This is a genomic window from Thalassospira sp. MCCC 1A02898 (genome assembly GCF_001618185.1).
Lineage (GTDB): Bacteria > Pseudomonadota > Alphaproteobacteria > Rhodospirillales > Thalassospiraceae > Thalassospira > Thalassospira tepidiphila.
This window is the reverse complement of sequence record NZ_LPXK01000001.1, coordinates 632224-689894: the sequence shown is the minus strand read 5'-3', so window position 1 is coordinate 689894 and position 57671 is coordinate 632224. Positions and strand designations below refer to the sequence as shown.

43 protein-coding genes and 2 tRNA genes (2 of these 45 only partly in view) are annotated in these 57671 nt (G+C 56.0%); 19 read left to right on the top strand and 26 right to left on the bottom strand.

Annotated elements, in window-relative coordinates; all coding sequences use genetic code 11:
• Both AUQ41_RS03130 and AUQ41_RS03125 read left to right on the top strand, forming a co-directional pair.
• Positions 1 to 584, top strand: partial view of an EamA family transporter gene (locus tag AUQ41_RS03130; protein WP_063086644.1) — the 3' portion only. It extends 328 nt beyond the left edge of the window; the window shows 584 of its 912 coding nt (coding positions 329-912); the start codon falls outside the window, past its left edge; the stop codon is at positions 582 to 584.
• A gap of 36 nt (positions 585 to 620) precedes the next feature.
• A complete protein-coding gene (locus AUQ41_RS03125) occupies positions 621 to 1283 on the top strand; it encodes an NAD(P)-dependent oxidoreductase (protein WP_063086642.1) in 663 nt (220 codons plus the stop codon).
• A 78-nt stretch (positions 1284 to 1361) separates the two neighbouring features.
• Here AUQ41_RS03125 and AUQ41_RS03120 read toward each other — a convergent pair whose 3' ends face one another.
• From AUQ41_RS03120 to AUQ41_RS03090, 7 genes are all read right to left on the bottom strand, one after another.
• On the bottom strand, positions 1362 to 2135 hold the full coding sequence (locus tag AUQ41_RS03120) for a pyrroline-5-carboxylate reductase (protein WP_063086640.1): 774 nt from the start codon (positions 2133 to 2135) through the stop codon (positions 1362 to 1364).
• A complete protein-coding gene (gene thpR, locus AUQ41_RS03115) occupies positions 2132 to 2728 on the bottom strand; it encodes an RNA 2',3'-cyclic phosphodiesterase (protein WP_063086638.1) in 597 nt (198 codons plus the stop codon). The genes AUQ41_RS03120 and thpR overlap by 4 nt, the downstream gene beginning before the upstream one ends.
• A gap of 27 nt (positions 2729 to 2755) precedes the next feature.
• Positions 2756 to 3622 carry a pirin family protein gene (locus AUQ41_RS03110; RefSeq protein WP_063086636.1) on the bottom strand — a complete coding sequence of 289 codons (867 nt, stop codon included), beginning with the start codon at positions 3620 to 3622 and terminating at the stop codon, positions 2756 to 2758.
• A 103-nt stretch (positions 3623 to 3725) separates the two neighbouring features.
• On the bottom strand, positions 3726 to 4766 hold the full coding sequence (locus tag AUQ41_RS03105) for an NADP(H)-dependent aldo-keto reductase (protein ID WP_063086634.1): 1041 nt from the start codon (positions 4764 to 4766) through the stop codon (positions 3726 to 3728).
• A gap of 139 nt (positions 4767 to 4905) precedes the next feature.
• Positions 4906 to 6024, bottom strand: coding sequence for an FIST C-terminal domain-containing protein (locus tag AUQ41_RS03100; protein ID WP_063086632.1), 1119 nt, complete (start codon positions 6022 to 6024; stop codon positions 4906 to 4908).
• Between the two features lie 160 nt (positions 6025 to 6184).
• Positions 6185 to 6889 (bottom strand): J domain-containing protein, encoded by a 705-nt coding sequence (locus AUQ41_RS03095; protein WP_063086630.1) that lies wholly within the window; start codon positions 6887 to 6889, stop codon positions 6185 to 6187.
• Between the two features lie 879 nt (positions 6890 to 7768).
• Complete coding sequence (locus AUQ41_RS03090; RefSeq protein WP_083952698.1) at positions 7769 to 8494, bottom strand: arylesterase; 726 nt, start codon at positions 8492 to 8494, stop codon at positions 7769 to 7771.
• A 168-nt stretch (positions 8495 to 8662) separates the two neighbouring features.
• On the opposite strand from AUQ41_RS03090, the gene AUQ41_RS03085 reads away from it, so the two are divergent.
• Entirely contained in the window at positions 8663 to 9409 is a 747-nt protein-coding gene (locus AUQ41_RS03085; protein WP_008888532.1) for an ABC transporter ATP-binding protein, read from the top strand.
• Complete coding sequence (locus AUQ41_RS03080; RefSeq protein WP_063086628.1) at positions 9406 to 11964, top strand: ABC transporter permease; 2559 nt, start codon at positions 9406 to 9408, stop codon at positions 11962 to 11964. Before AUQ41_RS03085 ends, AUQ41_RS03080 begins: the two co-directional genes overlap by 4 nt.
• A 108-nt stretch (positions 11965 to 12072) precedes the next feature.
• On the opposite strand, the gene AUQ41_RS03075 is transcribed toward AUQ41_RS03080, so the two are convergent.
• Positions 12073 to 13689 (bottom strand): acyl-CoA synthetase, encoded by a 1617-nt coding sequence (locus AUQ41_RS03075; protein ID WP_063086626.1) that lies wholly within the window; start codon positions 13687 to 13689, stop codon positions 12073 to 12075.
• A 119-nt stretch (positions 13690 to 13808) separates the two neighbouring features.
• Complete coding sequence (locus AUQ41_RS03070) at positions 13809 to 15329, bottom strand: hypothetical protein (protein WP_232308293.1); 1521 nt, start codon at positions 15327 to 15329, stop codon at positions 13809 to 13811.
• Positions 15330 to 15588: 259 nt separating this feature from the next.
• Here AUQ41_RS03070 and AUQ41_RS03065 point away from each other — a divergent pair, with 259 nt between their 5' ends.
• Positions 15589 to 16308 (top strand): Bax inhibitor-1/YccA family protein, encoded by a 720-nt coding sequence (locus tag AUQ41_RS03065; RefSeq protein WP_008888536.1) that lies wholly within the window; start codon positions 15589 to 15591, stop codon positions 16306 to 16308.
• A gap of 80 nt (positions 16309 to 16388) precedes the next feature.
• Here the strand turns inward: AUQ41_RS03065 and AUQ41_RS03060 are convergent, their stop codons facing one another.
• The 6 genes from AUQ41_RS03060 to AUQ41_RS03035 all read right to left on the bottom strand — a co-directional run bounded on the left by AUQ41_RS03060 (position 16389) and on the right by AUQ41_RS03035 (position 29688).
• On the bottom strand, positions 16389 to 17987 hold the full coding sequence (locus AUQ41_RS03060) for a hypothetical protein (protein ID WP_063086624.1): 1599 nt from the start codon (positions 17985 to 17987) through the stop codon (positions 16389 to 16391).
• Between the two features lie 191 nt (positions 17988 to 18178).
• The gene (gene htpX, locus AUQ41_RS03055; protein ID WP_063086622.1) at positions 18179 to 19180 is read right to left on the bottom strand and encodes a zinc metalloprotease HtpX; all 1002 of its coding nucleotides are present in this window, start codon (positions 19178 to 19180) and stop codon (positions 18179 to 18181) included.
• 210 nt (positions 19181 to 19390) lie between these two features.
• The gene (locus AUQ41_RS03050; RefSeq protein ID WP_063086620.1) at positions 19391 to 22570 is read right to left on the bottom strand and encodes an efflux RND transporter permease subunit; all 3180 of its coding nucleotides are present in this window, start codon (positions 22568 to 22570) and stop codon (positions 19391 to 19393) included.
• A 38-nt stretch (positions 22571 to 22608) separates the two neighbouring features.
• Positions 22609 to 23784, bottom strand: coding sequence for an efflux RND transporter periplasmic adaptor subunit (locus tag AUQ41_RS03045; protein WP_232308292.1), 1176 nt, complete (start codon positions 23782 to 23784; stop codon positions 22609 to 22611).
• 135 nt (positions 23785 to 23919) lie between these two features.
• On the bottom strand, positions 23920 to 24558 hold the full coding sequence (locus AUQ41_RS03040) for a TetR/AcrR family transcriptional regulator (RefSeq protein ID WP_008888541.1): 639 nt from the start codon (positions 24556 to 24558) through the stop codon (positions 23920 to 23922).
• A gap of 294 nt (positions 24559 to 24852) precedes the next feature.
• The gene (locus AUQ41_RS03035; RefSeq protein ID WP_063086618.1) at positions 24853 to 29688 is read right to left on the bottom strand and encodes an NAD-glutamate dehydrogenase; all 4836 of its coding nucleotides are present in this window, start codon (positions 29686 to 29688) and stop codon (positions 24853 to 24855) included.
• 369 nt (positions 29689 to 30057) lie between these two features.
• On the opposite strand from AUQ41_RS03035, the gene fabI reads away from it, so the two are divergent.
• Positions 30058 to 30816 (top strand): enoyl-ACP reductase FabI, encoded by a 759-nt coding sequence (gene fabI, locus AUQ41_RS03030; RefSeq protein WP_063086616.1) that lies wholly within the window; start codon positions 30058 to 30060, stop codon positions 30814 to 30816.
• Between the two features lie 21 nt (positions 30817 to 30837).
• Here the strand turns inward: fabI and AUQ41_RS03025 are convergent, their stop codons facing one another.
• The 3 genes from AUQ41_RS03025 to AUQ41_RS03015 form a co-directional block, all read right to left on the bottom strand.
• Positions 30838 to 31479, bottom strand: coding sequence for a DUF488 family protein (locus AUQ41_RS03025; RefSeq protein ID WP_232308291.1), 642 nt, complete (start codon positions 31477 to 31479; stop codon positions 30838 to 30840).
• Positions 31480 to 31589: 110 nt separating this feature from the next.
• Positions 31590 to 31664 (bottom strand) — tRNA-Gly (locus tag AUQ41_RS03020).
• A gap of 37 nt (positions 31665 to 31701) precedes the next feature.
• Positions 31702 to 31776, bottom strand: a tRNA-Gly gene (locus AUQ41_RS03015).
• Positions 31777 to 31994: 218 nt separating this feature from the next.
• Between AUQ41_RS03015 and AUQ41_RS03010 the strand changes: the two genes are divergently transcribed.
• The 5 genes from AUQ41_RS03010 to AUQ41_RS02990 all read left to right on the top strand — a co-directional run bounded on the left by AUQ41_RS03010 (position 31995) and on the right by AUQ41_RS02990 (position 34906).
• Positions 31995 to 32513 (top strand): prolyl-tRNA synthetase associated domain-containing protein, encoded by a 519-nt coding sequence (locus tag AUQ41_RS03010; RefSeq protein ID WP_063086612.1) that lies wholly within the window; start codon positions 31995 to 31997, stop codon positions 32511 to 32513.
• A 134-nt stretch (positions 32514 to 32647) separates the two neighbouring features.
• Positions 32648 to 33574 carry a thioredoxin gene (trxA, locus tag AUQ41_RS03005; protein ID WP_083952699.1) on the top strand — a complete coding sequence of 309 codons (927 nt, stop codon included), beginning with the start codon at positions 32648 to 32650 and terminating at the stop codon, positions 33572 to 33574.
• A complete protein-coding gene (locus tag AUQ41_RS03000) occupies positions 33571 to 34263 on the top strand; it encodes an LON peptidase substrate-binding domain-containing protein (RefSeq protein ID WP_063086610.1) in 693 nt (230 codons plus the stop codon). Before trxA (AUQ41_RS03005) ends, AUQ41_RS03000 begins: the two co-directional genes overlap by 4 nt.
• A gap of 47 nt (positions 34264 to 34310) precedes the next feature.
• Positions 34311 to 34499 carry a Trm112 family protein gene (locus AUQ41_RS02995; protein WP_008888548.1) on the top strand — a complete coding sequence of 63 codons (189 nt, stop codon included), beginning with the start codon at positions 34311 to 34313 and terminating at the stop codon, positions 34497 to 34499.
• A 20-nt stretch (positions 34500 to 34519) separates the two neighbouring features.
• The gene (locus AUQ41_RS02990; RefSeq protein WP_063086608.1) at positions 34520 to 34906 is read left to right on the top strand and encodes a gamma-butyrobetaine hydroxylase-like domain-containing protein; all 387 of its coding nucleotides are present in this window, start codon (positions 34520 to 34522) and stop codon (positions 34904 to 34906) included.
• Between the two features lie 109 nt (positions 34907 to 35015).
• Here AUQ41_RS02990 and AUQ41_RS02985 read toward each other — a convergent pair whose 3' ends face one another.
• Both AUQ41_RS02985 and ubiH read right to left on the bottom strand, forming a co-directional pair.
• Positions 35016 to 35672 (bottom strand): OmpW family protein, encoded by a 657-nt coding sequence (locus AUQ41_RS02985; RefSeq protein ID WP_063086606.1) that lies wholly within the window; start codon positions 35670 to 35672, stop codon positions 35016 to 35018.
• A gap of 198 nt (positions 35673 to 35870) precedes the next feature.
• Positions 35871 to 37094, bottom strand: coding sequence for a 2-octaprenyl-6-methoxyphenyl hydroxylase (ubiH, locus tag AUQ41_RS02980; protein WP_063086604.1), 1224 nt, complete (start codon positions 37092 to 37094; stop codon positions 35871 to 35873).
• A gap of 574 nt (positions 37095 to 37668) precedes the next feature.
• On the opposite strand from ubiH, the gene glnK reads away from it, so the two are divergent.
• From glnK to AUQ41_RS02950, 6 genes are all read left to right on the top strand, one after another.
• Complete coding sequence (glnK, locus tag AUQ41_RS02975; protein ID WP_008888552.1) at positions 37669 to 38007, top strand: P-II family nitrogen regulator; 339 nt, start codon at positions 37669 to 37671, stop codon at positions 38005 to 38007.
• A 23-nt stretch (positions 38008 to 38030) separates the two neighbouring features.
• Positions 38031 to 39359 carry an ammonium transporter gene (gene amt / locus AUQ41_RS02970; RefSeq protein WP_008888553.1) on the top strand — a complete coding sequence of 443 codons (1329 nt, stop codon included), beginning with the start codon at positions 38031 to 38033 and terminating at the stop codon, positions 39357 to 39359.
• Between the two features lie 331 nt (positions 39360 to 39690).
• Positions 39691 to 40929, top strand: coding sequence for an ammonium transporter (locus tag AUQ41_RS02965; protein WP_063086602.1), 1239 nt, complete (start codon positions 39691 to 39693; stop codon positions 40927 to 40929).
• A gap of 200 nt (positions 40930 to 41129) precedes the next feature.
• Entirely contained in the window at positions 41130 to 42320 is a 1191-nt protein-coding gene (locus AUQ41_RS02960) for an aminotransferase class I/II-fold pyridoxal phosphate-dependent enzyme (RefSeq protein WP_008888555.1), read from the top strand.
• Between the two features lie 53 nt (positions 42321 to 42373).
• Complete coding sequence (locus tag AUQ41_RS02955) at positions 42374 to 44818, top strand: DNA translocase FtsK (RefSeq protein WP_063086600.1); 2445 nt, start codon at positions 42374 to 42376, stop codon at positions 44816 to 44818.
• Between the two features lie 280 nt (positions 44819 to 45098).
• Positions 45099 to 46784 carry a methyl-accepting chemotaxis protein gene (locus AUQ41_RS02950; RefSeq protein ID WP_083952700.1) on the top strand — a complete coding sequence of 562 codons (1686 nt, stop codon included), beginning with the start codon at positions 45099 to 45101 and terminating at the stop codon, positions 46782 to 46784.
• 89 nt (positions 46785 to 46873) lie between these two features.
• Here AUQ41_RS02950 and trxA (AUQ41_RS02945) read toward each other — a convergent pair whose 3' ends face one another.
• From trxA (AUQ41_RS02945) to tsaE, 6 genes are all read right to left on the bottom strand, one after another.
• Complete coding sequence (gene trxA, locus AUQ41_RS02945) at positions 46874 to 47194, bottom strand: thioredoxin TrxA (protein ID WP_008888557.1); 321 nt, start codon at positions 47192 to 47194, stop codon at positions 46874 to 46876.
• 162 nt (positions 47195 to 47356) lie between these two features.
• Entirely contained in the window at positions 47357 to 50821 is a 3465-nt protein-coding gene (addA, locus tag AUQ41_RS02940) for a double-strand break repair helicase AddA (RefSeq protein WP_063086596.1), read from the bottom strand.
• On the bottom strand, positions 50818 to 53970 hold the full coding sequence (gene addB / locus AUQ41_RS02935; protein WP_063086594.1) for a double-strand break repair protein AddB: 3153 nt from the start codon (positions 53968 to 53970) through the stop codon (positions 50818 to 50820). The genes addA and addB overlap by 4 nt, the downstream gene beginning before the upstream one ends.
• The gene (locus AUQ41_RS02930; RefSeq protein ID WP_063086592.1) at positions 53970 to 54731 is read right to left on the bottom strand and encodes a nucleotidyltransferase family protein; all 762 of its coding nucleotides are present in this window, start codon (positions 54729 to 54731) and stop codon (positions 53970 to 53972) included. The genes addB and AUQ41_RS02930 overlap by 1 nt, the downstream gene beginning before the upstream one ends.
• Entirely contained in the window at positions 54728 to 55852 is a 1125-nt protein-coding gene (locus tag AUQ41_RS02925; RefSeq protein ID WP_063086590.1) for an aminoglycoside phosphotransferase family protein, read from the bottom strand. The genes AUQ41_RS02930 and AUQ41_RS02925 overlap by 4 nt, the downstream gene beginning before the upstream one ends.
• Positions 55849 to 56325 (bottom strand): tRNA (adenosine(37)-N6)-threonylcarbamoyltransferase complex ATPase subunit type 1 TsaE, encoded by a 477-nt coding sequence (gene tsaE, locus AUQ41_RS02920; protein WP_063086588.1) that lies wholly within the window; start codon positions 56323 to 56325, stop codon positions 55849 to 55851. Before tsaE ends, AUQ41_RS02925 begins: the two co-directional genes overlap by 4 nt.
• 241 nt (positions 56326 to 56566) lie before the next feature.
• On the opposite strand from tsaE, the gene AUQ41_RS02915 reads away from it, so the two are divergent.
• On the top strand, positions 56567 to 57589 hold the full coding sequence (locus tag AUQ41_RS02915; protein ID WP_063086586.1) for an NAD(P)/FAD-dependent oxidoreductase: 1023 nt from the start codon (positions 56567 to 56569) through the stop codon (positions 57587 to 57589).
• A 36-nt stretch (positions 57590 to 57625) separates the two neighbouring features.
• Positions 57626 to 57671: the start of a GFA family protein gene (locus AUQ41_RS02910; protein WP_063086584.1), read on the top strand. It continues 353 nt past the right edge of the window; 46 of the gene's 399 nt are visible here — the first part of the coding sequence; it begins with the start codon at positions 57626 to 57628; the stop codon falls past the right edge of the window.

Genomic DNA, 57671 nt, shown 5'->3' with positions numbered 1-57671 from the left:
TGGGATCCGGGATTACGATGCTGGGCATTATTGCCGCCATTTCCGGATTGATCGGGGTCGCAATGCTTGTGCTTGGCCCGACCAGCAGCCTTGATCCGATTGGCATTGCCGCCGCCCTTTTCGGTGCCGCATCCATGGCGGCTGGTACGGTGATGACCCGCAAATGGCAGCCGCCGGTATCCCCACTGACATTTACCGCCTGGCAATTGACCGCTGGCGGGATCCTTATGATCCCGGTAGCCCTGATCCTTGAGCCCGGCTTCCCGGTCCCGACCGTAACCAATCTGGCTGGTCTGGTGTGGCTCGGTCTGATCGGGGCGGCCCTAACCTATTACCTGTGGTTCCGGGGCATTGCGCGCCTTGGCCCGACGACGGTGACAAGCTTTGGCTTTTTAAGCCCGACCAGTGCGGTTTTGCTCGGCTGGATCATTCTGGGCGAGGCCCTGAGCCCGCTTCAGATGATTGGTGTGATTGTTGTACTGGCCAGCATCTGGCTGGGTCAGCGGGCAGCGTGTCCTGCGCCTGCACCAGTGGCTGAACCAGCACCAGCCGCGATCAACGACCCCGCCCCGCGCACGACATAAAAACAAAACACCCCACAGATATAAAGGAAACGTCCAATGAAGATTGTTCTGTTTGGTGCCACCGGTGATGTCGGTACCGCCACCCTGCACGAAGCCCTAAAACGCGGCCATAGCGTCACCGCGATTGCGCGTAATATCCACAAACTGGCCGATGTGCCAGACAGCGTCGCGCGCGAAAGCGTTGATGTGCTGGCCAAGCCGCACCGCGTTGCCGAGCTGATGGCAAGCCATGACGTGGCGGTCAGCGCACTTCGCCCGATCAGCGGATCAGAAAGTTTGCTGGTTGAGATGAGCCGGGTGTTGCTGGATGCGGCGCGTAAAACAAAAGCCCCGATTTACCTGACCGGTGGGGCCGCGACCCTGAAACTGGCCGATGACAGCGGGCATACGGTCCTGAGTGCGCCGGACTTCCTGCCCGATGCCGTCCGCCCGATTGCCGAGGCCTGTGCGAAGCAGGATGCGCTGTTTGATCAGTATGACGATGTGCAATGGACCTGCCTGCGCCCGCCGGCAATGCTGATCGAGGGGCCACTGACCGGGCAATATGTGCGCGGCACCGATACGCTGATCCCCGATCACGACGGGGTTGCCCGGATTTCCTATGCCGATTTCGGTTATGCCATGGTTGATCTGATTGAAGCGGGCAATGGCGGTCAGCAACGCCTGACGGTGGGATATCAGAACAGGGCGGCGGCCTGAGAGCTCAGCACATATTATATAAACAACAGAAAAACGGGCGGCCTTGTTGGTCGCCCGTTTTGCGTTGCCTGATGTTGTTTACGCAGAGGCCTTGATCCGGGCAAAGACTTCATCAAGGGCGGTATGAAGCGCATCTGTGCCCTTTTCGCGGATGAAGGTTTGCGCGACCTGTTCGTTCAGGCCACCGGCGGTGATGTGGCCTTCATAAAGATCGGCAAAGCTTTGATCGGGGGATTTGTCGGTGTTCCCGGCAAGGCCGGAAAACAGCGCGGCAAGGTAGCGCCTGGCATCGGCATAGTCGGATCCCTGTTTGACCATCCATTGTGCTGCACTTTCAAGCACGGTGAAATAGGTCGCCATCAGGGCACTGCCCGTCGCGTAGCCATCAAAGGCATCGATGGTTTCGGCCGCCACCGCCCCGCCCAACTTTTCAAACAGGGCCATGACATCGGGCGAGCCGGGATAGACCGCCGTGACACAGGCATGATGTTCGACAGGTGGCAGGGGAATGGCGCGATCACATTGCGCGTTGGTGCCAAGCCAGACTTTGAGATCAGAAATCGGGATGGTGGCGATCAGACTGACAATCTGTTTGTCGTCAGGCACGCGAAGGGCGGACAGCACATCACCGGCAATCTGCGGCAGAACAGCGAGAAAGATCATATCGGTTTGGTCAATGATCGCCTGATTGTCGTCTTCGACCCGAACCCGGTCAAAGTCGGTGGCGAGCTTTGCCGAGATATGTTCGCTTCGGCGTGAAACGATGATTTCATCTACGCGATAGTCAGATGTCAAAAGACCACGAATGACCGCATCGCTGATCGCACCGGTTCCGATAAAGCCAAGTTTCATTGAAAATCCTCTGTGACAAAGGCGTCAGTCAGGTCCGGCTCCTTGATCGGGCCGTCCTTGCCATCATAGGCGGCGATCACGCGAAATTCGGGACCATCCGCAGTTGCGTGGCTTTCATACAAACAGAAACGATCAACGGTGAACACCCGTGATGACAGATCGCCATGATCGACAATCGCCTGTTCGATGGACGCGCGCGCGGCATCGCGGTTACGCCCCAGTGTGATATGCGGGGTGAATTTGCGCATATCCATATCGGGGCATTCATCAAGCGCAAGAAGCGCATTTTCCACCCGATTGGCAAGCGTGCGCAAAGCTGGTTGATCCTTTACCCCGGCCCAGAAAATGCGGACCTTGCGGTTGGATGCAAACATATCAAGGCCCGATACCTGCAAATCAAAGGGTTCGAACACCACTTGTGACAGGGCCCGATCAATCTCGCTGGCAAGGCCGGGATCGACATTGCCGATGAATTTCAGCGTGATGTGCATGTTTTCCGGGGTCTGGGCATCAAGCCCCTTGATCGCACGCCCCAGCGGATAAAGGTCGGTCGCAATATCGTGGGGAATTTCCACACCAACAAACAAACGCATGTCTTCAATCCAATTCTGATGCGGTAATTAGCCGGTCGAACGTTCAGGCAGCGGCAAAGCATCGTCTTCGCCGTCAATTTGCGGGAACTTGCCTGCCGCCCAGTCGGATTTGGCGGCTTCGATCCGTTCCTTGGTGCTGGCGACAAAGTTCCACCAGATATAGCGCCGACCAACAGGCAAGCCGCCCAGCAACATCACCCGGCAACCGGTTTTGGCAACGATATCGGGGATTTCTTCTGGCGCGACATAGATAAAGCTTTCAGGCTTATAGCTTTCGCCGTCAATCAGAAGCGTGCCCGAGACGACATAAATCGCCCCTTCCTGATTTTCGCCGGGCAGAAGAAGCTGCGCGCCTTCGTCCATTTCGACATCAAGGTAATAAAGCTTGGATTTTACCGGAACGGGGGCGGTTTTGCCAAAGGCCTCACCGGCGATCAGGCGCATGTGCAGCCCGGCATCCTCAATCACCGGCAGGTCATTTTTGGGCACGTGATAAAAGGCGGGATCTGATTCCTCTGCCTCATCAGGCAGCGCGACCCAAAGCTGCAGGCCATCGAGTTCATGAACGGAATTGCGGACCGCATCGGTTTCGCGTTCGGAATGGGTAATGCCGCGCCCGGCACTCATCCAATTGAGATCGCCCGGCGTGATTTCAAGGTCGCTGCCCAAACTGTCGCGATGCAGGATCGCACCCTTGAACAGGTAGGTTACGGTCGCGAGACACGTATGGGGATGCGGCGGCACGTCAATGCCCTGACCGGATTGGAATTCCACCGGCCCCATATGATCGAAGAATACGAACGGACCGACGGAACGCACATCGCGATGGGGTAAAACGCGACGGACAGAAATACCCCCCAGATCGGATTCCTTGCCAAAGATCAGCTTAACCATATGTCGCCTCCGTTCTGGTGGTGGGAAAAGCGGCGGGATAAACCGCCGCCTTTCATAAGTCCCCAGTCAAATTCTGTACTCAAAATCTGACCATCCTGTGACCTTACGGGCAGGGATAGGTGTAGACCTGATGGATGTTTTCGATTTCTTCGAGAACGCTGTCCGACAGGGTGATGTTGGCCGAGCCGATATTGGATTTCAGCTGTTCCATGCTGGTCGCGCCGATGATGTTGGACGTCAGGAACGGGCGCGAATTGACATAGGCCAGCGCCATCTGGGCCGGATCAAGACCATTGTCCTTGGCAAGCTTCACATAGGCTTCGGTTGCCTTGACGCCGTTTTCGGTCAGATAGCGACCAAAATATTGCGGCCATTTGGTCACGCGGGTGCCATCCGGGCGCGCACCGCCAAGATACTTGCCCGACAGCGCTCCGCCGCCCAGCGGCGAATAGGCGAGAAGACCGGCATCTTCGCGGATCGAACATTCCGCCAGACCGACTTCATATTGCCGGGTCAGAAGGCTATAGGGGTTCTGAACCGAGACAACGCGCGGCCAGCCGTTCTTTTCGGCCAGCTCAAGGAACTTCATCAGGCCCCACGGGCTTTCATTCGAAAGGCCGATATGGCGAACCTTGCCGGCCTTGACCAGCTCATCCAGTGCTTCGAGGCTTTCCTCGATCGGGGTGAATTCCTCGTCCGGCTCGTGGGTGTAGCCGAGCTTGGAGAAGAAGTTGGAATTCCGATCCGGCCAGTGAAGCTGATAAAGATCGACATAATCGGTTTTAAGACGACCAAGTGAAGCGTCAATCGCCTCAAAGATCTGCCCGCGGGTCAGACGCGGCCCGCCACGCACATACGGGAAACGATCCGCCGGACCGACAATCTTGGTGGCGATCACCAGATCATCGCGTTTTCCGCGCTTTTCAAGCCAGTTGCCGATGATGGTTTCGGTCGCGGTAAAGGTCTCTTCCATCGCCGGGACCGGATACATTTCGGCGGTGTCGATGAAATTGACTTCGTTGGCAGTGGCGTAATCAAGCTGTTCAAAAGCTTCTTCCTGGGTGTTCTGCTGGCCCCAGGTCATGGTGCCAAGGCAGATGACGCTGACATCAATGTCTGTACGCCCCAGTCGACGATATTCCATATGAAATTCCCCTGTCTTATGCCGCCCGCACTGTTGGAGCGGGGCGACACATGATTTTGCAATGGTATGAATATATCCGCTTGGCCGCGCGATGAAACCGTTTGCGGGCAAATTTCTTATGATTTGAAAATTCGCGGTCTTAGATAAACAGGGTCAAAACCCCGGTATAGCCGTAGAACCGGTCATTGCAGATTTCGCCATTGCCGTAAAAACCGGTCAGTGGCAAATCACCCAATTCATCACGGATGATCATCATTTCGCGGCTTTCGGTGCCAAAAAGATGCGGGCCACGGGCGACACAGCTGCAATAAAGCGCCCCGCGCGGTTTGCCCGGTAGACGTTTTTGCAAATCAGCCAGCATGCGACGCAAATCCTGTTCGGCGGCGGCACCGTCACGGCGGACAAAACGAATGGCATCGCCCGCCTGCACATCGCCACTGATCGCGATCATGTTGTTATGGGGATCAATCCCCATCAGATTACGCACGACAAAGTCGCCGGTATCGGACCCCGGCACCATCAGGGCCGCATGATAGCGCCCGGATGCCATGGATTGTTCGCCGCCATCTGCTTCGAGTTCTTGTTTAAGCACATCAAGGGCGGGGCGATCATCAAGGGTGGAGATGATGCCTTCTCGTCCCTCGGTCACGCGGTGGACCGGGCCGATTGGCGTGCAGGCCTGACTGATGCCGACCTGAACACTGGTTTTGCCATCAAACAAAACACCCGAAAGGCCACCATTAACCACCCGGTCGGCAATCTGCGGCGCGCCGCGTTCCCCCGATGCGATGCCGCCAACCAGATAGGTCGAGCCCAGCCGTGCCAGTTCGGCCAGCTGACTAAGACTTTCGGGGGCAGCGGGATCGCCATGAACAAGGCCAAAGATCGGTTGCAAGCGATCAATCGCGCTTTGCAGATCGCGTGCATCCAGATCGGCCTCGGTCTTGAGCGGCTCAAAGATGTGGAATTCATCACGGGCAAACGGGGCCACCATGACAGAGGCCGCCGGAACACCGAAATAGGCCCGGCCCGATCCGCAGACGCCAACGCCGGAGGTTCCGATCCAGTGTTCAATCGACAGGCGGGAACGCAGGAAGGTCAGGATACTGCCGAGGTCATCGGCCAGCGGTTCGGAGACATATAAAAAAGCCAGCCCCTGTTTGGGCAGTGGTTCTTTTTCGAGAAGTTCTGCAAGCTCGGATGCGACCGAGGCCCAGTTTTCGCCGCTGGCATGTGCCGCCCGAAATTCCGCCGTCATGCTGTCTCCCGTTGCTGACTGGTCAGGGTGCCCGGGTCTTGTGCCCGGTCGATAACCAGAAATCTGATGCTTACATCCAAGCCCAGTTACATCTAAGCATTGGGCTACCCCTTCGACAAGGGCTTGGGCGGCGGTTCGTGATCCGGATCGAAACAACCAATCAGGAAACGTGTTTGCGCAGGATCTCCATCGCGGCATTAAGCTGCGTCATGCGCTGATGTGAGCCGTAATTGCTGTCGGGGTGGTGGATGGCGGCCAGAACGCGGTATTTGGCACGGATGGCGCGCAAATCGGGCCGCGCACTTGGCGCAAAGCCCATGACATGCAGGGCCTCGTTAAAGGTGGTGACGCCGCGATCGAGCGGATCAAAGGCAAGGTTATCAACAATCTGGCGCAGACGTTCGAGTTCTTCACGCGATTGCAGAAGTTCCACGGGTGGCTCTGCCTGACGTTTTTTAAGTGCACGGGCTTCTTCAAGGGCGGCACGTTCGGCGGCGAGGACATCGGATTTCTCAACCCGCATATTGACATCACCCGCGTCGAAATCGATCGCCATTTGCAGTGCCTTGCGCACGGTGATCACCGAAAATCCGGGTGGCAGGCGCAGTTGCAGCCGGGGTTTGCGCCGCCAAGGGCGCCCCTCGGCCGGGCCGGACTTCAAGACTATGGTTTCGCGATCCCCCTTGGGCGAGTCGCCGGGGTCCTGATAATCCTCAATCGCCTTTTCGGGCACAATCAACATGACCGACCGCGCCAGATCGGCGGCATTCACCCCGCGCCGTTCTGCCAGTTGCAGCACAGCGTCACGAAAGATCGAAGAACAGGGAATGGTGTAGGACTGTTTGACGGTGGAAGAAGACGACACTGAACAATCCCTTTAAGGCATTGAAGTATTTAACTTAAATCTGAAACCCCCGGACACCGAAAGCGCAGATCAAACGCGCCTTTGCACCCGATAACAAGAAGTGTATCGACGGATTTAGCCCCCTGCAACTGCATTTGCAGTCAAAATCGAATCGCTTCCGATTCATTCACAGGCCTATCGGCGACTCGTTGGGAATCCATGGAGTCCCCGGAAAAACGCCAACACATTGATATGACGGGATATTTGTTTGAAGGCGTGCATTTCAGGCACCCAGGACACCTGTTTGGTTTCCCAAGAGTTATCCACAGGTCATAAATGTCGCCTGATTTCGGGAAATTTGATTAAGTTATTGATATTATGTGATTTATCACATTGTGCACTTGCGATACCCCAGCCCTGCCGGAAAGGCAAAAAGGATCAGAAACCCGATAATTGGATAACAGCCTAGGAAGAGATGTTTTGAAAAAACAACATACGCAGTAGCAGAAACGCTGTTCGAAACAGAACCGAAAGTAAATGAGGTGTTAATTTTACACCAAACCGCGTGTTTTGGTCCTCAAATGAGGGTTTTCAGGCGAAAATCACGGTGTTCGCAACACACTCGGAACTCTATTAACTTATTGATTTATATTATATATTTGTCTTTTTGTCGCGTTGGCTTCACCTTCTGAAGATCCGGCGGCTTAATCATTTCGGGTTGTTGACGTTTTCTATCTACATACGTAGTTTTTTGCGCTTCACAAGCGTCGAAATTGCGCCAATCTGTGCCTTTGTGAAATTTTATAACCTGTCGGGACGCGCACAAGCCCTTGGAAAACCGACGGTTTTGCCCCCCAGATCATAAAGCGTCCGGCATATACCCATGCAGATGCTTCGCGCTTAGCTGGCGTCTGAGGTTTGCAGCAGGTCGACGACGTCAGGCAGGATGCGCTTGACGATCACGTCCACGCCATCGGCATTAGGATGCATCCCGTCATCCTGATTAAGCTCCGGCTCGGCGGCGACGCCTTCAAGGAAAAACGGATACAAATCAACCTGATAGCGGCTGGCGAGATCGGGATAGATGCTGTTGAATTCATCGCCGTAGGCCGTCCCCATGTTGGGCGGGGCCATCATACCGGCCAGCAGAACATCGACATCCATGCCGCGCAGCTTTTCAAGGATTTCTGCCAGGTTTTCACGGGTCTGGGATGGCTCCATGCCGCGCAGCGCATCATTGGCACCAAGTTCGAGCAACACCGCATCGGGTTTCTCAACCAGCGCCCAGTCGAGACGCGCCAGTCCGGCTGCCGTGGTATCGCCCGAGACGGAGCTATTGATCACCCGGACATCGTGGCCTGCTTCCTTAAGAGCCGCTTCAAGCTTCGGCGCGAAACCGTTTTCATGATCAAGGCCATAGCCCGCCATCAGGCTATCGCCAAATAAAACAAGGGTTTTTGGCGTCTGGTCGCTATCCTGTGCCTTGGTTTCATGGGCAAACCCGGCCACTCCAAGGGTTGCAAGGGCAAGCGTGGCAAGGGCCAAACCGGCGGATTTGCGAAAGCGTGATACCAACTTATGCGTGAACTTGATTACAGTGCGACCTTGCCCAAACGCCAAATTCATTACAAATCTCACCTTTACATGCTGCGAACTTGCCGGAGCGGTTTCCGACCGTTTACCCTTAAAGAAGTTATTCAGATCAAAAGAAGTCTGAACCAGAAACGTCCTGATCCGTAAGCTTATGTAGCCTGCTTTGTTGATCTTGCAACGGACAACCCGATAGGACCCGAAATGAGTGTGACCGAAACCACCACGATACCGGAACAAAATGTCGCCGCGTCTGGTGAAGCGCCAAAACAGACAATTGATGTGCAAAACCTGAAGCTGCGGCTGCAGGGTCCGGCCGGGATTGTCGAGATCCTTAAAGGGGTTGATCTTGCGATTGGTGCGGGCGAGCGCGTCTCGCTTGTCGGTCCGTCGGGGTCCGGCAAGACATCGCTTTTGATGGTGATCGCCGGGCTGGAACAAGCCCAGGAAGGTGTGGTGAAGGTCTGCGGCAAGGACCTTCGCGCCCTTGATGAAGATGGCTTGGCGCTTTATCGCCGCCATCATGTCGGCATCGTGTTTCAGGACTTTCACCTGATCCCGACCATGAGCGCGCTGGAAAACGTTGCGCTTCCGATGGAGTTCGCCGGGCGTGCAGATGCCTTTGAAAAGGCACGCGAAGAATTGGAACTTGTCGGGCTGGGTCACCGCACAGATCACTATCCCGGACAGCTATCAGGCGGGGAGCAGCAGCGCGTTGCGCTTGCACGTGCGCTTGCGACCGATCCGGAGCTTTTGCTGGCCGATGAGCCGACCGGCAACCTTGATGGCACGACCGGTGAAACGATTATCGAATTGCTGTTTGACCTGACCAAACGGCGCGGCTCGACCCTGCTTTTGATTACCCATGATCCCGCCCTTGCCAAGCGGTGCGACCGCACCGTGATGCTGCGCGACGGCGAAATCGTTTCGCATCTGGAATCGCAGTCATGAGCACATCTGTTTCCCCCACTGACGGTGCGGACCGCCTTTGGTCCATTGCCTGGCGGGTCTGTCGGCGCGAGTTGCGCGGCGGGCTTTCGGGCTTTCGTATTTTTCTGGCGTGCCTTGCGCTTGGCGTCGGGTCGATTGCCGCTGTCGGAAACGTTTCGGAATCCGTTCTTTCGGCACTTGAGCGTGACGGGCGGAAGCTTTTGGGTGGCGATGTTGAACTGCGCCTGACCCATCAGGAAGCCACCGGTGATCAGATCGAGTGGTTAACCGCGAACACCGAACGTGTGGCCGAACTGGCGACCATGCGCACCACGGCCTATGGCCCGGACCAGCGCCGGTTGGTGGAGCTTAAGGCGGTTGATGATGCCTATCCGCTGTTTGGCGAGATGGAGCTTGCCGATGGGGTTCCCTTTGACGGGATCCTTGATCAGAAGGATGGCGTCTGGGGGGCTGTGACCGAGGCCGGATTGCTTGAACGGCTTCGCATCAATGTCGGGGATACGGTTGCCCTTGGCGATATTGATGTTCAGATCCGTGGCGTGATTGCGACCGAGCCTGACAAGGCGGTTGGCTTTTTCAACTTTGGCCCGCGCCTGATGGTGTCGATGGACGGATTGATGGACACCGGGCTGGTGCAGCCAGGCAGTCTGATCCGCTATTATTACGCATTGGATATCAATGATAATGAAACCCCGACCGCGTTTCGCGAACGGCTTGAAGAGCGGTTTGAAGATGCGGGCTGGCGCATACGCGATACGGCCAATGCCAACCCCGGCCTGAAGAGGTTTATCGAGCGCCTGACCCTGTTCCTGACGCTTGTTGGCCTTTCGGCGCTTCTGGTTGGCGGCATCGGGGTTGCCAATGCGGTGCGCAGCCATATCGAAAGCAAAACATCCGTCATCGCCACACTTAAATCCATCGGCGCATCGCATGGCTTAGTACTTCGGATTTACTTCCTGCAGATCCTTGTTCTGGCCCTGATCGGGATTGCCATCGGGCTTTTGATCGGTGCGGTGACACCGGCGTTGATTGCGCCGCTCCTCTCCGGGCGCCTGCCGATTGATGTGACGCTGGGTCCGGCATTGCCATCCTTGATCATTGCAACAAGCTTTGGCGTTTTGACCACCTTGGTGTTTGCGCTGCCATCCTTGTTGCGCGCACGTGAAATTCCGGCAGCACGATTGTTCCGTGCCAGTGCCGGCCTGTTTAGCAGCAGTCCGGTGCGCAAGCGTGACCTGCCCTATATCGGGGTGCCGCTGGTACTGTTGCTGATCCTCACAGTGCTGACCGCGACCGACAAGGCGATTGCGCTTGGCTTTATTGGCGGGTCGGCAGCGGCCGTGGTGATTTTCACCTTTGCAGGACAGGGCATCGTATCCCTTTCGAAACGGTTGATTACGGGTCGCAGTGCCTTTTCAAGACTGGCGCTGGCCAACCTGCATCGTCCGGGCGCAAGTACCGTGCCGGTCGCATTGTCGCTTGGGCTGGGCCTCACACTTCTGGTGACGATTTCTGGGATCGAGGGCAACCTTGATAACGAGATCAACGAGAACCTGCCGGACTCTGCCCCGGCCTTCTTCTTCCTTGATATTCGCCCTGATCAGATCGAGCAGTTCCGAGGTCAGCTTCTGGCACAGGACAACGTTTCGGATATCGAACAAACACCAATGCTGCGGGGGCGGGTAACGGCGGTCGATGGCGTTAATTCCAACGATGTCGGGCCGGGTGATGATCGCTGGTTCCTGCGCGGGGACCGCGGACTTACCTTTGCCGCCACCCCGCCGCCCGAAACCAAACTGGTCCGCGGCGAATGGTGGCCAGCCGATTACAATGATGCGTCCAAGCCACTGGTGTCGATCAGTGCGGATATCGGTAATGCGTTTGATCTTGAACCGGGCGATACATTGACCGTCAATGTGCTGGGCCGCGATATCACGGCCGAGATCGCCAACTGGCGCGAGATTGAATGGCAAAGTCTTCGCATGAACTTCGCGATGGTGTTTTCACCGGGCCTGATCGACAAGGCGCCCTATAGCCTGATCGCGACTGCCCATATGCCGCGCGAAATGGAAGAACCGGTTGATCGCATGATCGGCATGGACTTCCCGAATGTGTCGGCCATCCGGGTGCGTGAAGCGCTTGAAGCGGCCAATGCCATTCTGGCGGGGATCGGAACGGCGCTTAACGCGACCAGCATGATCGCGATTGTGGCAGGCGTGCTTGTCCTTGGCGGGGCGGTTGCGGCCGGTCGGCGCAAGCGCATTTATGACGCCGTGGTGCTCAAGACCCTTGGCGCAACCCGAGCCAACATCCTTTATGCCTATGCGCTGGAATACGGGATCCTTGGCCTTGCCACCGGGGTGATTGCGGCCGTCGTCGGTTCGGTTGCCGCCTGGTCGGTGCTGGTGCTGATCATGGAAGCCAACTGGGTTCTTCTGCCGATGACCATTCTGGGTCCGATTGCGATTGGCCTGTTTGCCACGCTGGCGGCGGGCTTTATCGGCACATGGCAGGCCTTGCGCAGCCCGGCAGCACCGTTGTTGCGCAACGAGTAAGCCCTCAGCAACCAGAAATCTCAAACAGACAAGGCCGGATCCTGATGGACCCGGCCTTGTTTTTTGCAAAAACCGTTTCGAAAACGATCTGAATTCACTGATTGAGGATCAGGCGATGTCGCGGAGCGCCCGCCTGACGACCTTGCCGGTGGTTGTCATCGGCAATTGATCAAGGAAGGCGATCTCGCGCGGATATTCGTGTGCGGCCAGACGGGTTTTAACGAAGTCCTTGATTTCGCTTTCCAGCGCCGGGCTTTGGGCAAAGCCATCAGCCAAGACAACAAAGGCTTTTACGATCTGGCCGCGCTGTTCATCGGGTTTGCCAATCACACCTGCCATGCGCACAGCCGGATGGCCAATCAGGCAATCCTCGATCTCGCCCGGGCCGATGCGATATCCGGCCGAGCTGATCAGATCATCGTCACGCCCGACAAAGCGGATATAGCCATCAGCATCGACACAGCCCATATCGCCGGTCAAAAGCCATTCACCGACAAACTTGTCACGGGTGGCCTCGGGATTGCGCCAGTATTCAAGGAACATCACCGGATCGGGCGCACGCACAGCAATGCGGCCCATTTCACCGGGTTCAAGAACCTTGCCGCTCAGATCAATCACCGCGACATCGTGGCCGGGCACTGGACGGCCCATCACACCGGGTTTGGGTTCCATGATCGACTGACAGGAACTGACCACCATGTTGCATTCGGTCTGGCCATAGAACTCGTTGATGGTGAGGCCAAACACCCGTCGCCCCCAATCAAGAAGTTCCGCACCCAATGTTTCGCCACCGCTTGCAATGGAGCGGAGTTTAAAATTGAACCTTTGCGCCATATCATCGCCAGCGGCCCGCATCATCTTGAGTGCTGTTGGCGGCAGGAAGGTATTGCGCACACCATATTCGGCCATCAGGCGAAAGGCATCCTCGGGCGTGAATTTTTCAAACCGGTGGGCGACGACTGGTACCCCGTGATGCCAGGCAGGCAACAGGACATCAAGAAGCCCGCCAATCCAGGCCCAGTCGGCGGGGGTCCACATGACATCCCCGTCTTCGGGGAAGAAATCATGCGACATTTCAACACCGGGCAAATGGCCAAGCAATACCCGGTGCGCATGCAGCGCGCCTTTTGGCTGGCCGGTGGTGCCGGATGTGTAAATGATCAGGGCCGGCTCATCGGCACGGGTATTGACCGGCTCAAACTCGTCACTGGCTTCTGACGACAGGGCCTTGAAATCAAAACATTGATCAGGCGCGCCATCAATCACATAGACATATTCAAGGGCCGGCAGAAGATCGCGGATTTCAGCAATCTTGGCCGCCCCTTCGCGGTCTGTCACCAAGGCCTTGGCCGCGCAGTTACCCAGCCGGTATTCCAGCGCATCGACCCCAAACAACGTAAAGAGCGGCACGGCAATGCCGCCCATTTTATAGGTCGCAACGTGGGCAATCGCCGTTTCCGGGCTTTGTGGCAAAAGAATCCCGACCCGGTCACCGCGCCTGATGCCATGACGGCGCATGACATTGGCAAAGCGGTTCGACAGGCGTTTGATCTGTGCAAATGTGTAGTCGCGGCGCGACCCATCACGCCGACGATGCATCAATGCCAAACGATCCGGGTCATCTGCCCATTTGTCACAAACATCGACACCGATATTAAAGTGGGTTGGCACGTTCCAGGCAAAGCGTGAACGTACCGCCGCATAGTCTGAACGACTGCCCAGCATGTTTCCTCCCTGAATTCGCCGCTGTTCTTTGTTTTTGGGTGCGGCAAATGTTGCGGAGCATGCTAGTGGCAATCGGTGGAAATTGGAAGGTCTGTCTGCGCGGCCCCGATGGCCGGTATTTAGCTGCCCGGATCAAGCAGGAAGGTGAAGTTGGCGTTCTGTCCGACATCAGTCGTTGCACGGGCATGACAGCCAAGGCAGGTGGCATCGGACTGATCCTGCATGAAGCTTTCAAGCGTGCTGTTGGTCAAAAAGCGCGGCACTTCGCCAATACCGAACGGTTCACCGCCGGGATTGCCGATCCATTGCGTGCCGAGCAGCATATAATTTGCAAGGACGCTGCCATTCAGCTTGGTCTGCCAGACAAAGTTACTTTCAGCCGTACCTGAAAATAGCCGCCAGCAACGCACAATATCGGGCGGGGTTGGGTGATCCCCGGACGCAAGGCGGGCATAGGGCGGGTTGTCTGCCCATTTCAGAATCTCGGATATCGGTTGATTGGCTGGACTGCCGGCTGGCAGTTGTCCGCCGTAAAAGGCGAATTCCCCTTCGACGGCTTCGGGCACGAGACAGCCGTTTTCAAACGGTTGCTTGGTGATGATGCTGTTGGGGCGGCGGGCATTGGCGGCCAAGGGCACATTGTCGATATGCTCGAAACTCGACCAGATCCAGCGATCCCCGTTGCCGCTGGCGACCCGCTGGACAAGATGCATGCCCACCAGCCCGACCGTGACATCAAGACATTTGGCCCGGCCATCAATTGTCTGATCGCCGGCAAGCGATATTCGCGCCGGGCGGGTGAAATAACGATCCCGACTTGTCGCATCCGCAGTTGGCAGAATACGCCAGGAAAACTTCAGAAGCTGTGCCCCCATCGCCCCGGGGGCAGAGGCTGGAATGGCAGGGCCGGACGGGTTTGCAGCATCATTGGCAACCGCATCGGTAGAAGCCAATTTTACCTTCGTTGCAACATCGGCCTGCAGATGGCCGGTGGGAAAATCAATGTTTTTCCCGGACGTGGCAAAGGCGGCACGCCCGGCTGGCGTTTGCAGGTTGTTTGCGATGATATAATCAGCAGCGACCGGATTAATGCGGGTTTCGAAAAGAACGAAATTGCCCGCCTGATCAATCAGAACATCACCGGTAGATTGCAGATAACTTGCCAACAGCAAATGCCCGTCGGGAAGATCATCGGTACAGGCCGGATTCGGATAGGCCACCCCGGAAAACAGGTCGCGCCGGGTCGGGAAGCTTTCCCATAAGGCTGCCTGATCGAGATGATTGAGTGGCGCCATCAGCGACGTGAATGCCTGCCAGGAGAAGCGGTCAAACGGGCGCTGGGCGTGATAGGCAAGGAAACGATAAACGAAGCTGGCATCGAATTCTGGCACATCAACCGGCGCAATAGCACACGGCCCCGTCTCACTGCCATCGGCACAAAATTCTGCATTGTCATAGGTGTCGGTAAAAACCGGAATATCGCCATCACCGGCCGCACGTTTCAGACTGGCATTTTGCGCATGCCCGACCGTCGCGGCAGTCAGCACACACACAATGACCAGGCCCAGTTTTGCCACGGCATGCGCCAACACCCTGACAGGGGTCAATGTGGGCATATCGAGTGCGATGGAACGTGACATGATCCAGGGCCTGTTTACGTTTCACGACGGTTTTGTTCGTCCCGTAAGGGCACCATCATAGACCTGTTTACCGAACCTGTCGCCAATATGCGATTTCACGATAGCGTCACATCCAGGGTGAACAAGTTCACATCTGACAGCGGCCCGGAGTTGCACAATCTGTCAAAACGTTGCTTTTCCCGGAAATCCTGCCATATTTTGATCATCGCAGAATTGTATACCTATGTTCTGCTCACAATTGGATCAAAGAGGGATTTCAATGGCTTTTGAAACGCGTCAACGCGGCTATGACGTCTCGGTTGGCCGGTCGGCGGCCGAGATCGATGAAGGTCTCCGCGCCTATATGCTGCGTGTCTATAACTACATGGCATCCGCACTTGCCCTGACCGGTATCGTGGCAATGGCTGTGTCGACCAGCCCGACCCTGATGCAGGCTATTTTCGGCACCGGACTGCACTGGATTGTCATGCTGGCCCCGATCGGGCTTGTGTTCTTCCTGAGCGCGCGCATCCACAAGATGAGCTTTGGTGCCGCACAGGCGACATTCTGGATCTACGCCGCAATGATGGGTCTGTCCCTTGCGTCGATCTTCCTGGTTTATACCGGTGAGTCGATCGCGCGCACGTTCTTCATCACCGCGGGTACCTTTGGTGCGATGAGCCTGTTTGGCTATACCACCAAGAAAGACCTTTCGGGCTGGGGCAGCTTCCTGTTCATGGGCCTGATCGGTATCATCATCGCAATGGTGGTGAACATCTTCCTTGCCAGCACGATGCTGCAGTTCGTCATTTCGGCGGCTGGTGTTCTGATCTTCACGGGCCTTACCGCCTATGACACCCAGCGCATCAAGGAAGAATATCACGAGCATGACGATGCAACGACCGCAGGCAAAAAAGCCCTGTTCGGCGCGCTGCGTCTGTATCTCGACTTCGTGAACCTGTTCATCATGCTGCTGCACTTCTTTGGCAATCGCGAATAGAAGTTGCCCGGCAGTCGCAGTCAAAACCCCCGCAGCATCCGCTGCGGGGGTTTCTTTTTGTCTTTGGTCAGGATGATGGCCTAGGACGCGTTTGCCGTGTCTTTGCCAAGACCACCGGTTGCGTCCATAAGCGTCTTGCGATGTCCAAGCTGCGACAGAAAGTTTTCCGAGCGGGTGAAGCCACCTGACGCGGCACGCGCAGCGCCCTTTGCACCGGCTTCGTTAAATGCCTCGTAGGCCTGTGAATAGCTCATCCGGGCGTGGGTGAGCATTTCGATATCCTTGTGCAGATTGCCGTTGGTCAGATAGACGGTGGCAAGCGCGAACATGATCCGACCCCAGATATAGGGATGATCGCGCCGCGTGCAGACTTTAAGGGCGGCCTGAAAAACCGGGACAACCTGCGTATCGGGGATGGTCACATCGCGAATGGTGGCAGACGATACAATCGCATCCGCCAGACCATAGGCGATCAACGCATAAAGCGGGCCGTGAACGCGTGCATTGATCATGCCAAGCGCCCGGCGATAATGCCCAGCGCCCTTGTCGACGATCTGGGCATTTTCCTTGTCCTTGCCGGTCAGGACCATGGCCTCGCCAAGTTTGCAGATCGAAAGGGCACGATCCACCGGCGAGCCCATCGAAAGTTCGATTCTGCGTTCCAGCATGCGCCAGATCGCAATCGACAATTCGCCAGAGCGCGCTTTGAGGTTTGCAATCAGTGACCAGTTCACAAGCGATCCATAAAGGGCGAGTGCGGCCGTGGTGCGTGGATCCACCTTGGAAAAATCCGTAACGCGATCAAGCAATTCCGAAACCTGGCTGGCTGGCGCGGCCGGATCATTTTCCGCCAGAGCTTCGCCCTTGAGCCCAGTTGGCGCGGCGGTTTTCCCGGTGGCGGCCACTGGTTTTTCGGCAATATCTGCCACCATCTGGCGGATATAGGGTTCCATGACACGAAGCGCACTTGCGCAATAGGAACGATCACCGGTTTCCGACAGGACGAACGCCCCGAACCCATAGGCCAGCGCCGCACCGGCACCAGCGTGCGAAAAGACTTCTCCGCCCAGAACGCGGTCCTGAAGGTCTTCCATGATCGCCGCCAGACGCGCAATCTGAAGGGCGCGCTGTTCGCCGCCCCGGGATGTCAAGACAAGCTGTGCATTCAACAGCACCCGCAATGCCTCAGCAACGTCGGAATGGGTCGGCTGACGGAAGATATAGGTCTGGGGCAGCATCAGGTCATAAAGCGACGATGTCAGGGCATCGCTGACCAGATAGAGGTTGAGATACCCGGTGCTGGTATCCTGACGCCCCCAGAAGACCGTATCTGCATCTTTGCGGTGCGCCATATTAAGAACGCTTAGCTGCGCTTCGCGTATGGCCTGAAACGGATCGGCGGCATCGGGATTTGGTGAAAAGAACTGATCAATCCGAACCCCTTCGCTTTCGGGGACAGACGAAACAGCGGCTGTCACGATATCTGAAATATCATCAGCGGAACTTGCACCGATATGGGCGTTGGTATCGGCAGGCGTGAAGCGGGCGATGGCATATCGGCACAGGACATCATCTGTCGCCAGAATATCTCTGGGAGCACCCCCCGTATCATCGACAGTATCGGCACCTGTGATCAAGGATTTGAACACAAGGCCAACCATTGACCAGAAACCAGCCATTCTTGTCCTTATCTGTTCCCTGCTTCTCGGAGCCTGAACAGCAGGGATCTCAAGACTTTAGTAGGGACATTTTCGTCCTACAAATCAGGTTGGTCAATGGCGTGGGTTGTCATTTCACTCATACCGAAGAATAGGGTGCACGATCCCAAAAAGGGTGAAATGACATCCAACAAAACAGTGTTTTACCGGGTTCAGGACTCCCAGGGCCGTTTGCGCTGTCGCGATGCGTTGGGCGTGGAAGAAGCGGGTTTTGATGAATTTCGGCCCCAAGGACCGCGGGATGGTGCCGCCTTGGCAACACTGGCACCCTGCCCTGCCGGACGGCCCGGTGCATTGCTTGCGGGCGGGCCTGACATTTCCTTCAGGCGCGCGATGCGGTTGGCCATGTTGGGATGGGTTGAAAACAGGTTATCAACACCTTTGCCCGACAGCGGGTTGGCAATGTACATGTGGGCCATCGCCGGGTTGCGTTCGGCATCCATGTTCGGGATGGCGTGAACACCCTTATCGAGTTTGTTCAAGGCACTGGCCAGCCACATCGGATGGCCACAGATTTCAGCCCCGATCTTGTCGGCTTCATATTCACGGGTGCGCGAAATTGCCATTTGCACGATCATCGCCCCCAAGGGTGCGAGAATGGCAATCAGGATCATGCCGATCCCGCCCAGTGGGTTGTTGTTGTCGCGGTTGCCGCCAAACATGCCGGCAAACATCGCGAAGTTGGCCAATGCGGAAATCGCCCCGGCGATGGTCGCGGTGATGGTCATGGTCAGGGTGTCGCGGTTTTTGACATGGGCCAGTTCATGGGCCATGACGCCAGCGATTTCGTTGCGATCAAGCAGTTTGAGCAACCCTGTGGTCGCCGCCACCGCCGCGTTTTCAGGGTTACGGCCCGTGGCAAAGGCGTTTGGTTGCGGGTTTTCAATCACATAGACCTTGGGCATGGGCAGGTCGGCATTGCGCGCAAGATCGCGCACCATCGCCACCAGTTCGGGGGCTGTTTTGTCATCTACCTGCCGGGCACTGCGCATGCGCAGCAGCATCGCGTCCGAATTCCAATAGGCGAACACATTCATGGCGGCTGCAAACAGCAACGCGATAATCATGCCCTGTTGGCCGCCAATCATCATGCCGACCGCGCCAAACAGCGCCGTCAATCCGGCCAGCAACAAACCTGTACGCGCATAGTTCATGGTCGAAAACCCTTATCGACAAACATTCCGACCGAAAGATAAGGCGAAGTCCGGCCAAGGCAAGGGCCATCGAACCAAACTGAGATATGGCTCACATCAGAAAAACCAAAACGGGGCCGACTTGCATCGGCCCCGTTCGGGAATTTAAAACAGCCGGACCGGCGGGGTCGGGGGAAAAAGACGGTCCGGCTGTTTATGCAACGATATCGGTCACTCCGCAGGCTGGTGTGTTTCAGCCTCATCAAGTGAACGAACGTCGTTGCGCCGGCCAATCATGCGTACAAGAACATAAAAGACCGGGGTCAGGATCAGGCCAAATATCGTCACGCCCAGCATGCCCGAGAACACGGCAATACCAATCGCGTGGCGCATCTCGGCACCGGCACCACTGGACAGAACCAGCGGGACGACACCCATGATGAAGGCCAGAGAAGTCATCAGGATCGGGCGCAGACGAAGGCGGCTGGCCTCGATCGCGGCCTGAACGGTGCTGCGCCCCTGATGTTCAAGTTCGCGGGCGAACTCGACAATCAGGATGGCGTTCTTTGATGCCAATCCGGCCAGCACAAACAGGCTGATCTGGGTGAAGATGTTATTGTCACCCCCGAACAGATAGACACCAAAGATGGCTGACAGGATGCTCATAGGGACGATCAGGATCACCGCCAATGGCATGGTCAGGCTTTCATATTGTGCTGCCAGCACCAGGAACACGAGCAGGATACAGATCGGGAAAACAAAGATCGCTGTATTGCCTGCCAGGATCTGCTGATAGGTCAGCTCCGTCCATTCATAGGACATGCCCGGTGGCAAGGTTTCATCAAGGATCTTGGTGATCGCCGCCTGTGCATCGCCACTGGAATATCCCGGTGCCGCGTTGCCATTCAGATCGGCAGAACGGAACGCGTTATAGCGCATTGCCGTATCCGGCCCGAATGTTTCGGAGACCGACAGCACAGAACCAAGCGGCACCATATCGCCGTCCGCGTTACGCGTTTGCAGGCGCAGGATGTCATCGGGGCTTGAACGATATGGCTTGTCTGCTTGTGCGATCACCTGATAGGTGCGGCCAAAGGCATTGAAGTCATTGACATACATCGACCCCAGATAAACCTGCATGGTCCGGAAGATTTCATCAACCGGGATGCCAAGCTGCTGGACCTTGGTACGGTCAAGCGTTGCCTGAAGCTGTGGTACGTTGATGTTGTAGCTTGAAAACACACCGGTCAGTTCCGGTGCGGCCCATGCCTTAGCAAGGACCTGCTTCATCGCATCATCAAGCGCACGATAGCCCTGATCGGAGCGATCCTGTACTTGCAGCTTGAAGCCACCGACGGTACCAAGACCTTGCACCGGCGGTGCTGGAAAGATGGCAACAAAGGCCTCGTCAATCGCGCCAAATTTCTGCTGGAGCTTGCCGGCGATGGCAAGACCCGACAGATCATCGCTTTTGCGTTCGGCGAAATCCGTCAGCGTGACAAAGACGATGCCGGCACTTGAGCTGTTTACAAAGCCGTTGATTGAAAGCCCCGGGAAGGCCACAGCACTCTCAACACCGGGTTCGCGAAGCGCGATGTCAGACATTTCACGAATGACGTCTTCGGTCCGGTCGAGTGTGGCGCCCTGCGGAAGCTGGGCGAAGCTGACAAGATACTGCTTGTCCTGAAGCGGTACGAAGCCTGTCGGCAGGATCTGGAAGCCCTGATAGGTCAGGGCCAGAAGACCGACATAAAGCACCATCATGATGGCCTTCACACCCAGCAGGCGCTTCACACCACCGGCGTAAAGATCGGTGCTGCGGTTAAAGAACCGGTTGAAGGCGCGGAAGAACCAGCCAAAGACAAAGTCCATCCCGCGTGTCAGCCAATCTTTCGGCGCGTCGTGACTGCGCAAAAGAACTGCTGACAAGGCCGGACTCAGCGTCAGTGAGTTTACGGTGGAAATGATCGTGGCAATCGCGATGGTCAGGGCAAATTGCTGATAGAACTGGCCGGTCAGGCCGGAAATGAAAGCAATCGGCACAAACACACCGGTGATGACAAGCGAGGTCGCAATGATCGGCCCGGTCACTTCGCGCATGGCGGCAACCGTTGCATCGCGCGGCGAAAGACCACGTTCGATGTTTCGTTCAACGTTTTCGACGACGACAATCGCATCATCGACCACGATCCCGATGGCCAGGATCAAGCCAAACAGCGAAAGGACGTTGATCGAAAAGCCCATCAAAAGCATCAGCGCAAAGGTACCGATGATCGATACCGGCACAGCGAGCAACGGAATGATCGAGGCACGCCATGTCTGCAAGAACACTGTCACCACGACAACCACAAGGGCGACCGCCTCAAGCAACGTCATGATGACCGACTTGATCGAACCACGGACAAACACGGTCGGGTCATAGACAATCGAGTAGTCCAGATCGTCCGGGAAGTTCTGTTTGAGTTCTTCCATGGTGGCGCGGACGTTGCTTGAAATATCAAGCGCGTTAGAGCCCGGCGATGCAAAGATCGGGATTGCCACCGCCGGCTTGTTATCAAGCAAGGAGCGCAGCGCATATTGCTGGGCTTCCATTTCGATGCGCGCAACATCGCCCAAACGCGTAATCGTGCCGTCAGTTTCGCGTTTGATGATGATGTTTTCGAACTCTTCGGGGCTTTCCAGACGACCGCTGATATTGATCGGCAACTGGAACTGCACGCCAGTGTCATAAGGCGCACCACCAATGATGCCGGCTGCCACCTGTACGTTCTGGCTTTGGATGGCCGAAACCACCTCGCCCGCGGTCAGGTTGCGTTCGGCAACCTTGTCGGGGTTGAGCCAGACACGCATAGCATAGTCGCCCGAGCCAAACAGCCCGACCTGCCCGACACCGGTGATACGCGCCAGACGGTCACGCACATTCAGCGTCGCGTAGTTCCGCAAATACAGCATGTCATAGCGTTCATTGGGCGAACGCAAATGCACGACCATCGTCAAATCCGGCGAACGTTTGGACACCGTGACACCAAGCTGGCGCACGATATCAGGCAGACGCGGTTCGGCCTGTGAAACACGGTTCTGGACTTTTTGCTGGGCCAGGTCGGGGTCGGTGCCGATTTCAAACGTCACCGTCAGGGACAGATTGCCGTCGGTGGTGGCCAGTGAGTTGATATAAAGCATCCCCTCAACCCCGTTGATCTGTTCTTCAAGCGGGGAGGCAACGGTTTCGGAAATCTCGGCCGGGTTTGCACCGGGAAATTTGGCTTCGACCACGATCGAGGGCGGCACAACTTCCGGATATTCGGAAATCGGCAAACGCCACATGGCAATCAGGCCCGCCAACAAGATCAGGACGGACAGGACGCCAGCAAAGATCGGGCGATCCACAAAAAAGCGGGAAAGATTCTGCATGTTTTTCAGCCTTGCATTAAAGCGCAGTCACACATCGATTACGATGCGGAGGCCTGCAGAATTTCCGGCGCGACAGGCATACCCGGCCGAACCTTCATGATGCCATTGACGATCACCAGATCACCTTCGTTCAAACCCGATGTCACTATGCGCATGCCATTGATTTCCGAGCCCAGCGTTACCTGACGATAGGCAACCGTATTGTCGGGTTCGACAACATAGACAAACTTGCGATCCTGATCGGTGCTGACAGCTTCTGGCGAGACCATGATGACGTTGCTTTTGGCCAATGTGCCGACCTCGAGGCTGGCGAATGTGCCCGGCAGAAGACTGCCATCAAGGTTATCAAACAGCGCACGGGTGCGGATGGTGCCGGTCCGCGGATCAATACGGTTGTCAAAGCTGTGCACGTGACCGGACACATGACGACCATTCGACAACGTCATATTGACCGGAATGGTTTGGGCGGCGGCGTCAACTTTGCCGCTGTCGCCAAGACTTTCAAAGAAGGTCTGCTCATCCAGGTCGAAGTCGGCATAGATTTTACCGGTTGAGACAATCGTTGTCAGGACCGGGGCATTGGGGCCGGCATTGACCTGGTTGCCAACCGTCAGCTCAACCCGGCTGACACGGCCATTGATCGGTGCTTTGACATAGGCGTGATCAAGCTGGATTTCCGCCAGTTCAAGCTTGGCCTTGGCGCGGCTGACGTCACTTTGGGCAACCTGATGGGTGCTGAGACGTTCGTCATAGACGCGCTTGGAAACCGTGCCGTTGGAAACGAGTTTCTCTGCGCGTTCCTTTTCCTTTTTCGCCAGCGACAGGTTTTGCTGGGCAGCCGCCAGTTCGGCACGGGCTTCGTCGACCGCGGCCTGATAACTGCGCGGGTCAATCACGGCAAGGATATCGCCCTCGTTGACCAACTCACCGTCTTCAAAAAGGATTTCGACAATCGCACCACTGACCTGCGGGCGCAGCTGGACTTCCTCGACCGCACTCAGACGGCCGGAAAAGTTGCTCCAGAGGCGGACAGATTGCGTTTTGACACCCGATACGGTGACCGGGGTTGCCGGGGGGGCGGCTTGTTCGGTTTGAACCGCGACCTCATCAGCGGCGGATCCGGTGATATGCAGACCATATCCACCGGCGGCAGCAACCAGCGCCAAGGCGGCAGCTGGCAGCAAAATTTTGCGTTTTGATCGAGACTGCATCATTCCATCTTCCAAATAGGTTACGCCGCGCACAGGCAGCACGTTTGGAAGAAAAATGGATACCGATCGGTATGTTTGCAAGTGAATTTAGAGAAAAAAGTGAACTATTTTCTCTGGACAACGAAATTTACAGGGGACTTAGGCGGCTGTTTCTGCGTCTACATCCCTGTATTTGCATTGCAAATTAAGGATTCGGCAGATGCCGTTGCGAATGTCAGACCGAACGGTATCAAGATCGTTGAAAACCTGGCCATAGGTCAGCAAACCGTGAACATACTGGAAAATCAATCGCGCCAAAGTTGTGGCGTCGCCATCTTCACCCAGCATGCCCTCACCTTTCAGGCCGCGCACCATGGACGCCAGATATTTGATCTGCTCTTCGGCAAGTTCGCGTGAACAGGCCTGGATCGGCTCATCTTCCGGGCCGACCTGACCACCGGCGGTGAAAATCGGGCAGACACAGACTTCGTTTTCCCCAGGGACGGCATAGCGTTCCTGCTTGTTGCAAATGAGCTCGATATAGCTGTTAAGCTGCTCCAGCGGTGGAACATCTGGGGAAAAGATGGCACGAAGCTCGTCCTTGCCCTTTTCCCAGTGATGGCGGGCCGCTGCGGCAAACAGCTCTGCCTTGCTGTCAAAGTGATGATAGAACGCACCCTTTGTTACCCCGGCATGCTTGCATACATCACTGACGCCAACGTCGTGGTAACTGCGTGTTGCCAATAGCTCCATCGCCGTTTCAAGCAGCTTGATCCGGGTTTCTGTGGCGTTCCTCATAACATTAACCTGTTTTGTTTATATGTCTCAGATATACATACCGGTTGGTATTTTTCAAGGAATACACCGGCAATATTTCGATCCCATCATATAATAATGGCAGCAGAATGACAGGATTTCCCATTAATTTCCGTGATCTAACGCAAATCGCGCTGCATCGCCTTTTTTACCAATCGGCGGTATGTTTTCTCTACGACGCTATGAGCACAGGCCATTGATTGAAAATAAAAGAAGGGCGCCCGTTACAGGCGCCCTTCCAGTTTTTAAAAACAAGGTCTTCCGACCCGCCAGACATCAGGCCCCGATAAGGGCCCTGATCTGGCGGTTGGCCACCGTGATCATGGCAAGATCGATCTGACCGGCCGAACGCAGTTCATTGATCAAATCATCACAACGTGCACAGCCACGCTGACGATCTTGCACCCAGATATCGACAAGGTCGGAACCGGACGAGCCCTTTTTACCCGCAGCCAGAACCGAACGGGTCAGTTCGCGCTGATGCCCGAACAGATCGTCGATCACTGCCGCACGTGCCAGTTTCTGCCAATGAGTATCGGCTTCGATCGACTCGGCGGCGGAGCGCATCAGGCCCAACTGGAAACGTGCGCCGACTGCGAAATAGGTGGCCGAGACCTCGATCACATCGCGACCGGTTGCCTCAGCGATACGAACCACGTCACAGATCGCCACCAACTGGGTCGCAGAGGCCACACGCCATGCGAGGTCGTCGGGGACACCTTGGGCGACCAGCGATTTGGCCTTTTGTTCCAGCGCCTTGCGTGCAGCAGCATCCTCGGGGACGATTTCATCAAAGCTTTCAATCACCTTGGAAACCGCCGGGCGGAACATCTCGATCTTTGCGCCGACATTAAGCTCCTCGCAATTGCGCAGGAACCACTGGGTGACATCGTTCACCATGCGATTGATTTCGCGGAACATGCTGGTCTGCAATTTCGCCAGCACGACATTATCAAGCGCCTCGATGCCTTCCCACATTTCGCGCAGCCCAAAGACAGACCGCGTGATCAGATAACCGCGCGACACATCAACTGCCGACATGCCGGTGGCTTCCATCATGTCATGGACGAACGTGCCGCCAACCCGATTGACCAAGCTGTTGGTCGCCACGGTCGCAATGATTTCGCGTCTCAGGCGATGGTTTGAAATCGCGTTTGCGTATTTCTTGCGAAGCGGTGTCGGGAAGTAGCGCACCAGTTCCTCGACCAGAACCGGATCATCGGGCAGGTCGGATTCAAGGATTTCGTCATAAAGCCACAGCTTTGCATAAGGCATCAAAACCGAGACTTCCGGGCGGGTCAGGCCTTCATGCGCGTTAGCACGACGGCTGAGTTCCTCGTCATCGGGAAGGTATTCAATCTCGCGGTTCAGGCGCCCTTCGCGTTCGAGCATGCGGATCAAACGGACCTGTGCATCGAGGATATCGGCCTTTTCGGCATCGGCATTCGAGATGGCCTGGCTTTGCAAATAGTTGTCGCGCAGCACCAGTTCGCCGACCTCGTCGGTCATGTCGACAAGCAGCTTGTTGCGTTGCTTTTCGGTCATGTCGCCAGCCGCAACCACTTCGCCCACGAGGATCTTGATATTGACCTCGTGGTCCGAGCAGTTGACACCCGCCGCGTTATCGATCGCATCGGTATTCAGGCGGCCACCGGCATGGGCGTATTCGATACGGCCCCGCTGGGTCGCACCAAGGTTTGCCCCCTCGCCAATGACCTTCGCATGGACTTCGCGACCATTGATGCGGATGGCATCGTTGGCACGGTCACCGGCATCGGCATTGGTTTCAAGACTGGACTTGATATAGGTCCCGATCCCGCCAAACCACAAAAGTTCGACATCGGATTTCAGGATGGCCTTCATCATATCCGCCGGGGTGACCTTGCCACTATCCAGTCCGAGGACTTTGCGAACTTCGGGTGACGGATCAAGGGTCTTGGCCTTGCGATCAAAGATGTCGCCCCCCTTGGACAGGACCTTTTTGTCATAATCGGTCCAGCTTGAACGCGGCATGTCAAACAGGCGTTTGCGCTCAGCAAAGCTTTTGGCCGGGTCCGGGTCGGGATCGACGAAGATGTGCATGTGGTTGAAGGCAGCAACGAGTTTGATCTGCTCTGACAGCAGCATGCCATTGCCAAACACGTCACCCGACATATCGCCGACACCGGCCACGGTGAACGGCGTGGTCTGGATATTCTTGCCCATTTCGCGGAAGTGACGTTTGACCGACTCCCATGCACCACGGGCGGTAATGCCCATTTTCTTGTGGTCATAGCCCTGTGAGCCGCCCGATGCGAATGCATCGTCAAGCCAGAAGCCATAATCCCGGGCAACCCCGTTGGCGATGTCCGAGAAGGTCGCCGTGCCCTTGTCAGCCGCAACAACCAGATAGGGATCATCATCATCGAGACGCACCACGCGTTTTGGCGGCACGATTTCGCCGGCAACGATATTGTCGGTGATGTCGAGCATGCCGCTCATCAGTGTCTTGTAGCAGGCGATGCCTTCCTCAAGGAACGCTTCACGCGTGCCATCGACCGGCGGACGTTTGACAACAAAGCCGCCCTTGGAGCCGACCGGGACAATGACCGCATTCTTGACCATCTGGGCTTTGACCAGACCGAGGATTTCGGTACGGAAATCTTCCTGACGGTCTGACCAGCGAATGCCGCCACGGGCCACCGGACCACCACGCAAATGGACGGCTTCAACCCGCGGGGAATAGACAAAGATTTCACGCCATGGACGCGGCAGTGGCAAATCTTCGATCACGGCCGAATTGAATTTGACCGACAGATAGGACTTTGGATTTCCATCCGCATCATGCTGGAAGAAGTTGGTGCGAAGGGTCGACTGCACCAAATTCAGGAAGGCGCGCAAAATGCGGTCTTCATCCGGGTTCATCACGTCTTCGAGGCGGCTGACGATGTCAGCCTCAATCGCTGCGACCTCGTCACCCTTTGCCGGATCGCGATCCGGATCAAAGCGCGCAATAAACAGTGACACCAGGGCGGATGCCAGCGCCGGATTGTTGGCGAGCGTCTTGGCCATATAAGCCTGCGAGAAAGCCGATCCGGTCTGGCGGGTATAGCGGGCATAGGCGCGCAGAATCACCACTTCGCGCCAGTTCAGATTGCCAAGCAGCACAAGGCGGTTAAACGCATCATTTTCAACTTCGCCATGCCAAATGCGGACAAACAGTTCCTGGAACTTGTTGCGCACATCATGGAGGCTGAACTCGCCGTCAACCTCGACCCCGAAATCATGGATGCGCACATCAATCCCGACATCACGCGGACTGACAGTGAAGGGATTCTCGGTAATGACCTTGAGCCCCATGTTTTCCAGCATGGGCAGTACATCCGAAAGGGGTACTGGCGCACCGGGATTGTAGATCTTGAAGCGCAGTTCGTTTTCGGCAGCCTCGATCGGGCGATAAAGATTTACCCGCAGGTCATTGGCATTAATGACCTCCTCGATGCGCTCGATATCAAGCTCGGCACTTTCGACCGTGAAGCGTTCACGATATTCCGTCGAGAAGCTTTCGCCATAGCGACGATGCAGCGCAAGACCGCGTTCCTCACCCAGTTCACGTACAAGGACCTGACGCAGGGTATCGGACCAGTCACGTGCCACCTCGACCAGTTGGCGCTCGATATCAGCCACACTGTATTCGGGCAATTCACCGGGATTGGTTTTGACCAACAGGTGCAAACGCGCAAGCGGACTGTCGCCAATCAGGGTGTAGTGCGCCGTGACTTTGCCATCAAAGGCGTTTTCAATCACGGTCTGGAACTTCAGGCGCAGCTTGGTGGTAAAGCGATCGCGCGGGCAGAACAGCTGACAGGAGACAAACCGTTCAAACGCATCGCGGCGCACGAACAACGCAATGCGTTGACGTTCCTGCAGATGCAGGATGCCCATGCACGTATGATAAAGATCGTCCAGATCGACCTGGAACAGCTCGTCACGTGGATAGGTTTCCAGAATATTGACCAGCGCCTTGCCATCGTGACTTGCCGGCGGGAAACCGGCACGCTTGACGGTTTCGGCAAGCTTCATGCGCAGAAGCGGGATCAGACGTGGGGACAGGTTATAGGCGACCGAAGTAAACAGGCCGACAAACAGGTGCTGACCAACGACCTTGCCCTTGGCATCGAACTGTTTGACGACAATCGTATCAAGATGCACAGGACGGTGAACCGTCGATTGTTTGTTGGCCTTGGTCACCATCAGCAGGTTCGGCTTGGCGACGAAATCCTGGACCTCGGCTGAAAGGTTGCCAATCTGGCGCAACTCATCAAAGACGTGGGTTCCTTCGCGCGACAGAATGCCGAGCTGATTTTTGACCTCGACATCCACCGGCCCCTTTTTGCCGGCATTTTTAAAGCTGTATTCCCGGTAACCAAGGAAAGTGAAGTGGTCATTGTGCAGCCATCCAAGGAAGTCCTGCACTTCGCGGCGGTCTTCGTCTGGCGCGCCTGCCTTGACATCACCAATCTCATCAAGAACTTCGGTGACCTTTTTAAGCATCGGCTGCCAGTCGCGCACAGCAAGTGCGACGTCGGTCAGACTGTTTTCAAGTGCTTCATGGACCTTGGCCAGAACGTCCTTGTCGGTCTGCTCGTCGATTTCGACATGCATGACCGATTCACGCGGATCATTGGTTTCTTCAACGCTGGCAACACTTTGCAATTCACCCTTGTCATCACGGGCAATGCGCATGATCGGGTGGATGACAAGATGAACGGTCAGATCAAGTTCATGCAGGGCGGCTGTCACCGAGTCCACCAGGAACGGCATATCGGTATTGTTGATTTCGATCACCGTGTGATCAGACGTCCAGCCATGTTCTTCGAGATCGGGGTTATAGACCCTGATTTTGGCTGTGTCAGCCGAGGGGCGCTTTTGCGCGAATTTGTAAAGTGTAAGTGCCGCGCCATAAAGCGAGTCGACCGAGCGACCCGCCATGTCGTCAGGCGGAACATCCTTATAAAAAAGGCGAACGAATGCTTCTGCACCCTTCGCCGTTTCACCAGACATTCGTTGATGGATCTTTTCGACAACCTTGTCGATGACTTCCCGCTTTGGGTCGCCGTTTCGGGCTTTCATGACCAATTTCCCTTTTTCCCGGCTCTGTTTACCAGAACCGAAACACCGATCTTTGCGACCGGTGTCACACACCACTGATTTGTCTCGTTATTTGGGAAGGAAAGCAGGAATTTCCACCATAGACCCACCTGGAAATCCGCTGTGTCCCTTCACGCTTACACATAACGGATCATCTGCCTAAAAACTATGCTTCTGCACAAAAAAAATTCATTTAACCAATAAGCTAGCCTTTGGTTGCCAGATCGTCGGCGCACATGAACTGTCACAGAATTTTGCACTTTTTTGCGACGCAAAACCCGCTACACTTTGAAATACGACCCGATTTGAGAATTTCTTCGCACTCGCACATGATCCGGAAGGAGCCACGGCATGCTTGAAGGCAAAAAAGGGCTAATCGTCGGAATTGCCAATGAAATGTCCATCGCCTGGGGCTGTGCGCGCGTTTTCAAGCGCGAAGGTGCCGACATCGCAGTGACCTATTTGAACGACAAGGCCAAACGCTTTGTCGAACCATTGGCCAACCAAATCAATGCCCCGATCTTCGCCCCGCTTGATGTCCGCAATGAGGCACAGGCAGACGCGCTGTTTGCCGAAATCGAACAGAAGTGGGGAAAACTTGATTTCGTGCTGCATTCGATCGCCTTTGCCCCGGCGGATGACCTGCACGGTCGGGTAACCGATTGTTCACGCGACGGGTTTCTGGCGGCGATGGACATATCGTGCCATTCGTTTGCGAGGCTCGCCAAACGGGCAGAGCCATTGATGCAGGGTGGCGGTGCACTTTTGACCGTGACCTATATGGGATCGGAGCGCGTGATTGATCATTACGGGGTCATGGGGCCAGTTAAGGCAGCCCTTGAGAGCACGACTCGCTATATGGCGGCTGAACTGGGCCCGAAAGGCATTCGCTGCCACGCAATTTCACCCGGGCCGCTTTTAACCCGCGCGGCTTCCGGGATTGCCGAATTTCAACACCTGATGGACCAGGCCACAGACCGCGCGCCGTCGCGTCGTCTGGTGACAATTGGTGAAATTGGCGAATTGGCGGCGTTTTTGGCCAGTGACCGGGCAAAATCATTGACCGGCGATGTGGTGCATATTGATGGTGGCTACAACATCATGGGCTGAGACACGGGTTAGCATCGCCGGCTAGCGTCGCTTGATTGCATCCTCGGCATTGGGGGCGACACGCTTGATTTGGCGCGCCAATGCCAGTTTGGCTTCGGCATCCGGGTCGGATGCGGCGGCAGCAAACAGATCGGGGACATCCCCACCATTGATTGCGATCATGCGGGCATCGGTTTCCGCCTGACTTTCGACCCGGCCATCGACCAGATGGCAAAGATCAAACCCGGCATCTTTCAGGGCTGGCGCAATCAGAAGCGTGCGATGACAGTCCAGCGGGTCCTTTTCGGCACACATCAGGCAGATGCGATATTTTTCCGCCCCCGAAACCAGCCGTTCGATCCCCGATTTAAAATCAGGCCGATCTGCCATCAGGCCATAGTCAAGCTGCCCATCGGGGTAAAGTTCCGGAACTTGCGGTTTTCCGCCCATCACATCGCCCATGAACACATAGGCAATACCGTTTTCCCGCAGGAACGGCCCGAAGCTGTCAGAGTCGAATGCTGTCCAATAACTTGATCGTTTGAAGGTCCGGATATCTGCCACCGCCGTGATGCCGTGGGCCTTGAAAAGCGCAAGCAGGCTTTCACGGTCATGGCCCGCATAGCCGACTGTGTAGATCAGGCGCCCTGATGACGTGGATTTTGTATTATTCGGATCAGACATCACAGAAGCACACGACAATTCGCATTTGCTTGCAAGCATGAAACAGCCAACGGCCTTGGCCCAAATGCAAAAAGACCGCCCCGAAGGACGGCCTTTTAAAACTTTCATCATGGAGCGGGCGAAGAGATTCGAACTCTCGACCCTAACCTTGGCAAGGTTATGCTCTACCCCTGAGCTACGCCCGCATCATCATGAAAGCGATGATATGTGAAACCGGTCTGATGGAGCGGGCGAAGAGATTCGAACTCTCGACCCTAACCTTGGCAAGGTTATGCTCTACCCCTGAGCTACGCCCGCGTTCATCAGATTGTTTCTGCCCCTGTGGAGCGGCGCGGATAATAGCCCAACAAAGAGCGATTGCAACCCTTTTTTCTTTGAAATCGCGACATCAGGAATTTTGGCGGTTTTCCTTGACTTTAAGCGTCCCAATTGTCGAAATCCGACCCGATTTATGCAAATTTGCGTCCGGTTTTGAACTTGGTTATCTTTTGGCGCACAGCCATAAGGGAAAGAGCATGAGTGATCCATCAACCCCGCTTTTCGATCATCTGGCCAAATTGGGTATCGAAACGAAAACACATGAACACGAACCGTTGTTTACGGTTGAGGATTCGCAGGCACTGCGTGGTGACTTGCCGGGGCTTCATTCCAAGAACCTGTTTGTCAAAGACAAGAAGGGCGCATTGTGGCTGGTGGTTGCCGAGGAAGAGACCGAAATCCGCATGAACCACCTGCACAAGCGGCTGGGATGCGCGCGCCTGTCGTTTGGCAAGCCGGAGCTTCTGATCGAAACGCTTGGCATAAAACCGGGGTCCGTCACCCCCTTTGCATTGCTCAATGATCGGGACCGCAAGGTCAACTTGGCCCTTGATGCCAAGCTTGCCAACGGGGAGCTGTTGAACTTTCACCCCTTGCGAAATGACCGCACCACGACAATTTCCTCGGCAGACCTGTTAACCTTCATCGGCTCACTTGGTTATGAGGCGATGATCATTGATTTTGATGCCGAACCCGCCACGGCCGATGATAAATGAACCACGGACATCTGAGGTAAGTCCTTAAATCTTCTTATATTCAAGTATAAGTGACACGCAATATCACATGGCTGCCTCTTGTCGTCCGGGCATGGCGGTATCATCTAGAATTCAGAATTAGCGAGTGAACAATAATGTCGATCATTCTTGATGCGAATGCGCCGGATGGCGCCACCACCCAAAATCAGGATTCTGACCTGATCAAGGACAGCAGTGTCGAAACCTTCGTCCAGGACGTTATCGAACCGTCGATGGAAGTGCCGGTGGTTGTCGATTTCTGGGCGCCATGGTGCGGACCGTGCAAAAGCCTGACACCGGTGATCGAAAAAGTCACCCGTGAGGCTGGCGGACGCGTGAAACTGGTGAAGGTCAATATCGACGAGAACCAGGAACTTGCGATGCAGCTTCGTATCCAGTCGGTACCGACGGTTTACGCCTTCAAGGGCGGCCGCCCGGTCGATGGTTTTCAGGGCGCACAGCCCGAAAGCGAAGTGCGCGCGTTTTATGAAAAACTCGCCGGTGGTCCGATTGAAAGCCCGATCGAGGGACTGCTTGAACAGGCAAGTGCCGCACTTGCCGAGGAAAACTTTGAAGCAGCCCATGGTCTTTATGTCAGCGTACTTGAGCGCGAACAGGACAATGAAACCGCAATTGGCGGCATGATCCGTTGTATGGTGGGCATGGATGAAGTTGAAGAAGCCCGCCACTTCGTTGACAACATGTCCGATGTTGATCGCCTGAAGGCACCGATTGCAGCCGCGATCAGCGCGCTTGAACTGGCCGAGACCGGGGTTTCGGGTGAAGACCTTGAAGCCGCGCGCGCCAAGGCAGAAGCCAACCCGAACGACCCGCAGGCACTTTATGATTACGGCATGGCCTGTTTTGCCAAGAACAAGCGCGAAGAAGCGGTCAATGCCATGATCACCATCATTCGCACCAACCGCGAATGGAACGAGGACGCAGGACGCACCCAGCTCCTGAAGTTTTTTGAAGCCTGGGGTCCGATGGACCCTGCCAGCGTCGCCGGACGCCGTGCATTATCGACGGTATTGTTCTCATGAGCATATGCGGCCCCTTTGATCCTGAACTTTCGGACCTTCCGGAAACCATGCCGGTGTTCCCGCTAAGCGGTGCCCTTTTGCTGCCGCGCGGGCATTTGCCGCTCAATATCTTTGAGCCGCGCTACATGAATATGATCACGGATGCGCTTGGACAGGACCGGATGATCGGGATGATTCAACCCCGACCGGATCAGCGTAACGCCTATTTCATGGACCCGGATCGCCCGGAGATCTTTTCGACAGGATGTGCGGGCCGCATTACCGCCTTTAGCGAAACCGACGATGGACGGTTTCTGATCACGCTCACGGGTGTCTGCCGATTTACCGTGATCGAGGAATTGCCCGAAAATTCCGGTGGATATCGCCGGGTACGTGGCGATTTCGCGCCGTGGAAGAAGGATCTGACCACACCCAAGGATGACGATACGCCGATCAATCGTGATCGCCTGCGCATGGCGCTTGACGCCTATTTCGCGCAACATTCGCTGCAATCATGCTGGGACACACTGGCAGATAGCGATGATGAAATGCTGATCACCACCATTTCCATGGGCTGTCGCCTCAGTCCGCTTGAAAAACAGGCTTTGCTCGAATGCACAACGCTGTATGATCGCGGCGATATGCTAACGTCGTTGCTTGAAATGGCGGTCCATGCCGATCCCAAGCACGCACACAGCAATGCCAACTGAACATACTTGCCGCCGCACACGGCAAATCCAACCCGAAGGCTGAATTGATGACCGCGACCCATAGCCCGGTAGACCCGAAACTTCTTGAAATCCTTGTCTGTCCGGTGACCAAACAGGCGTTGGAATATGATCGTGAAAATAACGAACTGATCAGCCCAAAGGCCGGTCTTGCCTATCCGATCCGCGACGGCATTCCGATCATGCTGCCCGACGAAGCCCGTGCCATCGAAGACTAAGGCAAAGGTTGCCTGCCACCATGCCCAGCGACGGTTTTACGCCTGCTTTCACCCCGGTTGAAATCAACTATCTGCGTGATGAGCGCATTCTGGAAATCATCTGGGATGACGGTGTTCAAACGCGCCTTGGCGCCGAGCTGCTTCGCGTGGAAAGCCCGTCCGCCGAAGTTCAAGGCCATCATCCGTCAGAAAAAAAGATCATCGCCGGCCGCCGGTATGTCGGCATAATCGATATTGTGCCGGTCGGGAATTATGCCGTGCGCATTACCTTCGACGATTTGCATGATAGCGGCCTGTTTAGCTGGCAATATCTGCGCGAATTGCACGAAAATCAGGATAAGCTCTGGAACGACTATCTCGCCGCACTCAAAGCACGCGGCCTGTCACGCGATCCCGCCAAGCGCTAACGCCCCCCCCTTCTTCCTAAAAGTCCCAAAACAAAAACGGCCCTGCCAAAGACGGGACCGTTTTTAGTGTCTTGCTGTCCGGGGAATTTATCCTCGGACGCACGCTTTCTTAGAAGCGATAGCCAATACCGAGACCGAAGACCCACGGGTCAAGATGGGCTTTGGAGGTGTTCGCACCGTTATTGATGCTGACATCGGTATCAAGGAAAATCTTCTTGACGTCGAGGTTGACAGACCACGGACCAGAAATCGCATAGTCAAAACCTGCTTGGAAAGCGTAGCCAAAGCCGTCGTCATATTTGACAGAATTGAACTGGCCCGGCTTGGAGTCATAGAAGAAGGTGTAGTTGATACCTGCACCAACATACGGGCTCCAGCGGCTTTCCGGCATAAAGTGATACTGCAGGGTCAGTGTCGGCGGCAGAAGGCGCACAGAACCAGCATCAAGGCTCGGGTTCGACCAATCCAGATCATGCTGCGTGGTTGCTGCGATCAGTTCGAGCGCGATGTTGTCAGTCAGGAAGTAGGAAAAATCGACTTCCGGAACAACGTCGTTGCTAAGTTGGCCTTCGCCAGAACCAATCGTGTCATCATAGGTATCTTCGTCCGGCACCATAGCAATGGCACGGGCACGAACAACGATGTCGCCAGCCTGTTTGGTTTTGAATTCGGCGGTCTGTGCGGAAGCCGGATTGGCAGCAACAAACGAAGCGGCCATCATGCCACCCAACAATGCGGCACCAAGGAGTTTGGATTTGAATGACATTATCTGTCCCCTGTTAGTTTGATCAACTCGACGGGGACATTGCGCTTTTCTGTTTGCTGACTTGTTGACACAAATCAACAATCACTCACAAAAAACGACATGTTTTTGAATGGTTTTAAATGACCTTTGATCACCTATCGCAATTTTTCGACCGGAAGATCTGGCTATAGTCCCCGGTTGCGGCAAAAGGCGATCCGGTTACAGCGGCTTGCCCTGCATCAGTTTTGGCAAGGTACCGGCATAGCCCATCGCATGCGACATGAAGGTCTTTTTAAGGGGCGGGATCTTTTCGACAATCGCCAATCCGATATCACGCGCCCAACGGATCGGCGCGATATCATTGGAGAACAGGCGCGTGGTGATATCGGTTACCGCCAGCATCACCGTGTTGTCGAAACGGCGCCATTGTTCATACTCTGCCAGCACATCGGCACTGCCGATATCACGACCGAGACGGCGGGCATTGACCAGAATTTCTGCCAAAACCGCAACATCGCGGATCCCCATATTCAGGCCCTGACCGGCAATCGGATGCATGCCGTGCGCCGCGTCACCAATCAACGCCAAACGATCCTGGGTATAATGATAGGCGTGCTGCAAACCAAGCGGATAGCAGAAGCGCGGCCCGATAACTTCAAGATCACCGAGATAGCCGTCAAACCGGCGATGCAATTCATCAAGGAAGGTCTGATCATCAAGATTGACCAGATAATTGGCCTGATCCGTGCCCTCGGTCCAGACAATCGAGCAACGGTTATCGGTCATCGGCAAGATTGCAAACGGGCCTGCCGGCAGGAAATGCTCGACCGCCAGCCCCTTGTGGGGCTGCTGGTGCTTGACGGTGCAAACCACCGCACTTTGCTTATAGCTCCAGTTATAGGTCTTGATCCCGGCCCATTCGCGCAACATTGATTTGCGCCCTTCGGCCCCGATGGCAAGTGGTGCGTGCACGACTTGCCCGCCAGCCAGCGTAATGGTCATCGCACCCTGATCACGTGCAATCGTTTCGACCTTGGCCGGTGCAATCATTTTGACCAGATCGTTTTTTTCGATGGCACGATAAAGCGCACTGCGCGTGACAAGGTTTTCGACGATATAGCCAAGCGGCTCGTTACCGACATCATGATGGTCGTAATGCAGGAAAAGCGGGCTTTGACCATCGGCAATGCGGATATCAAGGATCGGCTCCGCACCATCGGCCATGTTTTCCCAGGCACCGATCACTTCCAAAACCGATTTGGAGGCGGCGGCAATCGCACAGGTACGGCCATCGTAATTGGCCGTCAGGATGGTTTTGGGGTCTGCATAATCAATCACCACCGACTTGATGCCACCATGGGCCAGCGCCAAGGCCATGGAGGCACCGTTCAAGCCGCCCCCAAGAATAATGACATCGGTTTGAAGTGGCTGCTGATCATGCATATCGCAATTTCCTGTGTCGTTTGGCCTTGGCCAGTGATGCCGGTTTACAGTGCAGCTTGGCATCCTGCGTTGACCTGACGCAATAGGGCGTCGTGAAAGCGTTGTTTGCACATCTTTACCCTGCCAGATACGCAGCCACAACCCGCACCGATCATCGACGCGCAGTTATCACACCCTTGCCGGCACAACATCGGGGCAAAACCATCTTTGACAGCCGTGAGTGCACCATCGCCACCCGCCAAGGCATATCACCCCTTGGTTGCGACAAGGCCTGCAGAACAAGAATGCGATTTGCCACAGAGCCTTGAGCTGTAAGCGCTTTTCAATTACGCGACAGGTTGATTAAAAAATATGCATATTTTTTGAACAGCCACAGATTTTGTGCAGATTTTAATCCGGTCATGACAGAACGAAGCCATAATCCCGTCAGATCGATTTATCATTTTATGCAACAAAAACAGTAATTTACGATTTTTATTCTGAGTCTGGCACGATTCTTGGTTTGGAGACTGCGACTGCGAAATCGTGATTACCACGTTGGTACTCAACGGATATGCCGGGAGGTCGCATTATTATGAAACTTGTTACTGCTGTCATTAAGCCGTTCAAACTGGACGAAGTCCGTGAAGCGCTTAGCGCACTGGGCGTCCAGGGTTTGACGGTCACCGAAGTTAAAGGTTTTGGTCGCCAGAAAGGTCAGACCGAAATTTATCGTGGTGCTGAATACATGGTCAGCTTCCTGCCGAAGGTGAAGCTGGAAGTCGCCATCACGGATAATCTGGTTGATCAGGTTGTCGAAGCCATCACCAAAACTGCTCAAACCGGGAAAATCGGGGACGGTAAGATTTTCGTTCTTGATGTGAATCAGGCGGTTCGTATCCGTACTGGTGAAACCGGCGACGACGCCCTGTAAGTCCAGAGACAAGGGGAGACATTATGACTATTTCCATGAAGAAAACCGGCCTTGCTGCGGCTGCAGCTACCGCCCTTCTGGCAATCGCTTCTCCGGCTTTTGCTCAGGACGCAGGCGTTCCGGCTGAAACCCAGTTCATTCTCAACAGCTTTAGCTTCCTGTTCAGTGGCGCAATCGTCATGTTCATGGCGGCCGGCTTTGCTATGCTTGAGAGCGGCCTGGTTCGTACCAAAAACGTTACCACCATCCTGCTGAAGAACATTTCGCTCTTCGCGATTGCTGGCATCATGTACTACCTCATCGGTTACAACCTGATGTACATGGATGTATCTGGCTGGATCGGCTCGCTGAGCCTGTGGAGCGCAGATGACTCCGCTGCCCTTGGTGGTGATTTCTCTGGCGGTTATTCCGCAACGTCCGACTGGTTCTTCCAGATGGTATTCGTTGCAACCGCAGCTTCGATCGTATCGGGTACTGTTGCCGAGCGTATCAAACTGTGGCCGTTCCTGATCTTCGTCGTTGTTCTGACTGGCGTTCTGTATCCGATCACCGGTGCATGGACCTGGGGCGGCGGCTGGCTGTCGGAAATGGGCTTCTCTGACTTTGCCGGTTCCACCATTGTTCACTCGGTCGGCGGCTGGGCTGCTCTGACCGGTGCGATCATCCTTGGTGCACGTAAAGGCAAGTACGGCGAAGACGGTTCCGTTCACCCGATGCCGGGTTCGAACCTTCCGCTTGCAACGCTTGGTACCTTCGTCCTGTGGCTCGGCTGGTTCGGCTTCAACGGTGGTTCCCAGCTTGCTATGGGTACCGGCGCTGACGTCATCGCCATTGCCAACATCTATGGCAACACCACCATGGCTGCTGCCGGCGGTGTGGTTGCAGCAATCATCCTGACCCAGATCCTTTACAAAAAGGTCGACCTCACCATGGCACTTAACGGTGCACTGGCTGGTCTGGTCTCGATCACCGCTGCTCCGGACACCCCGACCATTGGCTCGGCGATCATCATCGGTGCAATCGGTGGTATCCTGGTTGTTGTTGCAGTTCCGCTGCTCGACAAACTGAAAATCGACGACGTTGTCGGTGCTGTTTCGGTTCACCTTGTTGCTGGTATCTGGGGCACGCTTGCTGTTCCGTTCACCAATGACGGTGCTTCGTTCGGTACGCAGATCACCGGTATCGTTGCAATGGGTGCCTTCACCATCGTTGCTTCGTCTATCGTATGGCTGGCTCTGAAGTTCACTGTTGGTATTCGCCTCTCCGAGGAAGAAGAAGCCAACGGTTCGGACGCGACCGAGCTTGGTCTGGAAGCCTATCCGGAATTCGGTAAGGGTTCCCAGCGCTTCTAAGCAAGACTTTCTGACAGGTGCCGTGTTCGCACGGCACCTGATCGATCAGATCAAAAGCCCGTCCGGGGAAACCCGGGCGGGCTTTTTTTGTTCCATGCTGCCTTTTTGGGCAGCGTTTTGATCACTTGGAAGGCAAAGACGTTTTTTGTCCCTAAAACAGGATGCCTCACCCCGACAGTCAAATACCAAGCAACAGCCTTGGCATTTTATGCTTTGCTGCTTGGTTTTGCGGCATTGGCACGAAAATTGATCTTGGCTGCCCCGAACCAGAGTCCGGCTGCCCCGACAAGACCGGACCGAGAGGAAACGCTATTTGAAAAGGGGACGCCTTATGGGGGCCTTCCAGACTGCCTCGGACGTATTTTTCGTCCTGATGGGCGCTATTATGGTGCTCGCAATGCATGCCGGTTTTGCCTTTCTTGAAGTCGGCACGGTTCGCAAAAAGAACCAGGTTAACGCACTGGTTAAGATCATTGTTGATTTCGCTGTTTCGACCATTGCCTATTTCTTTGTCGGCTACAGCATCGCATATGGCGTTGATTTCTTTGCCAATGCTGGTGTTCTGAGCGGTCAGATCAGCCCCGAAAACAGCCCGTCCTTTGCTGATAGCGGTTATGATCTGGTCAAATTCTTCTTCCTTTTGACGTTTGCAGCAGCGATCCCGGCCATTATTTCTGGCGGTATTGCAGAACGCGCGCGTTTCTATCCGCAGTTATTCGCCACCGCCATTCTGGTGGGGGTTTGCTATCCCCTGTTTGAAGGCATGGCCTGGAACAACAACTTTGGTTTCCAGGACATGATCGAAGCCACTTTTGGCGCACCGTTCCATGATTTTGCCGGTTCCATCGTCGTTCATGCCGTTGGCGGATGGATCGCCCTTGGCGCTGTGATCAATCTCGGCGTTCGTCGCGGGCGATACACCAAAACCGGCGGCCTCGTCGGTATTCCGCCGTCAAACATTCCCTTCCTGGCTTTGGGGTCCTGGGTTCTTTGTGTTGGCTGGTTTGGCTTTAACGTCATGTCCGCACAATCAATAAGCGGCATCACCGGACTGGTTGCGGTTAACTCGCTGATGGCGATGGTCGGCGGCATTCTGACGGCATTGATTGCCGGTCGAAATGATCCCGGGTTTGTCCATAACGGCGCACTTGCCGGACTTGTTGCCGTTTGCGCCGGGTCAGATGTCATGCATCCGTTGGGTGCACTTGTGACCGGCGGTCTTGCCGGTGCGCTGTTTGTCTGGGGCTTCAATCAGTGTCAGGCAAAATGGAAAATTGACGATGTTCTCGGCGTTTGGCCGCTGCACGGCATGTGCGGCCTTCTGGGCGGAATTGCCTGTGGCATCTTTGGCCTTGAGGCCCTTGGCGGCATGGGCGGTGTTTCGTTCAGCGCACAGCTGGCAGGATCGCTGATTGGTGTCGTTTTTGCGACCGTGGTCGGCTTTGTTGTCTATGGCGCCCTAAAAGCCACCATTGGCATCCGTCTGTCCGAAGAAGCCGAGTTTGATGGTGCGGATATCTCGATCCACAACATCGGCGCATATCCCGAGGATGATCTCCGCGCGAGCTAGGCTGCGCGACCCGCCACAGAGTTAATACTCTTTAAAGCCCGGAAAGCGCGTCTTTCCGGGCTTTTTGCGTTGGCTTACCCGTGCTCTTAAATGTTTCTTTGCACTTTTGGCATAGGGGTAAAGTCAGGGGATTTTACCCATCTTCCGAATAACGGGACCGCGAACGGCGGACCACAGATCATGCTGGATTGACGACGACCATGTTTAACGCGCGCCTGGATCAATTGCCTGCCTATCCGTTTCCGCGATTGGCAACCCTGCTTGACGGGATCGAACCCGGTCAGCCGCCGCTTGTAATGTCGATCGGCGAGCCACAGCATGAACCGCCCGCCATGATCACCGAGGCAATGGTCAAACATGCCAGCCTTTGGCACAAATACCCGCCAGGTGCCGGCACGCCGGAGCTGCGCGACGCCATCAAAAACTGGCTTGATCGCCGCTATAACCTGCCCAAAGGCATGATCGACCGTGATGATCACGTCCTGCCGGTCGCAGGCACGCGCGAGGCACTTTATCTGATTGCCACCACCGTCATTCCACAGGATCAACCGGGTCCCAAACCAAAGGTCTTGCTGCCCAACCCGTTCTATCAGGTCTATTGCGGGGCGGCGGTGCTGAATGATGCCGAAATGGTGCCGCTGGCGGCGGGGCCGGAAAACGGGTTCCTGCCCGACCTTGATCAGATTGATGCCAAGGATCTTGATGCCTGCGCGCTGTTCTTCCTGTGCTCGCCCGCCAATCCGCAAGGGGCGATTGCATCGCGTGCGTACCTCGAACAGATCATTTCACTGGCGCGCAAGCATGACTTCGTGCTGGCGATGGATGAATGCTATGCCGATATCTATGACAGCACCGCACCGACCGGCGCGCTTGAAATCTGTGCGGCACAGGGTGGAAACATGGACAACATCCTTGTCTTCCACAGTCTTTCGAAACGGTCCAGCGCGCCGGGCCTGCGTTCAGGCTTCGTTGCCGGTGATGCAAAGATCGTCAAACGCTTTACCGCACTGCGCAGCTATTGCTCGGCCACCATTCCGATGCCAGTCATGGCCGCATCCACCGCTCTTTGGAACGATGATGCCCATGCGGAGGCCAACCGGGATATCTATCGCGCCAAAATCGACATCGCCGAGGAAGTCTTTGGCAACCGGTTTGGATTTTATCGCCCGCCCGGCGGATTTTTCCTGTGGCTTGATGTCGGCGATGATGAAGCCGCCACCCGGAAAATCTGGAAAGAATCCGGGGTCAAGGTCATTCCAGGCAGTTACCTGTCATTGACCGATGCAAATGGCAACAATCCGGGCAAACGGTTCATCCGCATTGCCCTTGTGCATGATCTTGAAACCACGCGGGAAGGACTGACCCGCATCGCGAAGGCATTGGAAAGCTAAACCGATACTTCGCCCGACCAGAACAGCAGGACTTAACCAGAACGGATACCCAGATGAGCAGCCAGTCAAACACTCTTGGAACCGCTTTCATGCCCGGCAGTCTCGTGACACTGCTCAAGCGCAGTGGCTTGCGGTTTTGCGGCCTTGGGCTGGTATTGCTGGCCATAGCCCTGTTCATCATGCTGATTGGTTTTCATCCGGGTGACCCATCGTTTAACCACGCAACCGACCGCACGACGGTTTTTAATCCGTTGGGGATCGTCGGGGCTTATGGCGCGGATTTGATGCTGCGTACCCTTGGTCTGGCATCCGCACTGATTACCGTTTTGCTTGTCGCATGGGGCCTGCGCCTGATTGCAGTCAAACCGTTCCGCTGGATGTGGGCACGTTTCCTTGTTTTACCGCTGGCACTGCTTCTTGTCGCGGTTTCGGCAGCCGCCATTCAGCCGGGTATGCATTGGCCGCTGACGGTTGGTCTGGGTGGCTTCGCCGGTGACTTGCTGCTGGGCAAGCTTCAGGCCGGTTTTGCGATGATTGGGGTTCCCGGCGCACGGGCGCTGATCGCATTGGCATCCATGATGCTTGGTCTGGCACTGACGATCTTTTGCATGGCCTATTCGCTGTCTGAATGGGGACGGTTGGGTACGGCCCTGTCCTTTGCCGGTGGCAAGGTGATTGCGGGCATTCGTGCCATTATTCCGACCGGCAGCAACGATGAGCCGCTTGCCAAGCGTGCCCCGGGTTCGCGTCAGGAACCGTCGATGGACAAAGGCAAGTCCAAGCTTGGCACGGCCATTTCAACCCGGAAATCCGAACCGGATGTCGACCCGGACGATTATGACGGGTTTGACGACGATGACGATCACGAACCGCCGGTTCATATTGTCGCGGCCCCGGCGGCCAAGCTGCAACCCAGCCAGAAGGCTGCAGCGCAGCGTCAGGCATCGTTTGATCTGGGCTCGGATGAGTATCGTTTCCCGCCGCTTGATTTGCTTGGTGAACCTGATCCGGCAGATGCCAACCAGATCGATCAGGAAGCCTTGGCGCAGAATGCCCGTTTGCTTGAAACCGTGCTTCAGGACTTTGGCGTAAAGGGCGAGATTGTTCAGGTCCGCCCGGGCCCGGTTGTCACCCTTTATGAGCTCGAGCCCGCGGCAGGTGTGAAATCATCGCGCGTGATTGGTTTGGCCGATGATATCGCGCGTTCCATGAGTGCGATTGCCGCCCGTGTTGCCGTGGTACCCGGACGCAACGTCATCGGGATCGAACTGCCAAACTCGCGCCGCGAAACCGTGCATCTGCATGAAATCCTGGCATCGAGTGACTTTGAAAAGAACACCGGCAAACTCAATATGAGCCTTGGCAAGGATATCGGCGGCACGCCGGTGATTGCCGATCTGTCGAAAATGCCGCACTTGCTGATTGCCGGTACCACCGGTTCGGGTAAATCGGTGGGTGTGAACGCAATGATCCTGTCATTGCTCTATCGCCTGAAGCCCGAAGAATGCCGCTTCATCATGATCGACCCCAAGATGCTGGAACTGTCGATCTATGACGGCATTCCGCACCTTTTGACGCCGGTTGTGACCGACCCGCACAAGGCAGTTGTTGCCCTGAAATGGGCCGTGCGCGAGATGGAAGACCGTTATCGCGCCATGAGCCAGGTCGGCGTGCGTAACATTGCGGGCTATAACAAACGCATCAAGGAAGCCGCCGCCAAGGGCGAACAGCTGACCCGACGTGTACAGACCGGCTTTGATCCGGAAACCGGCAAACCGATCTTTGAAGATCAGGAACTCCCGATGGAGCCGCTGCCGTTTATCGTCATCATCGTCGACGAAATGGCCGATTTGATGCTGGTTGCCGGCAAGGATGTTGAGGCATCCATCCAGCGATTGGCACAGATGGCCCGTGCGGCTGGTCTGCACCTGATCATGGCGACCCAGCGTCCGTCGGTGGACGTGATCACGGGTACGATCAAGGCCAACTTCCCGACGCGTATTTCCTATTCCGTGACATCAAAAATCGACTCGCGCACCATTCTGGGTGAAATGGGTGCCGAGCAACTTCTGGGTCAGGGGGATATGCTTTACATGGGTCAGGGCGGCCGTTTGCAGCGTGTCCATGGCCCGTTTGTTTCCGACGAAGAAGTCGAAAGTATCGTCAAACACCTGCGCGATCAGGGCGACCCGGCCTATCTTGAAACCGTTACCGAAGAACCCGAAGAAGACCCGGTCGCGGCCTATATGGCCGGTGGCAATGCAGGGGCTGGTGGCGGCGGATCAGATGATGATCTTTATAATCAGGCGGTTGGCATTGTCCTGCGTGAAAAGAAGGCATCTACCAGCTTCATCCAGCGCAAACTTTCAATCGGCTATAACCGCGCAGCCCGCATCATCGAGCAGATGGAAGAAAACGGCGTCGTTTCCGCCGCCAACCATGTCGGCAAGCGTGAAGTGCTGATGGAAAATATGGACGGTACGCCCTACGAGTATTGACCTGATCAGACTCGAATAGACGCTGCATACAAGCTGAATTCATAGAAGACCCTCACCTGTTTGGTGGGGTCTTCTTTTTCTCATGCAACCCAGAGATGTTTTGCATTACCATAATTAAAATTAAATATCTCTATTTTACAATGCGCTAAGATGAACGCCGGACTGCCGATTGGCATAAATCAACGACTACCTGCTCGGGAAACGCGATTTACGCACCTGGTTACCGTTCGCCCCAATTCACGTCGACGGAACGACAGAACAAGTAACAAGCAGGTGCGTCATGAAACTTTCGGACTACTCTTTAGCGTGGAAACTGCGCGGCGTTATGTTTCTGGTCGCTTTGGCACTCGCCGCAGTGTCGATCATCGACCTTTATTCCCTGTACACGACCATGATCAAGGACCGTCAGGAAACTCTGCGGTATGTTGTCGATCAATCAGCGTCGATCATTGATAATTTTGCCAACCGGGCAAAACAAGGCGAGTTTTCAGAAGAAGAAGCCAAAAAACTTGCTCTGGAAACGGTCAAGGCTCAGCGCTTTGACGGTGAAAACTATGTTTTCGTCGCGAGCCTCGATGGCACAATGGTCATGCATCCGATCAATGCGTCGCTGAATGGAAAGCCGGTCTCGGCGGTCAAGGACCCGACCGGTGCGACACCTGTTGCAGCGTTGGTTGAAGCTGCCCGTGCTCCTGAAGGCGGGTATGTCGATTATGTCTGGCCCCATCCCGAAAGCAAAGAAGTCACACCGAAACTCGGATACGCCAGAACAGCAGGCGACTGGGGCTTGGTTGTTTCTGCAGGAGTCTATATGGACGATGTCATGGCTGCATTCTGGCAGAGCACGACCATCGGCATCATCGTTTTTGTTGGCGTCCTTGTGATCATCTGCGGTCTTGGCTTTGCAGTCGAGAAAAGCACAACCGTGCCAATGCGCAAAATCACCGAAGCCCTGTCGCGGGTTGCAAAAGGCGATACTTCTGTCCAGACAGAGGGACAAGACCGCGGGGATGAAATTGGCGATCTTGCCCGTGCTCTTGAGGTTTTCCTCGAAAACCGTAAGAAAGCCGACCGCCTGCAAAAGCAACACGAAGAAGCCAATCAGGCACAGATCGAACGTGCGAAACGTATCGATGCACGCATCAAGGCGTTCGAGAACGATGTCGAAAGCAACCTGACTGTCGTCAACGCCGCCCTGTCGCAACTGCGCAGCACGGCATCCGAGATGGCCGGTCAGTCTGATCTGACCACCAGCAAGGCGGCCAATGTTGCCGCTGCCACCGAACAGGCTGCAACCAACGTCGATACCGTTGCCGCTGCTGCGGAACAACTGGCCGCAGCAATTGATGAAATCACATCTCAGGTTGCCCGCAGTTCGGAGATTGCGCAATCCGGTGCAGATGAGGCCGATGATGCCAGTGCAATCTTTGCTGAACTTGCCAACGCATCGGACAAAATCGGTGAAGTCGTCGAACTGATCCAGTCGATTGCCGAACAGACAAACCTGCTTGCGCTCAATGCAACCATTGAGGCCGCCCGCGCTGGTGAGGCCGGCAAAGGCTTTGCCGTGGTCGCAGCCGAGGTCAAAAACCTTGCCAACCAGACCACCCGTGCGACTGAAGATATTGCCGGACACATCACAGGCATTCAGGAAAGCACCCAAGGTGCCCTTGGCGCGATTGAGCATCTTTCAGGGCGCATGAAGGAGCTTAATGAAGTGGCGGGCGGGATTGCAGCTGCGGTCAGCGAACAGGATGCGGCAACCGGTGAAATTGCGCGCAACGTCGCCGAAGCTGCGTCGGGCACAAAAGAAGTCGCCCACAACGTTGTCGGACTTCGCGAGTCTGCCGAAGAAGAACGCCAGGCATCTAACGAAGTCCTGCGCGCATCTGACAGCATGACCGACAAGTCGCAGGTTCTGCTGAGCCAAATTCAGGAATTCCTCAAGGATATCCGTGCTGCGTAACCTGCCCATTGCGGCAAAAAGACACCAAATGAAAAGGGGCAGGCTGTTTTGCAGCCTGCCCCTTTTCGTATTCTGTGATCCGATGAAGATCAGATCGACTGGTTGATCCAGTCGACAAGAGCGCTTTTCGGAAGTGCGCCGACTTTCATCGCAGCGACTTCGCCACCCTTGAAGATCATCAGGGTCGGGATGCCACGAACACCGTATTTCGCCGGGGTGTTCGGGTTTTCATCGATATTCACCTTGGCGATCTTGAGCTTGCCGCCCAGTTCACCAGCGATTTCATCGAGATATGGGGCAATCTGTTTGCACGGACCGCACCACTCAGCCCAGAAATCGACCAAAACCGGGTCGTTGGAACCCAGAACGTCGGTATCGAACGAACCGTCGGAAACTTTAATCGTGGTCATACTTTCAGATCCTAGTTGTTACGAGGCAAGGCGGGCGAACCCGCAAACCTCGATCCGCTTTATGAGGCCAAGGTAGGCAGCACTGACGCAAACGTCAAGCGCATTGGGCGATCCGCGCGAAAGCGATCTTCGTCAAAGCAGGCGTTCTGCAGAGTCGGTTCTCTAACCAAATGTCAGAATGTGATCGGGCAACTCTACCATCCACGGCCCATTGGTCCAGAGAATGAAACACCTGACCTTTTTGCCCGGATACATTTGGACCAAGGCCGCGCGATAGATCGACATCTGGCGACGATAGGCACGCGGCGTGTCTTCGACATCGCGGGGCGGCGGACGATTGGTTTTATAATCGACAATCATCACTTCATCGTCGCGGACAACAAGCCGGTCAATCTGGGCCGAAACCACATCCCCGCCAACGATACCAACCAACGGCACCTCGGCCCGTGATCCCGGCGCAAAGACCGGAGCAAACGCTGGATTATCGAAAATACCCAGCGTTTCATTGGCAATTTCAACCTGCAGATCGGGATCAAGCGCATGGACTGGCTGGGCAAGGAAGCGTTCCGCAGCCTTGCGACGGGCCTGCTCGGGCAGGTCTGGCAGAAGTTCCAACAACTTATGGATCAGAAGACCACGCTTGAAGCTTTGCCCCTGATCGCCACCCAGCGGCGATTGAACAGCCGGTTCGTCTTCAAGCGGCCGACTGGGCGCCAGTGGTTTGGGCGGGAAGGACTCTTCTGGCGCAACAGCCCGAATTAACTGGCGTTTTACAGATTGTTTTGAATCCGAAATATCATCAGAACGGTCTGGTTTGGGCGCCTGACTTTGATCGGTTTCCCAGACCCAGCCTTCGCCGTCCCATCCTGATCCGGAATAGGTCGAAAGATCAATCTGGGTCGGTTTAGCGTACCCTTCCATTGCTTGGCTACACAGGTTGTACCAGCAATGTTCGGGGGCCTTGCGCCGCCCCTGCCAGCCGCAAATGTAGAGCCGGTCTTCGGCGCGTGTCAGGGCGACATACAGCAGGCGGTTATATTCCTGATCGCGTTTGAGCGCGATGTCATCGCGCAGGCGCGCAACAAGATCGGTTTCAAGCGCCACCCGCGGCAGCCAGAACATCAGGTTGCGGTCTTCCTGCCAGAACAGGTTGGGGGCCTGTGTTGGCACCTGCATGGTATCGGGCAGGAACACAATGGGGGCCTGAAGGCCCTTGGCACCGTGCACGGTCATGATGCGGACTTCATCGCGCCCGCTTTGTTCAAGGTCACGTTTGATTTCCGCATCGCCCGCCATCAACCAGTGCAGGAAGCCCTGAAGCGTCGGCGCATGATCAGCCTCATAGCCCATGGCAAGGTTAAGGAATTCGTCAATCGGATCGTTGGCCTCAATCCCCAGACGACCAACCAGACGCGCACGCACACCGCGTGCTTCTTCGCCGCGACCGCCGAGCAGTTCGGCATAAAGTTCAAACGGGCGTTCGTAATCAACCCGGCCCAGCCACTTGAACAGGAATTCATAGGCGCGCGCAAACGGTGATCCGTCTTCAACCACAGCCGCCTTTTCACGCAGCGCATGCCACAGGGTTCTGGAGCGATTATGGGCAATTTCAAACAGCTGATCGTCATCAAGCCCGATCAGCGGGCTTTTAAGCACCTCGGCCAGTGTCAGGTCATCTTCGGGCATCAACAGGAACCGCCCGAATGCCACCAGATCCATCACAGCAAGCTGATCGGTGATTTGCATGCGGTCAACACCGGCGACCGGAACGTTGCGTTCCTTAAGCGCCTTGACGACCTCATCGACAAAGGCGGTACGACGGCGCACAAGGATCATGAAGTCACCGGCACGCACCGGGCGACCACGCGATGTCAGGATTTCCTTTTCATCAATCGCATGGCGGATGCGCCCGGCAATGACGCGGGCAAGGCGGATCTCCGGATCTTCAAGGCGGACAATGCGGGTTGGCGGTGTCCAAGGGTCTTCGGGTGCGCGTTCTTCGGGCTCAACCGCTGGCCAAAGTTCAATCCGCCCGGCCTGCCCGACACGAAACGGGCTGTGCTGCACGTCTGCCCCGTCATCACCGACGCCTTGCCGTGCCACCGGACCGGCAAAGACACGATCCACCGTGCCCAGCACCGCATCGGTAGACCGGAACGAGATGTTCATCGGTACTTCGCGCCAGTCGGCGGCAATTTCACGCGCCCGTTCACGGAAGTAGCGGCGCATTTCAGCAAACTTTTCCGGATCGGCGCGCTGGAAGCTATAGATCGATTGTTTGGCATCGCCGACGGCAAAGATGGTACGCGGCTTATCGGCATAGCGCCCGGCGTCGATAAAGAATTCCTCGGCCAGAATACGCACCACTTCCCACTGCTCGGGGTTGGTATCCTGCGCCTCGTCAATCAGGACGTGATCAAGACCTTCGTCCAGTTTGAACAACACCCAACCGGCAATCCCGGCCTGACGTTGCAAAAGCTGCAAGCTGGTCAGGATCAAGTCATCATAATCAAGGCGGGCATGCAGGGCCTTTTTGGTGGCATAGCGATCAAGCATCGCATTGCCGATGGTGATCAGTGCCGATGTCGCACCGGCCATGGCAGCGGCCTTGCGTTGTCGGTCGACCTCGACCAGACGCGCACATTCCTGTTCAAGCGCATCGGCCCCCATCGGGTGATTTTCTGCCGCCCCCTTGGTGATCAGTTTGGCGCGCGGTTCACCCGCCGTGGTAAAAAAGACACTGCGATATTCGTTAAACACCGCAAGGCGGTCTTCGACATTCGTTTTTTCAAGGAACTGCGCCAATGCCGGCACGCGCGCGGTATCGGTTTTGGTTCCGGCCTCAAGGGCGGCAAGCCCGCGCATCAAGCCATCCCGGTCAAAGGCATCATCGGAAAGCGCCTTGGTCAGGATGGTTTCATCATCAAGTCCGACCGGCACCCCAAGCGCCTTATAGACCGCATCACGCATGCGATTGGCCCCGCCAAGATTGGCCAGCATGCGCTTCAGGCGACCACGTTCGCGGGCAAGCTCGCTCATGACCTCGCCAAAGGCACCTTCGCGGACTTGTCCGGTAACAACCGACAGGGCATGGGCCAGATCATCATCACGGCCTGTTCGGGCGAATGCCAGGACCTCTTCCTGGACATCGGCCATGGTTTCGGCGGCTGTGCGATCATCCATGATTTCAAAATGCGGCGCCAGACCGGCTTCCAGCGGGAAACGGCGCAACAGCGACTGACAGAAGGCATGAATGGTCTGGATCTTCATACCGCCCGGCGCATCCAGCACACGGGCAAAAAGCTGGCGCGCGCGGATGGTTTCATCGGCACTGGGTGCTGCACCGGCAAGGTTGGCGAGATCGGCCTGAAGGTCGCGATCCTCCATGGTGGCCCACAGACCCAATCGTTCATTCACACGGTTGGCCATTTCCGCCGCCGCGGCCTTGGTAAAGGTCAGACACAGAATACGATGTGGCTCAGTGCCCGAAAGCATCAGACGCAAGACGCGATCAGACAGCACCTTGGTCTTGCCCGCCCCGGCTGAGGCCGACACCCAGACGGATGCCGTCGGATCAGACGCATTGCGTTGCAGGACGTTGGGATCAGTTCCGCGCATTTCGGTCATGACGCATTACCCTCCCCACCATTATCAACATCATCAAGCTCTTCGACATCCTCGCTGCCCATCCATTCGCGCAGACGGGCAAGATGGACATAGTCGGAATATTTCGGCGCGTGATCGGGATGCGGCACACTGAGATAGGGCGTTTCAGGATCAGCAAAGGCCGCCGCCAGCCCATTCACCCCATCCACCGCCGCATGCGCAAGCTCTGCTGGCGTGGTTTTCATCCGGCCTGTGTTGATTTCAACGATCTCACCCGCCGGGTCCCCGCCCGAGAGTTTCCAGAACGCCATGCTGGCCGGGGGACCTGCCGGTACATCGCCAAAACCGCCCTTTTCGGCGATGGCGGCTTCAAGCGGCAATTGAGGGGCAAAGCCGTTGGCAACGTCACCCTGACTGGGTGGTGCGCCGGTTTTATAGTCAATGATCGCAATCCCCCCGTCGCGCAGCTGATCAATGCGGTCGGCACGGGCATAGACCTGAAAACCGCTGCTGGTATCAAGGGTTCCGGATTGTTCGGTATAGGATTTGCGCACGGCATCGCGCCGCGCTGCTTCGGTCTGGATGAACCATTTGGCGATGCGCTCGAACCGTGGCCACCAGAAGGCCCAAAGACCGGGCCGGGCCGCAAGCGGCTTGAACACTTCGCGGCCAATGATCAACAGTTCCTGTTCGCCGTCCGGCGGCAAATGGTCAGGATGTCGGGTAATGAACTGATCAAGGGCATCATGGATCAGGTTGCCGTAGTGAGCTGCACCAGGGTCTTCGTCGACAGCATCAAGTTTGCGCAAGCCCAAGATATGGCGGGCATAAATGGCATAGGGGTCGCGCATCCATGTTTCGATCTGGGTCACTGACAGGCGATCGGGCCTTGCCGATACAGGTGGTTTAGGGGCCGGGCGTCCGATCTTGATCCGCATGCTCGAGGCCGGTTCATCAATAAGATCAGCCAGCGCCCGCCATTCGGCAGCGTCGGGCTTTTCCATCGACACGCGCGATTTGCGCAGAATGTTTTCGATGCGTAACAACCAGCGTGACGGTACGGTTGGCGTGCCCTCGATACGCAATGCACGGGTCATCACCACATCGGGCGAACAAAACAGTTGCTGAAAATCATGGGCCGATTGCCCGACCCGGTGTTCGGGGGCGGGCAGGCCGAAATTACGCCGCATCGGGCGGCTCATCCACGGATCGGCCCCGGCTTCGGGCGGCCAGACACCCTCATTAAGCCCGCCCAGTATGGTCAGATCAGCCTGCTGCATCTGGGCTTCGACCGTGCCCCAGATAAACAGGCGCGGATGTTTACCATAACGCGGACGCACGGCACGATCCGCCATCAGGGCATAAAGAAACGCGCTATACCGATTGCCCGGCATCGGCGCAAAATCCGTCAGCGCATTCAGCAGTTCATGAACGAAATCCGCCAATGCCTCGCCTGCTTCGCCGCGCCACAGGCGATCCGCGCCGGTTTGGGTGTCACTGGCTGCCAGTGCCTCAGCCGCCGTAACATGACTGCGCAGCAGATGAACTGGCGCGTGCGTTTTATCTCCGGTCAGATCATCAATCAGATCAAGGCATGTTTTAATGCGTTCCACCAGATCACTGAGGCGCGCATGATCATCACGGATGCGTTCAATCCGGCCAATGGCGCTGTCTGACCCGGATGTGCTGAGGCGGGCGACTGTATCCTCGCACCATCCATCAAGCGCTGTTTGCAAACCATCCAGCCCCGGCCCCGGTCGGGCACCGCGCAGGACTTCCTTCTCCAGAAGACGGGTCAGGACGCGGAAATTCTCCGGTGACAGACCCGCCGCCGAGAGCGGATGTTTCAGCAACTCCAGCAACGGAACAGGGGCGAATTCTTCCTGCACGGCACGGACCACAAGGCGCAGATAAATCGCCGGTGCGGTGTCATGCAGCGGGATACCGGCCGAGTCATCAATTTCGACCTCCCACCGGCGGAGTTCGGTGGCGACACGCCGGGCAAGGCCACGATCCGGCGTCACCAGCGCGCAGGTCTTTTCGGGATGCTCCAGGGCCTCGCGCATCATAAGGGCAATCGTGGTTGCCTCTTCACGCGCACCAGAACAATCCACACGCAAAACGCCATCCATCACATCCGGGGTAAATCCGGCGATATGGCGCCAGTGATGGGTGGTCTTGGCCGGTCGCAATGCCTCGCGGGCCACACGGCGGCGCTCAATCGTGGCATCGCTTTCGGGCTCAATGGCCGGCCAGGGCAGCACACTGTCAGCATGACGGCCAATATGGCCCAACGTCTTGCCCAAAAGGTGTTGCGGATGGGCGGCATCATCGGCAATCGCCGCCCAGTCTTCGTGACCAAGTCCCGTCATCAGACCGGGCAGGACCACACGGCCCTGCGGCATTCTAAGCACCGCCGCCATCAAATCTCGCAAGGCGGGGAAAGGGCCGGTTGAGCCGACAATCAGCACCGGCGTTTCGGGCGGGTTTTCTTCCCATAGATCTATCTGTGCGGCAATCAGGGCATTGCGCCGCATGGCCCGGTCACTGACATCCTGAGAAGCCAAAATACCCGGCCAGTGGATGGTCAGGATCTGCAGGAATTCAAGGGTGAGCTGCCAGTGTTCGGCGAATTCTTCGGGTACCAGTCCCTTGAGATCGTCAAAGGCGCAGTTTTCCGTTTGCACCTGATCGAGAAAGCGTGCGAGTTCGCCGGCAAGACGGGCGGCCTGATCGGCAGTTGGTTTTTCACCGCGATGATCAGGGCGGCCCATGATCAGCTGGGTCAGTAACAATTTACGTTGGAGATCGGGGATGGCGGGCGGCAGATCAAGGGCAGCTTGTTCACCACCTGCACCATAGATCGCCAATTCATCTTCGTCGGCCTCGCCCAGCGGGCGAATGGTCGGAAGCAACGTAACCGCACCCTGTGATTGCCGCAAAAAGGCATCGCGCATCACCTTCGCGGAACGCCGGTTGGGCACCATCAGGACATAGTCAGGCAGACGATCTGGCTGATCGGCGGTTTCCGCCATCAATTGCTTGGCGATCAGATCGGCAAAGGCAACCCCGGGCGGAATGAAAAACAGGTTTGAGGGCGGCGTTGCCTCCCCCGCGAAGGAAGCTTCGTCATATTTGGGCGCGTCCATGTAATCAAACAGGTCGGCCATCAAACTCCCCTGGATGCAGCTTTCTTGGCGCGCTCAGTTTCAAGCGCCTTTGCGATGACGGGTTCGGAATCTTCAAGCGCCTCTGGCGTGCCGATGTGGAAATATCCGCCATCATGCACCAGACCATAACACCGTCCCGCAGCAAGCGCCTTGTCATAAACGACATTCAGTGACCAGGCACCATCCGGCGTGCCTTCAAACAGATGCGGTGCGAGAACCTGCACACCGGTAAAGAAATAAGGGGCTGACGGCGCGTCACCGCGCCGTTTCAAGCGCCCATCCACCTGCCAGAAGAAATCCCCTGCCCCATCATAACCAAAGCCATCTGCCACCGGACAGAGGGCCAGAAGCGCATCCATGTGATCGGGGTCAAAGGCATTGATCAGGCGATCAAACAGCGGCTCCCTGCCCTCGGTCCAGAAAACATCGGCATTGGCAATCAGGATTGCGTCTTCGTTGAGTTTCGAGAGCGCATTTTTTACCCCGCCGCCGGTTTCAAGCAGGTCTTCCTCGGGCGAGGTGATGATGGTGGGAGCAGTTCTGCTGGCGACATGATCAATGATCTGTTGCCCAAGATAATGCGAGTTGACCACCGCCTGCGTGACACCGGCGTTTGCCAGTTTATCAAGCACATGATCGAGCATCGGCTTGTCTGCGACCGATATAAGCGGCTTTGGCATCGCATCGGTGATCGGGCGCATGCGTTTGCCAAGGCCAGCCGCCAGAACCATGGCCTGTGCCTTTGTTTCTGGTGCGCTCATGATTGTGCCTCTTTGCCTGACAGGTTCTGGGTTTTGGAAATTGCCGGGGCAGTGCGCGCATCGGCCGGAATATGGGCGTCCACCCAATCCTGAAGGGCAGGCAGGTTATCAGCCGCCCCGCGCAGGATCATCTCCCAGCAGCGCGGGATGTAGTCGAAATAGCGCGTCTTTCCAGCCTTGATCGCAAGCCAGCCAAACCGGCCAAGGATGCGGAAATTGCGTACCATCGAGGTTGCAATATAGGCCGTTTCGAAATCAGAACGATCAACATCAGGGAACGCGGCGAGATAGAATTCCTTCATTCGCGCTTCAAGGTCCAGGCCGATATCATGGCGCACATCGCGCAGAAGCGACGCCAGATCATAGGGCCTTGGCGCGATTGCCGCGTCCTGGAAATCAATGATGCCGCAATCATCACCGCCCTCGCCATTTTCGACCAGCATCAGGTTATCAACGTGATAATCACGGTGAATGATCACCTCGCCCACCTGCCAGCAAAGTGGCAGCACGGTTTCAAGAAGCTGATCAAAGGTTGTGCTTGCCGCATCACGCTTGGTCGCATCCGGGATGATGAGTGGCAGATAATCCGCCTTGAAGCTGGCAAGCATCCGACGCAGGTTTTCCGGGTCATAGCGCACCAGACCGCAATCATTCATCCCGCCCCCGTCGCAGAAGCGGTGCAGGGTGATCAGTTGTTCGATGGCACGCAGATAAAGCGCATCCTGCGTCATGCCATCCAGCATCACACTGCCCGTGAGCGCCTCGGTAAAGGTGATATCACCAAAATCCTCGATCAGGACCAAACCGCGTTTTTCATCCGCCTGATAGATTTTCGGTACCCGCCAACCTGCCTGTTGGAACAGGCTTGTGGTTTGTAATACCGGCGAAACAGAGGCCGGACGTTCGGGATTGTCATGAATGCCGTGCGGATCGACATGAATTGCCGTCGGCGGAAAATCCATCAGAAGCGCGGTGTCATGGCGCCGTTCAAGGCGGAAATATTTCCGCGCCGAGGCATCATCAACCAACGGCATGACCTGCGCGGTCTGCCAGCCACAGGTGACGAGAAAATCCTGGCGTTCGGCATTACGTCGTTCCTGGTCGGGGCTTGCGCGTTTCATGACGGATCCACCACCAGATCATTGATCCGCGTCACCCAATCATCACCATGCGGCTCAAGCTTGAACACACGGCCATCAGGAGTCGATCCGGGTTCGATATGAATATCAAGACGGTTTTCCGGGGTGAGATATTCCAACCGATCCGGCCATTCGATCAGGCTGATAGCGTCCGCAAAGGCATCTTCGATATCAAGTTCGTGGACTTCTTCGGGATCAGACAGTCGATACAGGTCAAAATGCCAGACAGGCACGCGATCAAGCTCATAGATCTGAACCAGCGTAAAGGTCGGACTGGGAACTTCTTCGTTCGGATTATCGGCCACTGCCCGAATGAAGGCACGGCAAAAGGCACTTTTACCCATGCCAAGTGTTCCGTGCATCAAAATCACATCGCCTGCCCTGGCAACAGCGGCAAGTTTGGCGGCAAGGGCTTCGGTCCCGTTCTGATCGCTGACAGTGACTGTCTTGCTCATAATGTCCGTCTTTTGAATGGCTCTTGCCTTCTGTTTTAGGGGGTTGATGCGGCACTTCGCAATGATTTTGCGAACCCGATTGAGGCGTGTGGTTCAAATCACGGCGCAAACCCGGAAAAAGGCCGGTTTACATTGCGATATCGTGTTCCAGATGCTATCTCGCTGCATAAGAAATCCCGCACACCGCCGGGCTTGGGGGCAGCCCCCTACCCAAATTTGATTTTATTTGGATGGAATAAGTATGTCAGACGCATCGCATAGCACAGATATTGCCATTATTGGCGCAGGCCCGGTCGGGCTTTTTGCGGTTTTCGAAGCCGGTATGCTGGGGCTTAAATCCCATGTGATTGACGCGCTTGATATGGTCGGCGGCCAGTGCAGCGCATTGTATCCGGAAAAGCCGATTTTCGACATTCCGGCCCATCCGCAGATCGCCGGTCAGGACCTTATTCACGAGCTAGCCAAACAGGCCGACCCGTTCGAGCCGACCTATCATCTGGGTCAGCAGGTCACCAAGCTTGAGAAACGCGATGATGGCCGCTTCACGCTGGTCACCACCAAGGGCACGGTGATTGATGCCGGTGCGGTTGTGATTGCGGCTGGTTGTGGTGCCTTTGGCCCGAACAAACCGCCGATGGATGGCCTTGAAGAGTATGAAGGATCGGGTGGCGTTCAGTATTACGTCAAACGTCGTGCCGACTTTGCCGGCAAGAACGTCGTGATTGCCGGTGGCGGTGATTCGGCTGTCGACTGGGCCCTGTCGCTGCATGACATCGCCGCCAAGGTGATGGTGGTTCATCGTCGCCCGAAATTCCGTGCCGCCCCTGACAGCAGTGCAAAACTGCAGGCGCTGGCTGAGGCGGGCAAGATCGAGATGGTCATTCCCTATCAGCTTAAGGGGCTTAAGGGTGAAAACGGCATTCTGTCACACGTGGTTGTCGCGACGCTGAAGGGCGAGGAGCGCGAGCTTGAAGCCGATCACCTTTTGCCGTTCTTTGGTCTTGCTATGGAACTCGGTCCGATTGCCGATTGGGGCCTTAATCTTGAGAAGAACCATATCGGCGTAAAACAGGCGACGATGGAAACATCCGTCCCGGGCATCTTTGCCATCGGCGATATCGCAACCTACGAGCACAAGCTGAAACTGATCCTGTCGGGCTTTGCCGAAGGTGCGAGTGCGATCCACGCCGCACGCTCCTATATGTTCCCGGACAAGGAATTCCACTTCGAATATTCGACCACGACGGGTGTTCCGAACGAATAACCCGACATTTGGTCAAAGTTTCAAAGGAAGCGCACCATGACCACAAAACATCCCAAACATCCTGGGGGTTGTCTTTGTGGCG

What these genes read in the sequence shown, in the direction of transcription:
- AUQ41_RS03125 (WP_063086642.1), top strand. Translation starts at nt 621, where the DNA reads ATGAAGATTGTTCTGTTTGGTGCCACCGGTGATGTCGGTACCGCCACC.
- AUQ41_RS03120 (WP_063086640.1), bottom strand. Translation starts at nt 2,135, where the DNA reads ATGAAACTTGGCTTTATCGGAACCGGTGCGATCAGCGATGCGGTCATT.
- thpR (WP_063086638.1), bottom strand. Translation starts at nt 2,728, where the DNA reads ATGCGTTTGTTTGTTGGTGTGGAAATTCCCCACGATATTGCGACCGAC.
- AUQ41_RS03110 (WP_063086636.1), bottom strand. Translation starts at nt 3,622, where the DNA reads ATGGTTAAGCTGATCTTTGGCAAGGAATCCGATCTGGGGGGTATTTCT.
- AUQ41_RS03105 (WP_063086634.1), bottom strand. Translation starts at nt 4,766, where the DNA reads ATGGAATATCGTCGACTGGGGCGTACAGACATTGATGTCAGCGTCATC.
- AUQ41_RS03100 (WP_063086632.1), bottom strand. Translation starts at nt 6,024, where the DNA reads ATGACGGCGGAATTTCGGGCGGCACATGCCAGCGGCGAAAACTGGGCC.
- AUQ41_RS03090 (WP_083952698.1), bottom strand. Translation starts at nt 8,494, where the DNA reads ATGAATTTGGCGTTTGGGCAAGGTCGCACTGTAATCAAGTTCACGCAT.
- AUQ41_RS03085 (WP_008888532.1), top strand. Translation starts at nt 8,663, where the DNA reads ATGAGTGTGACCGAAACCACCACGATACCGGAACAAAATGTCGCCGCG.
- AUQ41_RS03080 (WP_063086628.1), top strand. Translation starts at nt 9,406, where the DNA reads ATGAGCACATCTGTTTCCCCCACTGACGGTGCGGACCGCCTTTGGTCC.
- AUQ41_RS03075 (WP_063086626.1), bottom strand. Translation starts at nt 13,689, where the DNA reads ATGCTGGGCAGTCGTTCAGACTATGCGGCGGTACGTTCACGCTTTGCC.
- AUQ41_RS03070 (WP_232308293.1), bottom strand. Translation starts at nt 15,329, where the DNA reads ATGTCACGTTCCATCGCACTCGATATGCCCACATTGACCCCTGTCAGG.
- AUQ41_RS03065 (WP_008888536.1), top strand. Translation starts at nt 15,589, where the DNA reads ATGGCTTTTGAAACGCGTCAACGCGGCTATGACGTCTCGGTTGGCCGG.
- AUQ41_RS03060 (WP_063086624.1), bottom strand. Translation starts at nt 17,987, where the DNA reads ATGGCTGGTTTCTGGTCAATGGTTGGCCTTGTGTTCAAATCCTTGATC.
- htpX (WP_063086622.1), bottom strand. Translation starts at nt 19,180, where the DNA reads ATGAACTATGCGCGTACAGGTTTGTTGCTGGCCGGATTGACGGCGCTG.
- AUQ41_RS03050 (WP_063086620.1), bottom strand. Translation starts at nt 22,570, where the DNA reads ATGCAGAATCTTTCCCGCTTTTTTGTGGATCGCCCGATCTTTGCTGGC.
- AUQ41_RS03045 (WP_232308292.1), bottom strand. Translation starts at nt 23,784, where the DNA reads ATGATGCAGTCTCGATCAAAACGCAAAATTTTGCTGCCAGCTGCCGCC.
- AUQ41_RS03040 (WP_008888541.1), bottom strand. Translation starts at nt 24,558, where the DNA reads ATGAGGAACGCCACAGAAACCCGGATCAAGCTGCTTGAAACGGCGATG.
- AUQ41_RS03035 (WP_063086618.1), bottom strand. Translation starts at nt 29,688, where the DNA reads ATGAAAGCCCGAAACGGCGACCCAAAGCGGGAAGTCATCGACAAGGTT.
- fabI (WP_063086616.1), top strand. Translation starts at nt 30,058, where the DNA reads ATGCTTGAAGGCAAAAAAGGGCTAATCGTCGGAATTGCCAATGAAATG.
- AUQ41_RS03025 (WP_232308291.1), bottom strand. Translation starts at nt 31,479, where the DNA reads ATGTCTGATCCGAATAATACAAAATCCACGTCATCAGGGCGCCTGATC.
- AUQ41_RS03010 (WP_063086612.1), top strand. Translation starts at nt 31,995, where the DNA reads ATGAGTGATCCATCAACCCCGCTTTTCGATCATCTGGCCAAATTGGGT.
- trxA (WP_083952699.1), top strand. Translation starts at nt 32,648, where the DNA reads ATGTCGATCATTCTTGATGCGAATGCGCCGGATGGCGCCACCACCCAA.
- AUQ41_RS03000 (WP_063086610.1), top strand. Translation starts at nt 33,571, where the DNA reads ATGAGCATATGCGGCCCCTTTGATCCTGAACTTTCGGACCTTCCGGAA.
- AUQ41_RS02995 (WP_008888548.1), top strand. Translation starts at nt 34,311, where the DNA reads ATGACCGCGACCCATAGCCCGGTAGACCCGAAACTTCTTGAAATCCTT.
- AUQ41_RS02990 (WP_063086608.1), top strand. Translation starts at nt 34,520, where the DNA reads ATGCCCAGCGACGGTTTTACGCCTGCTTTCACCCCGGTTGAAATCAAC.
- AUQ41_RS02985 (WP_063086606.1), bottom strand. Translation starts at nt 35,672, where the DNA reads ATGTCATTCAAATCCAAACTCCTTGGTGCCGCATTGTTGGGTGGCATG.
- ubiH (WP_063086604.1), bottom strand. Translation starts at nt 37,094, where the DNA reads ATGCATGATCAGCAGCCACTTCAAACCGATGTCATTATTCTTGGGGGC.
- glnK (WP_008888552.1), top strand. Translation starts at nt 37,669, where the DNA reads ATGAAACTTGTTACTGCTGTCATTAAGCCGTTCAAACTGGACGAAGTC.
- amt (WP_008888553.1), top strand. Translation starts at nt 38,031, where the DNA reads ATGACTATTTCCATGAAGAAAACCGGCCTTGCTGCGGCTGCAGCTACC.
- AUQ41_RS02965 (WP_063086602.1), top strand. Translation starts at nt 39,691, where the DNA reads ATGGGGGCCTTCCAGACTGCCTCGGACGTATTTTTCGTCCTGATGGGC.
- AUQ41_RS02960 (WP_008888555.1), top strand. Translation starts at nt 41,130, where the DNA reads ATGTTTAACGCGCGCCTGGATCAATTGCCTGCCTATCCGTTTCCGCGA.
- AUQ41_RS02955 (WP_063086600.1), top strand. Translation starts at nt 42,374, where the DNA reads ATGAGCAGCCAGTCAAACACTCTTGGAACCGCTTTCATGCCCGGCAGT.
- AUQ41_RS02950 (WP_083952700.1), top strand. Translation starts at nt 45,099, where the DNA reads ATGAAACTTTCGGACTACTCTTTAGCGTGGAAACTGCGCGGCGTTATG.
- trxA (WP_008888557.1), bottom strand. Translation starts at nt 47,194, where the DNA reads ATGACCACGATTAAAGTTTCCGACGGTTCGTTCGATACCGACGTTCTG.
- addA (WP_063086596.1), bottom strand. Translation starts at nt 50,821, where the DNA reads ATGACCGAAATGCGCGGAACTGATCCCAACGTCCTGCAACGCAATGCG.
- addB (WP_063086594.1), bottom strand. Translation starts at nt 53,970, where the DNA reads ATGGCCGACCTGTTTGATTACATGGACGCGCCCAAATATGACGAAGCT.
- AUQ41_RS02930 (WP_063086592.1), bottom strand. Translation starts at nt 54,731, where the DNA reads ATGAGCGCACCAGAAACAAAGGCACAGGCCATGGTTCTGGCGGCTGGC.
- AUQ41_RS02925 (WP_063086590.1), bottom strand. Translation starts at nt 55,852, where the DNA reads ATGAAACGCGCAAGCCCCGACCAGGAACGACGTAATGCCGAACGCCAG.
- tsaE (WP_063086588.1), bottom strand. Translation starts at nt 56,325, where the DNA reads ATGAGCAAGACAGTCACTGTCAGCGATCAGAACGGGACCGAAGCCCTT.
- AUQ41_RS02915 (WP_063086586.1), top strand. Translation starts at nt 56,567, where the DNA reads ATGTCAGACGCATCGCATAGCACAGATATTGCCATTATTGGCGCAGGC.